This window comes from Kribbella sp. NPDC051587, assembly GCF_044453945.1.
Classification (GTDB): Bacteria; Actinomycetota; Actinomycetes; order Propionibacteriales; family Kribbellaceae; genus Kribbella.
This window is the reverse complement of record NZ_JBITDE010000002.1, coordinates 1,160,276-1,211,899: the sequence shown is the minus strand read 5'-3', so window position 1 is coordinate 1,211,899 and position 51,624 is coordinate 1,160,276. Positions and strand designations below refer to the sequence as shown.

The following is a 51,624-nucleotide window of genomic DNA, read 5'->3' as shown; positions in this document are numbered from 1 at the left end:
AACCGCCGCCCCACCAAACCCCTACCCTCGACCTAACACACGCACTGTCCGACATGTCCCTTCACCGACTGTCCGACATCTCCCTTCACAGCACAAACCCAAACCGACAGGCAATGCTCCCCACCTCCCCCGGCAATCACCCGTCCAGCGGCATCGGCAAGCAACCAACCGGAGCCGACGGGCAGAACCACTCACCCAGTCCGCACCGCCGCCCAACCCCACCCCCAACGTCCGAACGACCGGAGGGCCCGCCTCCGGATCTTCGGACGTTAAAGAGGTGCCGCGCATAACGTCCGAACGACCGGAGAGCCCGCCTCCGGATCTTCGGACGTTAACGAGGTGCCGCACATAACGTCCGAACGACCGGAGGGCCCGTCTCCGGGTTTTCGGACGTTAACGAGGTGCCGCGCATAACGTCCGAAGGACCGGAGGGCCCGTCTCCGGGTTTTCGGACGTTAGGTGGCCGCGGACCCCAGGCAACGTGCACGCGAACGCGACCCGCGGCACCGACCGCAACCGAAGCCCGTCAGCCACAGACGACGGCCAACGCGATCGCCAACCGAACCATCCCCCTCAACCCCGCGCCCACCTCAGCCACCCGCCACTGTAAATCGGCCGCAGCGGCGACCAGCCACCACGTACGTAACCGGCCGGTCCGGTGCGGCGAAGTAGCCGCCACCCCAAACCCAGCCCCACGCCTACCACCCACTACCCGTGAATCGGCCGCAGCGGCGACCAGCCACCGCGTACGTACCCGGCCGGTCCGGTGCGGCGAAGTAGCTGCCACCCCAATCCCACGCCCACCACCCGTCAATCGGCCGCAGCGGCGGGCAACCAGCGCGTTCGTGACCGGCCGGTTCAGTGCGGCGACGGGGCTACTGGACGGACAACACCTTGAAGCCGTACGCCGGCAGTTGGACCTGGTACGTCGTACCGGTGATCGGCGGGCCTGATTGGGACTCGACGAGGTCCGTCGGGGTCTGGGGGACCGCGATCCCGGTCCCGGTCAGATCGACCGACACCGTCTGCGGGGTGCCCTGGAAGTTGAGCAGCACCAGCGCCTTCGCCGTACCGGATTTGTTCAGCCGCTTGTACGCGTAGAACTTGTGGTCGTCGTTCGTCGGGATCCGGACGCGCAGGCCGAGCGGCGCCAGCGCCGGAGAGGCGTTCTGGGCGCGCATCAGTTTGTCCAGGGTGGCGCGTTGGGCGGCCGGCAAGTTCGGGATCTCTTGCTCGTCGGGGAGGATCGTGTAGTAGTCGTTGTGCAGGTAGAAGAGTGTGCCCATCGAGGTGAGCATCGCGATCTCCAGCAGGCGGCGGTCGACCGGGTAGTTGGTGCGGCCCCAGTTCGGGGCGGTCTGGGTGATGCCGCCGGCGTTCACCATCAGGTCGCGGTAGTTCTTCAGGGTGTTCTCGAGACCGCTCGGATCACCGGAGTCGATCGCCGACAGGATCGCGCTCGAACCCTGGCCCGGCGGGACCGCCCACTGCGTGATGTCGTAGTCCTGCAGGCTGTTGTAGTGCCAGTCGTAGATGAACTCCGGCGCCCGCACACCTTCGCCGTTCATGAAGGCGTCGTAGTTGCGCAGCACGTCGGTGATCGCATAGTTGTTCTTGGCAACAGTTGTGGTGTGGTAGACGTTCGGCGCATCGAGCGCGATCCCGTCGACGCCCTTGTCCATCCAGAACCTCAGAACCTTGCGCGCCTCATCCAGCCAGGTCTGGCTCGAGTAGTTGAACGACGGCGCCTTCGCGTCCCAAGTCCCCCAGTAGTAGCCCTGGGCGCGCGCACTGTAATGCCACAGCTCCGGATACTCCCCCGGCTGCTTGCGGATGTCGAACCACGACCGCTCAAGACTCTGTACGCCGTTCCGGAAGTCGTCCTGCGCCTTCTGGAAGTACGGCGAGTTGATCGACGCGTACCCGGGATTCGTGAAGATCGTGACCTTGAGATCGCGTGCATGGGCGGCCGCGATCAGCTCCTCGAAGTCTTGCATGGTGCCGATCTCGGGATCGATCGTGTAAAGGTTCATTACCGGTAGGCCGGCCCACAGGTCGCGATCGCCGTCGTTCACCGGGGAGAGTTCGATCGCTCGGAAGCCGCGCGCTTTGAGCGTATCGAGCTGGGCGGTGATCGTGTCGAGGCGAAGGTTCTGCCAGATCGGGTAGTACCGCATCACCCCCGAGCGGCTCTCCCACCACTTCGTCGTCACGGGTTCACCGGAGCCGAAGACCTTGAGCTCCTGACTGCATGCCCAATGGCCGGCGCCACTACTGAGCACAGTCAGCTTGATGTAGCGATAGGTGCCGCTGACGTCCTGCCCGAAGACGCGACCGGTTTCGTCCTTGTCCATCAGGGTTTGCCAGCTGCTCTTGTCCCGCGAACCCTCGATCCGGAACTTCCAGTGATCGTTGTCGACGAACGACTGCTCGATCCGGCTGACCGCGATATCGTTGCCCAGGTCAAGCATCAGCCACTGCGGCATGCTCGACGTCTCCGCACCCCAGTACGACGCTGGGTCGCCGTCGACCGCCTTGAACGGTTCGTAACCGGGGCCGAGCGAGGAAGAGGTGGCCGAGACCCCACGCGCCAGGTTCCGCGGCTCATCGTCGTACCCGTTGATGACGAACTCGGCGCTGCCGGCCCAGTAGCCGGCGGCCGAGCCGGTGATCGTGAGTCGTACGTACCGATAGGTGCCGGCCACAGGCTGCGTGAACACCTGACCGCGGGCGCCGGACCGCCGATCCAGCAGGGCGGTCCAGCCGGCCCCGTCGACGCTCCCCTCGATCAGGAACGAGTGCGTGTCGACGTCCTTGAAGTTCTGCTCGACCGAGGTCAGCTGCCGGGCGCGGCCGAGGTCGACCCGCAACCACTTCGGCTTGGCACCGTTGGAGGCGGCCCAATACGTCGAGCTGTTGCCGTCGATCGCCTTACCTGGCTCGAACTTGGTGAGGCTGTCACTCGCGGTGGCCGTCGCTCCGACCGCGAGATTGCGGACCGTCGCCACGACACCTCCCGCGGGGACCACCAGAGCCGACGTACCGATGAAACCTGCCAGAACCAGGGCGGCGATTCTGCGCATGAGCACTCCCTCCGTGCCCCTTCACGGTCCCACACGCCCTGGTTCGCAGCATTCAATTCAATGCAGATCAAACCCCGGCGGGGGTGCGGACCGTGGCGAGGGCGTTGGACCAGCTGATGACCTGGTCGAGGGTGGCGTCGAGGGCCGGCTCCTGGTGCGGGAGTGGGGTGAACTTCGAGTAGTTCTCGAAGTCGGTGGCCAGCGGGAGGGTGACCTGGGCGCGAACCGTGGCGACCTTGAGCTCGGCCATCACCAGGCGCAGGTGCTCGACCGCGCGGGCGCCGCCGACGGAGCCGTAGCTGACGAAGCCGGCGGCCTTGTCGTTCCACTCCGCGAAGAGGAAGTCGATCGCGTTCTTGAGCGCGCCGGAGGTGGAGTGGTTGTACTCCGGGGTGACGAAGACGAAGCCGTCGAACGAGGCGATCTTCTCGGCCCAGGCCAAGGTGTGCGGCTGGGTGTACTGCCCCATCGCGGGCGGGATGGCCTCGTCGAGGTGCGGCAGCTGGTACTCGGCGATGTCGACCAGCTCGAACTCGGCGTCGCTGCGCTGCTTGGCGCGGTCCAGGACCCAGTGGGCGACGGCTTCGCCGTTCCGGCCCGGGCGGGTGCTGCCGAGGATGATCGCGATCTTGGGCATGAGGTGTTCCTTCACAGGGGATCGGTATCTTTTGGTGACGCATCACCAAAATACTCGGATGAGATGACATGTCAACTCGTCTGTGACGGAGCTCTCCCCGGCGGCGAAGGCTGAGGGGGTTATTCGGTGCAGTCGACGGCGGGGTCGTCACACTCGGCGGCCGGACAGGCCGCGGAGGGGATTCCGCCGAGAACGCGCTCGAAGAGGATGGTGAGCTGCTGCTGCTCTGCCGCGCTGAGGTGGTCGAAGAAGTACGTGCGGACGGCATCGACATGGTCGGGGGCGGCCGCTTCGACAGCCTTGCGGCCGAGGTCGGTCAGTCGGACCATCGAGCCACGGGCGTCGGCGGCGCAGTCCTCGCGGGCGACGAGTCCACGCTTCTCCATCCGGCTGACCTGGTGCGACAGCCGGCTCCGCTCCCACCCGACCGAACGGCCGAGATCGCGGGTCCGCAGCACGCCGTCCTCGGCGGTGGACAGCGGGTGCAGCAGTGCGTAATCGGCTCCGGACAGACCGGAGTTGCTGATCAGCCGAGCCTCGAGGGCCCTGGTCAACTCACGCTGCGTGTCACGGTACGCCTGCCACAGATGCGCTTCGCGCGCGTCCAGCCAGCGTGGTTCCGTCATGAGGCCATTGTACGGACATCTGTTGACATATCACCGACTCCGCGCGCTATGGGGTTCGCGACAGGGCGACCGCGAGACCGACCGTGGCTGCCATGATCACCAGTTCTCCGGCCGCCAAACGCCGGAAGGCGGCTGGGTCGCCGGTGACGAGCTTCGGCAGGGTCGCTTGGCGGTGCCGGTAGCCGATGACCACCAGTACGGCGAACGCGACCGCCTTGGCGAACACGAGAGCGCCGTACGGGGTCGTCACCCACTGCGTGATCAGGCCCCAGCCGCCGTCGCGCCCGTCGAGGTGGATCTCGGCGGTGATCAGGCCGGTGAGGCCGATCGCGATCGCGCAGCCGAGGGCGAGAGCGCTGAAGCGTTCGACGGCGATGCGGTCGCGGGCATAACGCAGTACGCCGAGGAGGCCGCCGATCCACGCGGTTGCCGCGAAGACGTGGATGACCAGGGAGGCGGTCGCGGTGATCGACCAGAAGTTCGGGCGCTCGATCGCTTGGTGACCGGTGAGGAGTGGAGGGATCAACGCGAGCGCGGCCAATCCGGTCGCGATCCGTGCGCCGCGGGCGGTACGGACGCCGCTCAACACGACAGCCAGTACGGCGGTCAGGACGACGGTGACCGCGAGCGCTCGCACCTGAGTCAGCTCACCGGCAATCGACGCATGCTCGGCCAAGTGTGACAACGGGATCCCGAGGATGACGGCCGCCGAGGTGATCAGCCCGGCGACACTCGCCAGCGCCCAAACCCCCGCCGCGATCGCAGCATCCTGAGCCGCCCGCAAACCACTTGCCGGAAGCAACCACCCGGCCACGAGCAACCCGCCCCCGACCACAATCGCTCCCCCATCAGCAATCAGCCTAAGCACCGGAACCGCCCAGGACAAAGGCAATCCAGCCCCGATCAACCCGTCAGGCTGACGTTGCGGCGCTCCTCCCCCAACCACCAAAGCCACCACCAGTACGACGACCGCCGCAATCCCTCCGGCGACCAACCTTCCGCCGGCACCACGCGATGGCGCCCGCACCGTCTCTCCGTCCAAAGGCACATGTGTAGGAGGGGTCGTCGCAGAAGCCTGCTCACCGGGCTGAGGTGACGTGGTAGGCCCGGCGGGCTGGCGCGAGGTGGTGGGCTCGGAGAGCGTGGCCGGCTGAGGTGACGTGGCGGGCTCGGAGAGCGTGGCCGGCTGAGGTGGCGTGGTGGGCTCGGAGGGCGTGGCGGGCTGGTGCGAGTGGTGGTCGTCGGGTGCTCCCGCCCGCACCGCCTCTCCGCCCAGACGCACGTCGCGAGTCTCCTCACCAGGTTGAGGTTCTATGGGGATGTTCATTTGGTGGTGGGGCGGCGGCGGACGATGACTATGGCGAGGGCTACGACGACGAGCATGATCAGGAACATGGCGACGATCGTGACGATGTTGGAGTTCTCGGCCGGTTGGGGGGTGGTGGGGTCGACGGGGGGTGCGCCGGGGGCGTGGCCGGCGTGGGTGATGGTGAAGGCGCTGGTGACGGTGATGGGGTGGCCGTCGGCGGAGACGATGCGGGCTTCTACTTGGTAGCGGCCGGTTTCGATCATGGCGCCGACGGGTTGGGTGACGGTGTTGTCGAGGACCTGGGGGTTGCCGGTGGCAACGTTGACGCCGGCCGGAGACTTCACCTGGATCTGGGTGCCGTTGCTGCCCACGGGTTCGTTGAAGGTCAGGACGACCTTGCTGGGTGGGGCGGGCATGGTGGAACCGTCGGCGGGAGTCATCGACTCGAGTTTGGCGTGTGCCGCCGCCGGCCCGGTGGTGAGCACCAGGGCCAGCAGCGACACGACGACGAGAGCAAGAAGGCGACGCACGATTACGACTGCACCTTCGCAGCCGGCTTGCGGAGGCCGAGGCCCAGACCGATCAGGCCGAGCAGCAGACCGGCACCACCGAGAATGCGGGCCAGCGGATCGGATGAGTCCTTGTCCTCATTGGTGGTTGCAGCGACCGGGACGATCGCGGCGGCCAGCTTCAGAGTAGGAGCAGGGTGCTCCGGCTCCTCACCACCGGAGGCCGGCGGAGCCGCGTCCCACTTGACGACCTCGCCGTCGCTGTAGGTCTGGACGGCCGGGAAGCTGAGCGAATCCACCTTGTCCGGCAACCGCCCGACCGACAGTGCGAACTCGTCGAAATCGTTCGCCGGAATCCCGCCCTTCAAGGCGGTCCACGTCACCGAGGTGATTGCCTCGGACAGGGTGACATCGCCGACCTTCACCGGGGCGGCGAGTTTCTCGGTGGTCTTCTCGACCTTCCAGCCGTCCTTGACCTGCGCACCGACGTGCGCGAACGGAGTGTCCTTGGGCAGCGAGACGACGAGCTTGGTGGTCAACGTGTCGTCGGACTCGGTCGGCACCCGGAAGATGAGCTTCGCGTACCCACCGGGCTTGGCGTCGGGCGAAGACACGGTGACATGGGCGGAGGCGGAGCCGGCCGCACCGGCCAGCACGAGCGTGGACGCGGCGGCAATCGCGCCGGCTCGCAGGAAGAGCTTCTTGGACATGACAGTGAGAACCTTTCGCGGTCACACGGGATGAACCCGACCGCGATGCGACGCGGCCGGTCAGAGCAGCACTGGGCCCACTCCCACGACCGGCGGTCCCCGCCTCGACACGTTCGATCCGACCCACCGCCGGACGATCCGCGGCGCAGCCTCACCAGCAACCAGTACGGCGCTCAGCGGCCGAACGACCGTGATCGACGGCACCACCGGCCACAACCGCGCGAGGATCCCGGCGACCCGCCGGCCCCACTCATGCGCACGCCCAACCGCCAGCACCCCAAGCCCCAGCGCGGCCAAGTGCGTGAACGTCATCAGCACACTGGGGCCCACCCCGGATGACATCGCCATCGAGTGATCAGCGTGCGCCGCATCGAGCGTCACGTGCACGAACAGCTGCACACCGGCCAGCACAAACACGACGAGCACTGGCTCATCCGCCAGGTACTCACCGAGCAACCAGCAGACGCCCATCAGCCCGAGCAACGGCGCGACCAGCGCCAGCGGAACCGGACCGCCACCCGCCAGCACATGCCCGACTGCCGCGACGACGACGCTCAGCGCCGCGACCGCGGACGTCGTACCGGCTTCCGCGCGCACGTGTCCTCCTCACTGGCCTATCGAAACAACTCTACGATTCAGCCAGAGATGCGGTTCCCCTCAGTGCGTGGCGGCGAATTTCAGCACCGCGTCGCGGAAGACCTCCGGCTCCTCGATGTGACCGAAGTGACCGCTCTGCTCCAGTACGACGAGCTCCGCGCCGGGGATCCCCGCGGCCAGTTCACGCGCCGAGTTCAGTGGGCAGATGAAGTCCGCGACCCCGACGATCACCAGCGTCGGTACGGCGATCTCGCCCAACCGCGGGCGGACGTCCCACTGGTCGCCCTGGCGGTTCGGATCGACGGTGAGGTCGACCAGCTTCTTCCACTCGGTGATCGACGGGTCGATCGCCTCGAAGTCCTTGAAGTAGACCGGAAGCAGCCGCCCGAGCATCTCGAGCTCCTCGTCATGCCCTTCCGGTGACGAGTTCCAGGCCGCCAGCACCCCGGCGGCCAGCGGATCACCTTCCGGCCGGGCGGCGACGTACTTCTCGAGGTTGGCGAACGCCTGCGCGCCGAGCTCCGGCCCGTTGTACGCCATCGAGTCGTAGACGATCACCCCACGCAGCCGGTCCGGGAAGTCCAGCGCGGTCTGCAGCGCGACGAACCCGCCGTGCGAATGCCCGAGCACGAACACCTTCGGTTCCCCGAGGTGCTCGGCCAGCTTGTCGACGAAGGAGGCGTAGACCTCCATCGAGTAGTCGCCACCCGGCAGGAGATCGGAGCTCCCGGTCCCGACCGGCTCGATGTACACCATCGTCAGCTGGTCCTCGAGCCACGGCATCCGCAGGTACGGCCAGTGGATCCCAGGTCCGCCCGAATGGGCAATACAGACTGGTCCAGACCCGAAAACGTGGTAACTGACCCGCACGCCGTCGACCATGAAATGAGCCACGAAAGAAAGTGTGCCGCATCGTGCAACCGGTGAGTGCGGCCACCACGTTCAGAGCTGTGTGGGTGGGGAGACCTGGGGATGAAACCAACCGATGAACAGGATTACGTCGATTTCGTGACCCACCAGGCTAACGCTCTGTGCCGAACCTCTTACCTACTGTGTGGGGATTGGCGACGAGCCGAGGACGCGACCCAGGAAGCACTGATCCGGTTGTACCGGATCTGGAGCCGGATCCAGCGCAAGGGCAGCGTCGGCGCCTACGCCCGCAAGGTGGTCGTCTCAACCACCATGGACGGTCTGCGGCGCAAATCCAGTCAGGAGGTGGTCGGTGGTGAAACCTACTTCGCGGGTGAACCGGACAGCGCCGACCCGCTCGCCGTACTGGAGGACCGGCTCGTGATCACCCAGGCCCTCGCCGCCCTCCCGGCACGCCAGCGTGCGTGCGTCGTCCTGCGGTACTTCGACGAACTGTCCGTCGAAGAGACCGCCCTGGCCCTCGACTGTCGTCCCGGAACAGTCAAGAGCCAGACCATGCGTGCACTGGAAAAGCTGCGCGCCAATCCCGCCCTGGCCCATTTCTCCGAACTCGCCGGGGTTGGGAGGCAGACATGACCCGTGAGCTCAAGACGCTGTTGGACCAGGTGAGCGATCGCCCCGACCACTACTTCACGCCCGATCCGGCCGCGATCCTGGCCGCCGGCCGCCGGCGTAGCCGCGTCCGCAAGCTCACCGCCGGTACGACGGTGCTGACCGCGCTCGTCGTACTGGTGGCCGGCGCGATCCTGGTCCTGCCGAAGCAGCGGGACACCCCGGTCGCCGGTCTGCCGACGCGATCGCAGGACGCCTACAAGCAGTGCGACACGTCCGCCGGCCGGCGGCTGGGCAAGGTCTCGTGGACCTGGCCCGAGATCGTCACGCTGATCGACGCCAACGGCTCTGCGTCCTTGCGCCGCGACCCGGCCGACCCGGACCAGGTCGCCTTCTGCGTGACGCAGCCGAAGCAGCCGACCGGCGAGCTCGCGCTCGCTCAGCACAACGGGATCGTCGTCCGGGTGACCCCGGTCGACAAGAAGAGCAGCGTGGTCACGGTGTTCGGCCGGAGCTATGGTGAGGACGGCCGGACCGTCCTGGTTGCCGTCGGCAACGACAGCCGCAGCGCGCTCCCGATGAACCTCCACAACCTCGACATCGCCGCTGCGAAGGGCACCGCCAGTGAGGCCAAGGTCGTCGGGACGTACTGGGCCGTCCGGGTGGTCCAACCGGCACCGTGGCCCGGCGACAAGCCCCAGGTCACCACCGCCGGATTCGCCCCGAACGGCTACCGGATCAGCTTCGGCCAGTGGTGACGCGTCGTTGGCGGACTGCCTCGTAGACGGTGATGGCTGCGCTGACCCCGACGTTGAGTGAGTCGACGCGGCCGTACATCGGGAGCTTGGCGGTCCGGTCCGCGCCGGTCAGCAACTCGTCCGAGAGTCCCTCATGCTCGGCCCCGACCAGGATCGCGGTCGGTCCGGACAGGTCCAGATCGGTGACGTAGTCGGTCGCGGCAGGCGTGGTCGCCACCATCGACAGCTCGTTGGACCGCGCCCAGGCGAGGAATTCCGCCGTACTGGCTGAGGCGACCGGGACCGAGAACAAGGCCCCTTTGCTCGCCCGGATGATGTTGGGATTGCCCCAGTCGGTGACGGGGTCGACCGAGACGACGGCCGTCGCTCCGGCGGCGTCCGCGGTCCGCAGGATCGAACCGAGGTTGCCCGGCTTCTCCACACTTCCGCAGACGATGACGAGCGGGTTCGGGCCCAGCTCGAGATCCTCGAGGGCAGACTCGACTCCCGGCGCGAGCGCGAGCCAACCATCAGGGCCGGTGCGGTAGGCAGCCTTCTCGAAGGCGGGCTGGCTGAGGTGGAAGACCGGCGCGATCGCGGCCAGCCGGGCCGCGAGGTCGAGCGGGTCGTCCTCGATCAGGGCCGGGCAGAGGTAGACCTCGTGCGGTACGACGCCGGCGGCGACCGCGTGGCTGAGTTCGTCGTACCCCTCGATCAGGCAGACGTCCTCGGCATCCCTGGTACGACGGCGCCGCAGCGCGACGAGATGCTTGACCCGCGCGTTCGTCACGCTCGTGATGACGTCCGGGGCAGCTGTACTCACGGCGCGCATTCTACGCTCCACGCCGTGGTGCTGATCGCGTCAGACATCCGATGTCATGGATGATGTCGGCATGCATGTGCCGGTTCTGGAGGTCGGGGGAAGTCACGTCACGGCGGCAGTGGTCGCGCCGGACGGGTGGCGGGTCGAGGTGGTGAAGCGGATCGATCTGGCGTCGCAGCAGGCGGCCGAAGCGGTGGTCCAGCAACTCGCCGACGCCGCCCGGAAGCTGCCGACTGTCGAGGGGCTGGCGATCGCGATTCCCGGGCCGTTCGACTACGCCACCGGCGTCGGCTGGTACCAGGGTCAGACCAAGTTCGACGCACTCTACGGATACCCGCTCGGCGAGGCATTGCGCACCGAGCTCGGCCTCGCCCGGCTCGTCTTCGTGAACGACGCCGAGGCCTTCGCAGTCGGTGAGTGGACCGCTGGGCTGACGCGCGACGTCGAGCGCTCCGTCGGCGTCACCGTCGGAACCGGCATCGGTACGGCGTTCCTCGCCGACGGTCACGTGGTTCGTGAGGGCGGAACCGTGCCGCCGGGCGGTGAGCTCTACCTGACCGAGTACGACGGTCGCCCGCTGGAGGACTCGATCTCCGGCCGGGCCTTGCTGCAGCGGTACTTCGCTCGGACCGGCTCGGACGAGCCCGGGATCGGCGTGAAGGAGATCGCCGACCGCGCCCGCAGCGGTGAGCGAGCCGCATCCGAGTCCCTCCGCGCCGGATTCGCCGTACTCGCTGAGGCTCTGACTCCCTGGATCGACCGCTTCCAAGTCACCCGCACAGTCCTCGGCGGCTCCATCTCCGGTGCCTTCGACCTCGTCCACGACGTCTTCCCCTTCGAGGTGGTCGCCACCCCCGACACCGAGCACGCCGCCCTCATCGGCGCCGCCGCCCACTCCCTCCGCACCGTCTGAACCTGTCGGTGGGTGGGGCTACGGTCCTCCCATGGTTTCCCGGAAGATCGCCGTACCTCGGCTTCGTGCTCAGTTGGACTCCGTGCTGCCCGAGGAGATCGAGGACGAGACGCGGCTGCTCGATCTGGCGCTCGGCGAGGTGGATCTGAGCGATCTGGAGGCTGAGCACCTGGAGATCAGCGGGTGCCGGCTGACGCGGAGCAAGCTGGCCGGGTCGGACCTGGAGAAGCTGATCCTGGTCGACACCGAGCTGCTGAACTGCGATGTGGCCAATGCCCGGTGGTCCGACGCGGCGGTCACCCGGGTGGCGATCGTCTCGTCGCGGATGACCGGGTTCGCCGGGCCGGGGATCAGCCTGCAGCACACGACCGTGCAGGACAGCCTGCTCGACTACGCGTCGTTCCGGTTCGCGAAGTTCCAGAAGGTCGAGTTCGCGGACTGCCGGCTGCAGAACGCGGACTTCGTCTCGGCGGATCTGTCCGGGGCGGTCTTGCGGCGGTGTGATCTGAGCGGGGCGGAGTTCTCCCAGGTCAAGGCCGCCGGCGCGCTCTTCGTGGACTGCACCTGGGACGGGACGAAGGGCCTGTCCGCCCTGACCGGCGCCACCGTGGCCGCCTCCTCCCCCATCGACACCCTGACTTTCGCCACCGCGGTCACCCAGGCCGCCGGAATCAAGCTCACCCACCCAGACGAGCTGTGCTAGTTAGCTGACCCCCAACCCGCCCAACCACGGTCAGCAGGCAGAGTGAGCCTCCCCACGTGACGCCGGGCCCGGCCTAGGCGCCTACTAAGGTGGGGCCTGTGACTGACTCGACGATCATCTACACCCACACCGACGAGGCGCCCGCATTGGCGACGTACTCGTTCCTTCCCGTGATCCAGGCGTACGCCGGGCAGGCCGGTGTCGGGGTCGAGACCCGCGACATCTCGCTGGCGGGCCGGATCATCGCGCTGTTCGGTGAGTACCTGAAGGAGGACCAGCGGATCCCCGACGCGCTGGCCGAGCTCGGGGAACTGGCCAAGACGCCGGAAGCCAACATCATCAAGCTGCCGAACGTCTCCGCCTCGATCCCGCAGCTGAAGGCCGCGGTCGCCGAACTGCAGGCCCAGGGCTACGCGCTGCCGGACTACCCGGACGAGCCGAAGACCGACGAGGAGCGGGAGATCCAGGCCCGCTACGACAAGGTCAAGGGTTCGGCCGTCAACCCGGTGCTGCGCGAGGGTAACTCGGACCGCCGCGCCCCTGCTTCGGTGAAGAACTACGCCAAGACGCACCCGCACCGGATGGGCGCCTGGAGCTCGGACTCCAAGACCAACGTCGCCACGATGGGCGAGAACGACTTCCGCTCCACCGAGAAGTCCACGGTGATCGAGGCCGACGGCGCGCTGCGGATCGAGCACGTCGCCGCCGACGGCACGACGACCGTGCTGCGCGAAACCGTTCCGGTGCTCGCCGGTGAGGTAGTGGACTCCTCGGTCATGCACGTGGCCGCGCTGCGCGAGTTCCTGACCGCCAAGGTCGCCCAGGCGAAGACGGACGACGTCCTGTTCTCGCTGCATCTGAAGGCCACGATGATGAAGGTCTCCGACCCGATCGTCTTCGGCCACGCGGTCCGCGCCTTCTTCCCGAAGACCTTCAGCCAGTACGGCGAGACGCTGGCCAAGGCCGGTCTCAGCCCGAACGACGGTCTCGGCGGCATCCTCGCCGGGCTGGCCAACCTGCCCGAGGGTGACGCGATCAAGGCGTCCTTCGACGCGGAGCTCGCTGACGGCCCGAAGCTCGCGATGGTCGACTCGGATAAGGGCATCACCAACCTGCACGTGCCGTCCGACGTGATCGTGGACGCCTCGATGCCGGCCATGATCCGCAGCTCGGGCCACATGTGGGGCCCGGACGGCGCAGAGGCCGACACCCTCGCCGTACTGCCGGACAGCAGCTACGCGGGCATCTACCAGGTCGTCCTGGACGACTGCCGTGAGCACGGCGCGTTCGACCCGGCCACCATGGGCTCGGTGCCGAACGTCGGCCTGATGGCCCAGAAGGCCGAGGAGTACGGCTCGCACGACAAGACCTTCGAGGTCGCCGCCGCGGGCGTCGTCCGCCTGGTCGACGGCGAGGGCACCGTCGTACTGGAGCAGGACGTCGAGGTCGGGGACATCTTCCGCGCCTGCCAGACCAAGGACGACCCGATCCGCGACTGGGTGAAGCTGGCCGTGACCCGGGCCCGGGCGACCGGCGACCCGGCCGTGTTCTGGCTGGACGAGACCCGCGCGCACGACGCTCAGATCATCGACAAGGTCAACCGGTACCTGACCGAGCACGACACCGAGGGCCTGGACCTGAAGATCCTGGCGCCGGTGGAGGCGATCAAGCTGTCGCTGGAGCGGATCCGCCGCGGCGAGAACACCATCTCGGTGACCGGCAACGTGCTGCGTGACTACCTGACCGACCTGTTCCCGATCCTCGAGCTGGGCACCAGCGCGAAGATGCTGTCCGTCGTACCGCTGATGGCCGGCGGCGGTCTGTTCGAGACCGGCGCGGGCGGTTCGGCGCCGAAGCACGTGCAGCAGCTGGTCAAGGAGAACTACCTGCGTTGGGACAGCCTGGGCGAGTTCTTCGCGCTGGCCGCGAGCTTCGAGCACCTGGCCCAGGCGACCGGCAACGCCAAGGCGCAGATCCTCGCCGACACCCTCGACCGGGCCACCGCGACCTTCCTGAACGAGGACAAGTCGCCGACCCGTCGCGTCGGCGGCATCGACAACCGCGGCAGCCACTTCTTCCTGTCCCTGTACTGGGCGCAGGAGCTGGCCCAGCAGACCGACGACACCGAGCTCGCGGCGGAGTTCACCAAGCTGGCCGAGGCGCTCGACGCCAACCAGCAGACGATCGTCGACGAGCTGATCGCGGTCCAGGGGTCGCCGGTCGACCTCGGCGGCTACTACCAGCCGGACCCGGCCAAGGCGGCCGCGATCATGCGCCCGTCGAAGACCTGGAACGACGCGCTGACCGCCATCTGAAGACCTTCCCCGCCCCACCGCCCCGATCTTGATTAAGGCGCGTTAAGGATGCCGTGAGTGTGGTTGCCGCCACTTTCTCCGACCCGGAGAGTGGCGGCAACTCACGTTCGGAGGAGGCATCGTGGAAACACGACGGGTCGTCAGCAATATCTTCAAAGGTTCACTCGGCAATCTGGTCGAGTGGTACGACTGGTACGTCTACACGGCGTTCGCGCTGTACTTCGCCCCGGTGTTCTTCCCCAAGGGCGATGCGACCAGCCAGCTCCTGAACACCGCCGGGGTGTTCGCGGTCGGGTTCCTGATGCGGCCGGTGGGCAGCTTCCTGCTCGGCCGGTACGCCGATCGGCACGGCCGGCGGGCCGCGCTCACGCTCTCGGTCACGCTGATGGCGACGGGCTCACTGGTGATTGCCTGTACGCCGGGTTACGCCACCATCGGGATCGCCGCGCCCCTGCTGCTGGTGACAGCACGGTTGCTGCAGGGTCTGTCCGTCGGTGGTGAGTACGGGACCTCCGCGACGTACATGTCGGAGGTCGCGACCGAGAGCCGGCGCGGGTTCTTCTCCAGCTTCCAGTACGTGACGCTGGCATCCGGTCAGCTGGTGGCGCTCGCCGTACAGATCGTGTTGCAGCAGACGCTGTCGAAGGACGACCTGGCGACCTGGGGCTGGCGGATCCCGTTCGTGATCGGCGCCGTGGCGGCGGTCATCGTGTTCTGGCTGCGGCGCTCGATGGACGAGTCCGCGGAGTTCGAGGCGCAGCCGAAGAACCGCCGGTTCCAGCAGGGCTCGCTACGTGAGCTGGCCCGGCACCCGCGTGCGGTGCTCACGGTGGTCGGACTGACGCTCGGTGGCACGGTCGCGTTCTACACGTTCACGACGTACCTGCAGAAGTTCATGGTGAACACGACCGGCCTGGAGAAGTCGCAGGTCACCTGGATCAACTTCTTCGCCCTGCTGATCTTCGTGCTGCTGCAACCGGTCGGCGGTCTGCTGTCGGACAAGATCGGGCGGCGGCCACTGCTGATCTTCTTCGGCGTCGGTACGACGCTGCTCACCGTGCCCATCCTGACCGCCCTGGAGGATGCGACCCCGGTGACGGCGTTCCTGCTGATGCTGGCCGGACTCGTGATCGTCAGCGGGTACACCTCGATCAACGCGATCGTGAAGGCCGAGCTGTTCCCGACGGCGATCCGCGCACTCGGCGTCGGCATGCCGTACGGCGTCACGGTGGCGATCTTCGGCGGTACGGCGGAGTACGTCGCGCTGTGGCTCAAGAACGCCGGCCACGAGTCCTCGTTCTACTACTACGTCGCCGGCTGTGCGCTGATCAGCCTGATCGTCTACCTGACCATGACCGAGACCCGCGGTCGCATGCAGGCGCAACACTCCAGCGCGCGCCCGGTGAGCCGACCGCGGACGCCAACGGCACAATGACCCAATGCGCACACTCATCGCCGAGGACGACGAGGCACTAGGTCGGTCCCTCCAGGATGTGCTGAGCGCCAACGGTCACCAGGTCACGCTCGTCAGCCGCGGCGAAGACGTCCTGCTCCGGCACGCCGAGGCCCAGGTCATCCTGCTCGACCTGGGCCTGCCGGACATCGACGGTCTGGAGGTCCTGCGCAAGCTCCGCCGGGTCGACGACGTGGTGGTGATCGTGCTGACCGCCCGTGACGACGAACGCTCGGTGGTTCTTGCGCTGCGGCTCGGCGCGGACGATTACCTGACCAAGCCGGTCCGGCTGGCCGAACTGCTGGCCCGGATCGAGGCCTCGGCTCGCCGGTACCGACGGTCGGCGCCGGACGGTACGACGTACGAGGCAGGCGGGCTGCGGATCGACTTCGGGCTGCGGTCGGTGACACTCGACGGTTCGGAGATCCACCTGACGCCGATCGAGTTCGACGTCCTCGCCGCGCTGGCTCGCCGGGCCGGTACGGCGGTGAGCCGGGAAGCGATCCAGGACGAGGTGTGGGGCGATGCGTTCGTCACCAAGTCGAAGGCGCTGGACGTCCATCTGCATCAGTTGCGCGGGAAGCTCGGGCGGCCGGTGATCACCACGATCCGGCGGTTCGGCTATCGGCTCGAACCATGAGAGCCCGGTTGATGGGCGTCCTCGCGGTCGTCTCGTTCGTCCTGCTCGCGGCGCTGGTGATTCCGTTCCTGGACTCGGTTTCCGACACTCGGACCCAGGGTTTGCAGCTTGCCCGGAACGCCTCGCTGGATCGGTTTGCGGGGTTGGCCGGGCAGGCTGCGGCCTCCGGCGACTACAGCGGCGTGCAGCTGGAGGCGTCCCGCCACGAGGAGCTGTACGACGAGGCTGTGCTGATCACCAACGCTTCCGGCCAGGTGATGGTGTCCACCGGTGGGATGTCGATGTCGTCGCCGGGGGTGGGCGCGGTCGCGGAGTTGGCCGCCCGGGATCTACCGCAGTTGACGATCGACACTCTGCGGCCTTGGACTGCTGCGCGGACGCTCATCGCGGCACCGGTCGGGTCGCCGCAAGAGTCAGCGGGTGCGGTGGTGCTGGCGGTCGATGCGGGGTCGGCGATTGGCGACGTACGGCGGTCGTGGGCGATCATCTGCGCGGCCGCGGTGGCCGCCCAGTTGTTATTGCTGTTCATGGCGTCCAAGGCCGCGCGCTGGGTGATCCGGCCGGTGGGGCAACTGGAGGACGCGGTCGTGGAGCTGGGGCGATCGGGTGGGTGGAATCAGTCGCTGGAGGCGAGTGGACCGCCTGAGCTGCGGCGGTTGGCGCGGGCGGTTGAGGTGATGGGGGCAACGGTTCAGCGGTCGATCGACGTTCAGCGGCAGATGGTTGCCGACTCCTCCCATCAGCTCCGGAATCCGTTGGCTTCCTTGCGGTTGCGGGTGGATGCACTGGATCCTTCGAGCCCTGGGATCACCCATGTGCAGCATGATCTGACGCGACTGGAGGACGTGCTGGCCGGGTTGCTGAAGCTGGCGGCGATCGAGAGTCGCATCATCGACGGTCTCCGTACGCCGACCACAGCAACCTGTCTGGTGGAGGCCGTTCTGCAGGAGGAGGTGGACACCTGGCAACCGACCGCGGACGGCATCACTCTCGAACTGCACACGGTCCCCGGGCTCGTCGCTTTGGCCGACGAACACGATCTCGGCCAACTGGTCGGCGTCCTCCTCGACAACGCCATCAAGTACGCCGGCCCCGGTGCAACCGTCGTCGTCTCCTCAAACCGGGTCGACGACGGCATCGTCGTACAGATGTCTGACGATGGTCCTGGCATCCCCGCTGCGGACCTGCCCGTCGCAACCCAACGCTTCTGGCGCGGCGGTGTCACCTCGACCTTGGGCACCGGCCTGGGCCTAGCCATCGCCGACCAAACCGCCGTCGCCATCGGTGGCACCCTCACGCTCTCCCCAACCCACCCCCACGGCCTCACCGCCACCCTCCACTTGCCTGAGGCAACATGTTGATCTCTCGCCGGGCGGTTCTGCTGGGAGCTGCGGCGATTCCTCTTACCTCCTGCAATCGGGGGCCGGCGGTCGAGCGGTTGACGATCGCGGCGGGTGAGGTGGGTGGGTTCTATCTGGAGTTCGCGCAGTTGCTGGCGATCCAGCTGCGGGTGGCTGGGGTTGCTCGGGAGGTGGTGGTTCGCGAGACCGGTGGGAGTACGGACAACCTGCGGCTGCTCGCCGCGCGGGAAACCGATCTGGCTCTCAGCCTCACGGATGCCATCCCGTCGGGCCCCGACCTGCGCGCGCTCGGCCGTGTCTACGAGAACTACCTGCAGTGCGTGGTGCGTGCGGACAGCCCGTACAAATCCCTCAACGACCTAGCCGGTACGACGATCTCCGCGGGCGCGGGTGGTTCCGGGGCGGCCGTCACCACGGCTCGGCTGCTCACGGCCGCGCGGGTGAACTGTCAGCAGAACCACCTACCGCTGGAGAAGGCTGCGACCGCGCTGGCGGATCGTCAGGTCGCCGCGATGTTCTGGTCCGGAGGGGTCCCGACCACGACGCTCGACAAGCTCAGTCGCCGGGTCCCGATTCGGCTGCTTCCACTTGGCGCTTGGCTCGCTCCACTTCGCCGTACCTATGGATCTGTCTACCAGGATGTGCTCGTCCCGGCTGGGGTCTACCAGGCGCGCACCGCGGTCGCCGTACTGGGCATCCCCAATCTCCTGCTGTGCCGACCGGACCTGCCGACCGCTGTTGGGCGCGCGGTGACGAATACGTTGGCCCGGCAGGCTCGGCTGCTGGTACCGCCGGCCGCGGTCGGGGCGCAGTACCTCAATCTGCAGTCCCTGGTCGTCACCAACCCAATCCCCTTGCACCCCGGAGCGGCAGCGGAGTATCGGCGGCTGTACGGGTAGACAAATGCGTGGCCCGGTTCGGGGAAACGTTCCTACACTGGCGAGCATGACAGCGAACAGATCCGTGCTTGCCGCGCAGGCGACGGACTTCCCCCGGTGGTACCAGGATGTGATTGCCAAAGCAGAGCTCGCCGACAGCGGGCCGGTGCGGGGCACCATGATCATCCGACCGTACGCCTACGGGATCTGGGAACTGTTGCAGGCGGCAATGGACCGGCGGATCAAGGAAGCCGGTGCGGAGAACGCCTACTTCCCGTTGCTGATCCCGGAGAGCTACCTCCAGCGGGAGGCCGAGCACGTCGAGGGTTTCAGCCCCGAGCTCGCCGTCGTCACGCACGCCGGCGGCAAGCAGCTCGAGGAGCCCGCCGTGATCCGGCCGACGTCGGAGACGATCATCGGTGAGTCGATGGCGAAGTGGATCCAGAGCTACCGCGATCTGCCCCTGCTCCTGAACCAATGGGCGAACGTCGTCCGCTGGGAGCTGCGGCCCCGGACCTTCCTGCGGACGACCGAATTCCTTTGGCAGGAAGGGCATACGGCGCATGTCTCGGCTGCCGAAGCGCGCGCTTATGCGACCCGGATCGCGATCGAGGTGTATCGCGACGTCATCGTGAACGTGCTCGGGATTCCGGTCGTGGTCGGCCGGAAGACGCGGCGGGAACGGTTCGCCGGTGCGGTGAACACGATCGCACTCGAGGCGATGACGGGTGACGGCAAGGCGCTCCAGATGGGGACGTCGCACGAGCTCGGGCAGAACTTCGCGCGTGCCTTCGACATCGGTTACCTGTCCCGCGCGGGACAGCGTGAGCTGGCGTGGACCACATCCTGGGGCAGTTCGACCCGGATGCTCGGTGGGCTGATCATGGTGCACGGCGACGACGCCGGACTCCGGCTGCCCCCGATCGCGGCTCCCACGCAGGTCGTCGTACTGGCTGTCAAAGACGAGACTCTCGAGGCGGCTGGTCAGCTCGCCGACGATCTGCGGGCGGCCGGCGTACGGGTTCATCTCGACAACCGCACCGACCAACCCTTCGGCCGACGGGCGGTCAACTGGGAGCTCAAGGGTGTGCCGGTCCGGATCGAGATCGGTCCGCGCGACCTGTCCTCGGGCGTGGCAACCGTCGTACGGCGATTGCGCGCGTCAGCCAAGTCGACCGTCAACCTCGCGGATGTGGCGTCCACTGTCGTCGAGTCCTTAGCGGCCGACCAGACCTGGCTGCACGACGAGGCGGTCGCCCGCCACGCCGCCCGGACCACTGCGGTCACCACCGTCGACGAGGCGGTAGAAGCCGCGGCCACCGGCTGGGCCAGCCTCCCGTACGACGCCGTCGGCGAGGAAGGCGAAGACCGCCTGGCGCAGTCCGCCATCACCGTCCGCTGCCTGCAGCGAGCGGACGGCACCCTCCCGGTGGAGGACAACGAACGCGGTCTGACCGCGTTCGTCGCCCGCTCCTACTGATTCAGTTGTTGTACGGCTCGGCTTCCAGCTTCAGGCTGGAGGCCGAGCTGGGCGTGGTGACGGTGATGGTGCGGGACTCTCCGGGGAGCAGCCAGAAGTAGTTGTCCGAGTAGACGGCTGGGAGGACTCGGTTGCCTGCACGGTCTCGGAGGGACAGCCGGGTGAGGGCAGCTACTGACTTGCCGGTGTTGCGGATGGTGGCGGTGAGTTTGCCGCGTCCGGCGGTTGTCCGTACGTCGAGTTTGACCTTCGGCAAGGTGTTGAGGCGCTGGACGTCGGTCGGTTTGCGGTAGCGCCAGTAGGTGTTCTCGGAGAGAACCTTGCCGGCGGCATCGGTCAGCTTGAGACGGAGCAGATGCAGTGCCGGCAGATCGGCACCGAAGGCAACCTTGAACCCTTCGGACTTGTTGCTAGCAGCAACGGTGATCGACTGGTTCTGCGCTCCGAGGCGGACGCCGTTCAGGTCGTAGAGCTCGGCGGTCACCGTCGCGGCCAACGGCTTGATCGTGTGATTGAGGACGACCGTGGTCCAGTCGGTCTGGTTCGCCTGGACGTGAATCGCCTCGCAGCCCTTGCGGGCACCGTAGTAGCTGCCGTTCACATCCATGTCGTAGTCGTAGGTCTGCCACACGGTCGAATGCCAGGCAGGATGCGACATCCACAACAGCAATGCGGAGGCATCCGTCCACAGGTTCGCGTTCCACGCCTCGAACATCGCCCGCATGTTCTCGTAGTTCACGAACTGCGCCTTGCGGGTGAACTCCTCCAGCCCGCTCGACGACCCGAGCCGCTCGTCGATCGCCCCGAGATACGTCTCCGGGTGCTGGTTCCCGTGCGTCGACCAGTCGTGGTGATACCACGGCGTACCGATCGGCCAGCCCGCGTCGTCCTCGCCGACGAGGTTCTGCATGCTCTCGACGACCGGGATCGTGGGCATCCCGATCTCGGTGTGGAAGCCGAAGTTGAAGGTGTCATAGGTGTTCGCGTCGAAGTACTTGGCCGGGTCGACCCAGTAGTACGGCCCGTGCCCGGACACGAACCCGGCCGCCGAGTCCGGCAGGTAGAGGATCTCGTCGTCCTCCTCCCGCACGGCCGCGGCGATCCCGGCGTCGATCGCCGCCGGCGGGTGCTGCTCGTTGGCCCCGCACCAGATCACGATGCACGGATGGGTCCGGTACCGGACGATCGTGTCGCGCGCGATCTCGACGTACCCGGGCAGGTTGTCCGTGAACGGACCCGCCTCCCAGAAGTCGTTCCAGACCAGGATGCCGTTCTCGTCGCAGGCCTGGTAGAACTCCTCGCGGGTACTCGACCCGATCCAGTTCCGGATCATCGTGAAGTTCATGTCGCGGTGCATACCGATCACCGCGCGCATCTTCTCCTCGGGCATCCGGCGCAGCAGCTCGTCCCAGCCCCAGTTGCCACCCCGGCAGAAGATCCGGACGCCGTTCACGCTGATCTTCAGCGGCACCGGCGCGTTGTTGACCTCCTGCACCTTGCGCCACTCGTTGCCGTCGTCGGATACCTGGATCTCGAACAGCGACGCGTACGCCGTCTCCCACAGCAGCTCGACCTGGTCGAAGGCCTTCGCAGTCCCGAGGTCGACCTGGATCCACTCGTTGTCGTTGTACGCCGACGACCAGCGACTCCCGTCGTTGCCGTCGATCGCGTTCGCCGCCGGGCTCCCGTCATCGGACGAGGCGGTCGCCGTACCGGATCTCGCGAGGTCCACCGATGGGTTCGCGCTGTCCTTGATCGCCAACGTCCACAGGGAGTAGCCCCACCCGGTCGCCCGGCGCCGACCCTGGATCCTGAGGTAACGCGCGGTCTGCTTCGCGATGGTGACGGTCTGCCGTGCGCTGTTGGTCGCCGGGTCGATCTTGATCGGGATCTCGTAGTCGTACCCGAACTCCCGGATGCCGAAGGTCGTCGTGCGACTGTCGCTCACCGTGCTGCCGACGGTCGCGCTGACCGTCAACGTGTGCAGCGCGGGATCGCCGTACCCGTTGGGCCACCAGAGCTTCGGGTTGTCGACGGCAACGGTGTCGAAGGCAATGTTCGCGCTTGCACCGGCGGCCAACGTGACCGTCTTACTCGCCGAATGCCCGTCGAAGGCCACCTTCACGACGACCGTTCTCGCACTGGTGGACGCATTTCGCACCGGCACACTGACCGTGACGGTGGCGCGATCAGTGCCAGGAACCTTCGTCACCACCCGCGCATCGCCCAGTACGGCGTCGCCCGTGTAGCGGATCCGGACGTGGTTCCAGATCCCGGCCGCGCGGTCGCGGACCGCGGGCATCCAGTCCCAACCAGATGCCGAGAGCAACGTCGGCGAGTCCAGGTACAAGGTCGCCGCCTGCACGAACGCTTGTCCCGCATCGCCTTTGTCACCAGCGGATCCGGGGTGCGGCATCGGCGTGATCTTCACCGCGAGCCCGTTCTTCGCCTTCAACGCTGCCGTCACATCCAGCGCCACGCGAGCAAACGGATGCTTCACCGTGCCGACCGAGACCCCGTTCAGCCACACATCCGCCTGGTGGTTGATCCCGTCGAACTCGAGCCAGGCCCGCGTCCCCGATCCCGCCGGGCGATCGAACTTCCGGTGATACCACCACACGTGCCGGCTCAGCGCCTCCGGGATCTCGAGGTTGTTCATCCCCTCGACCGGATCCGGGAAATGCCCTTCCTCCACGAGCGATCCGAGCACGGTCCCCGGTACGACGGCCGGCAGCCAGCCTGACGTGTCCTTCTGCGCATCAGCCAGTACGGCGCCATCCGCCGTACCGGCGCCATCCATATCGAGAAAGGCGTCCATGGTCAGCGTCCACCCGGACTCGATCGGGAACGTCCCGTCGGCCGCCTTGGTCAACGCCGGCGGGCGGTCCGCGTGCTTGCCCCAATCGGTCCACCCGGTCACGGCCGGGCGCGCTGAGGTCGCCGTACCGTAGACCTGGAAACCGTTGAGTCCAAGGGCGTTCGTGTTCGCCTGGCGGCTCGCGGTGAGTCGCACGTACTGCGCAGTGATCGGACTGTCCAGTGTGACGTCGACAGTGCCACCAGTACTGTCGCTCGCCTGATAGACCGTCCGCCACGAGGAACCGTCGGTCGAAGTGTCGACCCGGAAGTCCAGCGGTGAGCTCGAGAGCAGTTCCTGACCGGTCGTGTTCCCGTACGGATTCCCGCCGGAGAAGTCGAAGGCCGGGTCACTGGACGTCGCCTCGAAGGTCAGCCGCACCGACTCGACCTTGCACTTCGCCTGCAGGTCCACGACCAGCCACTGCGGATCGGCGCCCGCTGCCCGCCAGCCTGATCCCCGCACACCCGGTACCGCCAGCCCGTCGACGGCGAACTCCGGCGGCGTCGCGGCGTACGCGCTCGACGACGCCCGCACCGGCCGGTACTTCGCGAGGTCGGTCTTGGGCGCGGTCGGCCTGGGCGCGGTCGGCTCGGCGGCCTCTGCTCCGGCGACCGGCAGGCTCACACTGGCCAGCAACCCACCGCTCGCGGCCAGGAAGGTACGACGGGACAACGGATCTGACACGGGAGCCTCCAGGGCGGACTGGATAATTCCGAATAAACAGCCACCCGGAAGTTACTTCAATGCCTCAAGTATGTCTACGGGGCGAGGTACTTCCGCACGTCGTCGGCCACCTGGGCCCGGTGCGCCATCCCGTACTTGCGCAAGATCGCACTGAGGTGCGTCTTCACCGTGTTGAGGCTGATCCCCAGCTCGGCCGCGAGCTGATCGTTGTCCATCCCGTCCGCCAGCAGCACCGCGATCCCCTGCTGAGCCTTCGTCAGATCGGCGAACCGCCGCTCCGGGCCCTCGTCGGTGTCCATCAGCATCTCGATCAGCTCGGACTGGATGTGCTCGGTGGTGTCGACGATCCGGACCAGATGCCCGTGCACCTCCATCGGCACGGAGTCCGCCGTCAGCGCCTCGGTCGCGATCTCCCGGATCGACGCGATCCGATGCGTCAGGTACTCCATCACGTGATCCGACGTCAGCAGCCCCGGCCCGACGTCCCCGGCCGGCAACCGCCGCAACGCATCCCGGTCCTCACCCTCCCGGGTCAGCACCCGCTCCACCACACCCGCCAACCACTCAAACGCTCGTACGGCGTTGTCGTCGTAGCTGTGCGGCTCATAACTGTGCATCGACAACATGCCGAACAACTGATCCGGCCCGTCCTTCACCGGCCGGAAGATCGGCACCGTCACCACATCCGCGGACCGCCGTCCCACCACCCCGATCGGGATGGCGGAATGCAACGCGGCCCCGTTGTCATACGCGAACCGATAAGTCTGCCGATGCTTCAGCAACCACGCCGTCTGCCCGTGCGGCCCGAAGCTGTGCGTGTCCGGATCGACGTACCGACCCTCGTCGTACCCGTACGGATACCGCACCTTGCTCGTCCCATGCAGGAACCCCACATAGAACGTGTCCACCTGCGCAACCTTCGCCACCACGACCCGCACGTAGTCGTACAGCCCGTAGTGGTCAGCGCGGAACAGCGCCTGGATCTTGTGATAGGCCTCGCGCAGGATGATCGCGGTTTCAGCGTCCACCCTGAGCGGGGGCGGTCCGTCTGCCGGCACGACGCACTCCTGCTCTATCGATCAAGCACTGACTATGCCGGGGCAGCCGCCGAAAGCCAAGGTGTAATCCACAGCGACTCCGGATCCAGGTACGGCGTGAGCGCGGCGATCACCTCTGGGTCGTCGTTTCCGTGGAGCCGGCCGGAGAGGATCCGGTAGGTGATGCCGGCCAGGAAGTCGGCGATCTGGACCCGGTGGTCGACGAAGGAGTCCAGCTGCTCGATGGCCGCGATGGCCGGGCTCTTCTCGCGCAGTGCGGTGATTCGGGCTGGGGAGAGGGTGGTTTGGCGGTCGTGGGCGATCAGGACCGGGGTGCCGTCGCTCCAGTGGTTGGCGGCACGGATGATCGCGGGGAGCAGCGGGTCAAGCCTTGGCAGTACGGCGGTCTCGTGGGCGCGGAGGTAGTCGTTGGCCGTGTCGAGGAACTCGCGGGCCTGTGCGGTACGGCGATGGGCGTCGTACAGGAAGGTGGTGGTCGACGGGGGTGCGCCGAGGAGATCGACGAGGGCGGTGATCAGGAAGTAGGACTTGTCGATCACGAAGACGCTGGCGTTGCCGGGCAGCGGGCCGTCGGGGCCGAGGAACCAGAGCAGGGTGGCTCGGTGTTTGGCGCGCAGGAGGTGATTGGCCTTGTACATCGTGGCCGGGGACTTGATGCGGGCGCGCAGTTCGGCGACGCAGGCCGCTGCGGTCTCCTCGTCGAGGCGGATGCTCGCGTGCGCGAAGACGTCCGTCACGCCACCGACGAGCTTCTCACCCTCATACCCGGACTCGTCACAGACGATCGCGGTCCCCGGGTTGGTCGGCACCTCTCGACTCTCTCACCGGGCGCAACAGCTTTTCCAGCATGGTAGTCGCGGGTGGGGATGCAGAGTTCCCGAGTCGCCCTCCCAAGCCTCGGTCGAACTCCGGACCACCACCCGCGACCACGTCCAGAACGCCGTACTCTGCACCGCTCGATCTCACTCCCCCAGCGAGATCGAACGCCACCTGCAGCGTGCTCGGCGTTCTCTCCCCCCTGCTGACTACAGATTGCCACCGGCCGTCGAGCCTGCCAATCGCTCTCCGTATGAGGTTGTTGTGCACTCAACCTCACCCCCGGGGTGATTCACCAGCTGGTCGGCATCGGCTTGCCCTCGGCGTACCCGGCCGCGGTCTGCAGGCCGACGACCGCCTTCTCGTGGAACTCGTCCAGATTCGCGGCGCCGACGTACGTGCAGGAACTGCGCACCCCGGAGACGATCGAGTCGAGCAGGTCCTCGACGCTCGGGCTCTCGGGGTCGAGGTACATCCGCGCCGACGAGATCCCCTCCTCGAAGATCGCCTTCCGCGCCCGCTGGAACGGGGTGTCCTCAGCGGTCCGCAACCGGACGGCCCGTGCGGACGCCATCCCGAAGCTCTCCTTGTAGATCCGCCCGTCGCTGTCGCGATGCGCATCGCCAGGTGACTCGTACGTCCCGGCGAACCACGACCCGATCATCACACTGGACGCACCCGCCGCGAGCGCCAGCGCAACATCGCGCGGATGCCGTACGCCGCCGTCCGCCCAGACGTGCTTGCCCAGCTCACGCGCTCGGGCTGCACACTCCAGTACGGCGGAGAACTGCGGTCGACCGACAGCCGTCTGCATCCGCGTCGTGCACATCGCGCCCGGTCCGACGCCGACCTTGATGATGTCCGCGCCGGCCTCGACGAGATCGCTCACACCTTCCGCCGTCACCACGTTGCCCGCGACGATCGGGATCTGCGGGTCGAGGCTCTTCACAACCTTCAGTACGTCGAGCATCCGCTCCTGGTGGCCATGTGCGGTGTCGATGACCAGTACGTCGATTCCTGTGTCCAGCAAGGCTTTTGCCCGCTGCTCGACATCGCCGTTGATCCCGATCGCCGCCGCCACCCGCAGCTTGTGGTTCGCGTCCAGCGCCGGCTCGTACAACGTCGCCCGGAGCGCCCGCTGCCGGGTCAGGATCCCCACGATCGTCCCGGCCTCGTCCACCACCGGCGCCAACCGATGCCGCCCGTCGTGCAACTGGCTGAACGCCGCCTCCGGATCAATCCCCGCCGGCACCGTCAGCAACTCCCGCGACATCACCGCATCCAGCTGCGTGAACCGATCCACCCCAGCACAATCAGCCTCGGTCACCACCCCGACGGGTCGCCCACGGTCGACCACAACCACCGCCCCATGCCCCCGCTTGGGCAGCAGATTCAACGCCTCCCCCACCGTCCCGCTCGGCGGCAGCACCAAAGCCGTGTCATGCACCGGATCGCGATCCTTGACCCAGGCAACAACCTCCCCCACCACATCCACCGGAATGTCCTGCGGAATCACCGCCAGCCCACCACACCGAGCAATGGTCTCCGCCATCCGCCGCCCCGACACAGCAGTCATGTTCGCCGCCACCACCGGAATCGAAGCCCCACTCCCATCCCCCGTCGCCAGGTCCACATCCAACCGCGACGTCACCCGAGACCGGCCAGGCACCAAAAACACATCACTGAACGTCAGGTCCCCCACAGGTTCCCGATCAAGATGAAACCGCATCCCAGGCTCCTTAGGCAGGCGAAACCTCGCCAGCCTTGCACGCGCCCCGACCAGTCACAAGGCATCTCCGAACCGGCGCTCAGGAATCCGCCGGCCGCAGCTCGTTCCGCCAGGCAGCGAAGAACTCACGAAGCAGTCCAGTCTCACGGGGATACACCGGCAGGTCGCGGTCGCTGAACCGCGCCAAGGTACCGAGCATGTCAGCGAAGACGTCCCGAATGAACCCGGCGTCCACCTCCGCGGCCCAAGCCAGCAAAGGATCTTTACCGTATCGCTGTGCCAAGACATACACGTCGGCGAAGTCGCGCGCCTCGGCCCGATCGAACAAAGCAATGACCTTCCGCCCCGCCAGTTCCTCGAGACCGAAGGTAGGCCCGGCAATGCTGACGGTGGCCGGCCGGCTGGGTGCCGAGTCCAGCGCAAGATCAACCAGCAGATCCTCAGGACCGGCAACCACGATCCGGCAGAACGTGGCGCCGTCACGTATCCGGCGGACAGACCAGCCACGCGACGTCGCGGCGGCTTCCAAGGCATCCCGAGCTGTCGGCACGTCCCCGCGCCCTGGACCGGTGAAGAAGTCGAGATCCTGCGTCGGCCGCGTGGTCAGGTGCTGTGCCGCCAACGCCCCGCCGCCCGCCAACAGGAATCCCGCGCTGGCCGGCAGGCTGAAGAACAGTTGCGCCACCTCGATCTGGAACGGTGTCAGACCACCCTGCGAGGTAGACGCGTCGGCGGTCATGCGGCGTTCTCGATCACATCGCTCCAGGCGGCACGAACGTCACGCGGCAACACGAGGTCCGGCCAAAGGTCGACCAGGAAGGCTCCGTCGACGTACTGCAGGATGTCCTCCGGTCCGCCCTCGCGCAGAACGGTCTCGTACACCCTCGCGCGGTCGGCCCGGTTCCGCAGGTCGAAGCGTCGTCCGGGATCTGACCAGTTCAGATGCAACGGCAGCGTCACCATGGCGAGCGCCGCATCGAGGTCGAGCCGAGGGAGATGCGTCGGCACCGACACGACGCGGCCCCGTGTCGTGGTGACCTCAACGAATCCCACCTGCCGCCGAAGGTCCAGCTCATACCCGGTCTCGGCCAGCAGCCGAGCGGTGGTCTCCAGCGTCGGCGACTTCCGGCCGTGCTCGTACGCCGAGAGCGTCGGGCGCGAGGTGCCGGCCCGGCAAGCGAGATCGGCCTGCCGCAGTCCGGCGGCCTTCCGGGCTCGCAGCAAAAGCTCAGTGGGTCGCATCAACCATCACCTCCAGGTATCCAAAAGGATACCTCACGCCATCCGAAGGCCCCTGACAAGCCGGAAGGCCGGCCCTCTTGAACGGGGAGCCGGCCTTCGCGGGGTGGGTCAGCGGTGGAGGTCGAAGCGGTCGAGTTCCATGACCTTGTGCCAGGCGGCGACGAAGTCGGTGACGAACTTGGACTTGGCGTCGTCGGAGGCGTAGACCTCGGCGACGGCGCGGAGTTCGGAGTTCGAGCCGAAGACGAGGTCGGCGCGGGTACCGGTCCACTTGACCTTGCCGTCGGAGCCCTTGGCCTCGAAGAACTCCTGGCTGGCGTCGGTCGACTTCCACTCGGTGCCCAGGTCGAGCAGGTTCGCGAAGAAGTCGTTGGTGAGGGTGCCCGGGTTCTCGGTGAGGACGCCGTACGACGAACCGTCGTAGTTGGTGCCGAGGACGCGGAGGCCACCGACCAGCACGGTGAGCTCGGGGGCGCTCAGGGTGAGCAGGTTCGCCTTGTCGAGAAGGAGGTACTCCGCGGGGAGGCGATTGCCCTTGCCGTAGTAGTTGCGGAAACCGTCGGCGGCCGGCTCGAGGGCCTCGAAGGAGTCGACGTCGGTCTGCTCCAGGGTCGCGTCCGTGCGGCCCGGGGTGAACGGTACGACGATGTCCACGCCGGCGTTCTTGGCCGCGACCTCGACGCCGACACCGCCGGCGAGGACGATCAGGTCGGCCAGAGAGACCGGCTTGCCGAAGGAGGACTGGATGCCTTCGAGCGTGCGCAGTACCTGGGCGAGCTGGTCGGGGTTGTTGACCTCCCAGCCGGCCTGCGGCTGCAGGCGGATGCGGGCGCCGTTCGCGCCACCGCGCTTGTCACTCCCGCGGAAGCTGGACGCGGCGGCCCAGGCGGTCGAGACGAGCTGCGACACCGACAGGCCGGAGGCCGCGATCTGCGCCTTCAGTACGTCAACGTCGGCGGCACCGATCAGTTCGTGGTCGACGGCCGGCAGCGGGTCCTGCCAGATCAGCGTCTCGGACGGGACCTCGGGGCCGAGGTACCGCACGACCGGGCCCATGTCGCGGTGGGTCAGCTTGAACCAGGCGCGGGCGAACGCGTCCGCGAACTGGTCCGGGTTGTCCTTGAACCGGCGCGAGATCTCTTCGTAGATCGGGTCGACGCGCAGCGCCAGGTCGCTGGTCAGCATCGTCGGCTTCTTCGCCGGGCCGTCGTACGCGTCCGGGATGATCGCCTCGGAGTCCTTGGCGACCCACTGGTTCGCGCCGGACGGGGACTTGGTCAGCTCCCACTCGTGGCCGAACAGGATCTCGAAGAAGTCGTTCGTCCACTGGGTCGGCTTCGTGGTCCAGGTGACCTCGAGACCGCTGGTGATCGCGTCCTTGCCCTTGCCGGAGTTGAACGTGCTCTTCCAGCCGAGGCCCTGGTGCTCGAGGTCGGCGCCCTCGGGCTCGACGCCGACGTGCTCCTCGGCGTTACCGGCCCCGTGCGTCTTGCCGAACGTGTGACCACCGGCGATCAGCGCGACGGTCTCCTCGTCGTTCATCGCCATCCGGCCGAAGGTCTCGCGGATGTCGCGGGCCGAGGCCAGCGGGTCCGGGTTCCCGTTCGGGCCTTCCGGGTTCACGTAGATGAGACCCATCTGTACGGCGCCCAGCGGCTTCTGCAGCTCGCGGTCACCGCTGTACCGCTCGTCGTCCAGCCAGCCGGTCTCGGGACCCCAGTAGACGTCGGTCTCCGGCTCCCACACGTCGGCCCGGCCACCGGCGTACCCGAAGGTCTTGAAGCCCATCGACTCCAGCGCCACGTTGCCGGTGAGGATCAGCAGGTCGGCCCAGGAGATCTTCTGGCCGTACTTCTTCTTGACCGGCCAGAGCAGCCGGCGGGCCTTGTCCAGGTTGGCGTTGTCCGGCCAGCTGTTCAGCGGCGCGAACCGCTGCTGCCCGGCGCCGGCGCCACCGCGGCCGTCGCTGATCCGGTACGTCCCGGCGCTGTGCCACGCCATCCGGATCATCAGCGGGCCGTAGTGCCCGAAGTCGGCCGGCCACCAGTCCTGCGAGGTGGTCAGCGTCTCCTGGATGTCCGCCTTCACGGCGGCCAGGTCCAGGCTCTCGAACTCCGTCTTGTAGTCGAAGTCGGCACCGAGCGGGTTGGCGACCGCCGGGTTCTTGGCCAGGATCTTGAGGTTCAGCTGGTTCGGCCACCAGCCCCGGTTCGCGTCGCCCGAGGTCGGCTGCACACCCTGACCGTGCGCCACCGGGCAGCCGCCCGCGGCCTGGGCGTTGTCTTCGCCGCGGCTCTCTTCGCTACCTTCACCGGGCAGCGGCTCGTGCGGCTCATGGTTGTCGGACATCTGAATCCTTCCAGGACTGGACGTTTTGCAAGAAGGGTCAAGCACAGGCGGCGCAAAGCCCCCAGTAGATGACTTCGGCCTCGTCGATGACGAACCCGTGATCGTTGGAGGCGGTCAGGCACGGAGCATGTCCGACCGCACAGTCGACATCAGCGATGGCACCGCAGCCGCGGCAGACGACATGGTGGTGGTTGTCCCCGACCCGCGACTCGTACCGCGCGACCGAGCCGAGCGGCTGGATCCGGCGTACCAGACCGGCCGCCGTCAACGTGTGCAGCGAGTCGTACACCGCCTGGTGCGAGACCTCCGGCAGTTCGTTGCGCACGGCACCGATCAGTGAGTCCGTGTCCGCGTGCGGATGCGCGTACACCGCTTCCAGCACCGCCACCCGAGGCCGCGTCACCCGCAGCTCGACTCCGCGCAGCAACTGCTGGAGCTCCTCGACGGTCGGCACCCCCGCAGTCTTACGCCTTTTCTGGAATGAGTCAAGATTAGCTGCCGTGTCCACCATCCCGGGCCAGTCCCCCGCGACGATGGACACGGCAGTGTCGATCAAACAGCCGCGACCGGTACGCCGGTCCGAGCCGTCGGCGCCGTGGGGACGCGACGCGAACTGCGGAAGATGCTGATGGCGACCGCGAGGGTCCACAGGCTCCACAGCATTCCCATGCTCGCCGTCGTCCCCCATCCCTGCACGGCATAGAAGTTGGACGGGTCGTCGTTGGAGTAGATCGCCGGAACGAAGGCGAGGTTGATGGCCGCGAGCACGAACGCCGACCGGCCGACCCACTTCGGCAGCAGCCGCAACCGGAGTACGGCGATGCCGAGGGCGATCAGGAACAGCGCCATCAGCAACCGCGAGATCAGCCCCTGCATGAGGTACTGCGCCGCCGCGTACGGGCCCTCACGCGTGGTGTCGATGTCGTGGTCGACCGAGATCGCCGCGCCGGCCTCCATCGACTGCGGCACGAACACCATGGCCACCCACAACAGGCCGGCCGCCTGGATCACGCCCGCGACCCACTCCGAGGCCCGATCCACCTGCTGGACCAGTTGGCGGACGCCGGTGAAGTACAGGATGTAGAAGATGCAGCCGACAATGCCGATCAGTGTGCGGGTCAGGATGTTCCAGTCGGGCGGCGCACCGGCGTACAGGAAGTAGAGCGGCACCTGAACGACGATCAGCGCGCTCGCGATGATCCCGAACAGGCCCGTCCAGCGACGTACCGAAGCTTCGGACATGAGAGTTCCCTTTCCTGGCGTTGACGAGACGTCTCGTCTCATGGCGAGACGGTAAGTCTCGTCACGGGCACGTGTCAAGACACAACGTCTCGTCTCGTGTAAGCTCCGGAGCATGGTCCCTCCCAGCGTCGAACGCCGCAGCGAACGAGCCCGTCGAGCGATCCTCGACGCCGCACTGGAGCTCTGCCAGGACCAGTCGTTCGCCGGCCTCACCATGGAGGGCATCGCGAAACGGGCCGGCGTCGGAAAGCAGACGATCTACCGGTGGTGGCCGTCCAAAGCCGCGATCCTGCTCGAAGCCCTGCAGGAGCGAGGCGGCGCCACGCTGATCTTCCCCGACACCGGCGACATCGTCGCCGACCTCCGCACCCAGATGACCCAGGTCGTCCGCGCCTTCAACGACCCCATGTTCGCCGCCTACAGCCGCGGCCTCATCTCCGCCGCCCAGAGCGACCCCGAGATCGCCGCCGCCGTCGTCGAGAGCATCATCCGCCCCCGCGTCGACCTCTGCGTCGACCGCCTCGCCAAAGCCCAGCAAGCCGGCGACATCCACCCCGACGCCAACCTCCCCGACGTCGTCGAACTCCTCTACGCCCCCCTCTACTACCGCCTCCTCCTGCACACCCGCCCCACCACCGAAGCCCAGGTGGACGCCGTCCTCACCATGGTCTTCCAAGGCCTCCGCCCATGACCACCGCGGTCCTGGACCGCGTCGAGCCTCATCACCTGCCGGATCTCGCGACCTTGTTCAGCTCCGCCTGGTGGCTCACCGACCGTACGCCGGACGAGACCTCCCGCATCCTGCGTGAGTCCGACATCGTCATCGCTCTACTCGACAGCGACGTCATCGTCGGGTTCGCCCGCGTTCTCACCGATTACGCGCACGTCGCCCTGATCCTCGACGTGGTCGTCGCCCCCGAGTCCCGCGGCACCGGTCACGGCGCGACTCTGATGGATGCGATCGTGACGCATCCCGATCTTCAGCAGGTTCGCAGCATCGAGCTCGTCTGCCAGCCCGACCTGATCCCGTTCTACCGCCGCTGGGGTTTCACCGACGAGGTTGGTCAGTCGCTACTGATGCGGCGCCCGTAGAAGTGAGCCTTCGGGGAATCTAGAGTCGCCTCCATGCGTACATTGCACTTCGGGCTGCGGGTCAGCGACCTGGACCGCTCGCTGGCGTTCTACACCGCCGTTGGGTACACGGTGGTCGGGACGGTCGAGGGGACGGCGTACGGGAGTCTGACGATGATCCAGCTGCCGGGCGACGACTTCGTCAGCATCGAGCTGGTGCACGACCCGATGACGACCGAGACCGGACCCGGCGTCGGCTTCAACCACCTGGTGATCCAGGTCGATTCGCTCGACGAGACGCGCGCCGATCTCGTTGCCAAAGGCATCGAACCGGGGTCGATCGAGCAGCCCGGCCCCAAGACGTGCTGGCTCACCGACCCTGACGGCTACCGGATCGAACTGGTCCAATGGCCCGACGGTCACACCGAAGGCATGACCAGGGCCGACTTCGCCTGACTAAACGATCTTCTCCGCGGCCGACGCGGCCGCCCAGGCCGCCTCGATCATCTGGAAGATCTCGTCCACCGCGGCCTTCGGATCGGCCGCCTCGCGGGCCAGCGAGTAGGCGTCGATCACGAACCTCGCGATCGCCCGGCAGGCAGTCGCGCTCTGGGTGAGCCCGGGATCCGCGGCGATCGCCGCCCCCAGCGATTCCGCGTGGCGCAGTCGCATCGACTTCTCGTACTCCCGCAGGGCGGGTGATTCGTCGATCAGGTGCCAGATCGGGGCGGCACTCTCCCCCGCGCAATGTCGCACCAGCGCCTGGATCTCGCGGCGCAGCGCCGGCATCAGTGGCTCGTGCGGCGCCCGGTTGGTGACCGCCTGCACGAGCCGTTGCTCGAAGTCGTCGTCCAACTCGAACACCAGGGCCTCTTTCGAGGCGAAGTGGGAGAAGAGCGTGGTGACGGCGACATCGGCCTCTGCGGCCACGTCACGAATGCCGACCGCGTCGTACCCACGGTCCAGGAAGAGCCGCAGCGCGGTGTCAGCGATGTTCTGGCGGGTCGCGGCTTTCTTCCGCTCCCGGCGCCCGGGGACCACGGTCATGCCTCGATGCTAACAGGTGCGAATTCATATCTGTTTCAAAACACTAACCGTTAGTGCTACGGTCGGCCGCATGAAGAAATGGAGCTTCGCCGAGTACGGCGGTCCGGACGTGCTGCAACTCATCGACGCCGAGGAGCCCCACGCGGGTCCCGGTCAGGTACGGATCGCCGTCCGGGCAGCCGGCGTGAACCCCGTCGACTGGAGGGTCCGCGAGGGCCAGATCCTCGGGGCGCATCCGGTCGAACTGCCGGCCGGAGTCGGGCTCGACGCTGCCGGGACGGTGGATGAGGTCGGCGAGGGCGTCCAGGGGATCGAGGTCGGCGACCACGTGTTCGGCGAAGGCTCGAGCACCTACGCCGAGTACGCCGTACTGTCGGCCTGGGCGCTGATGCCGGAAGGCCTGACGTTCGAAGAGGCGGCCGGGTACCCCTCCGTCATGGAGACCGCGCTGCGCGTCATCCGCGAGGTGGAGGTGCGGCCTGGAGAGACGCTGCTGGTCAGCGGTGCGTCCGGCGGAGTCGGATCGGCAGTGCTGCAGATCGCCCGCGCTCAGGGCATCACGGTGATCGGCACCGCCGGGGCCGCGAACCAGGACTACCTGCGGAGCCTTGGTGCCGTCGCAACGACCTACGGCGAGGGCTGGGTCGATCGGGTACGGCGTCTCGGCCCCGTCGACGCGGCTCTCGATCTGGCCGGCTCGGGGGTGATCAGCGAACTGGTCGAACTGACCGGGGACCCTGACAAGGTGCTCTCGATCGCCGACCTCGGCGCACCGGCGCTCGGAGTCCGCTTCTCCGGCGTGGCCGGGAGCGTGCCGGACGCGCTCGCCGAGGCCTCCGACCTCATCGCACGCGGAATGCTCCGCATACCGGTCGAGAAGGTGTACCCACTCACCGAGGCCCCGGCGGCACACGTCGACAGCCAAGCAGGCCATAGCCTCGGGCGCCGCGTCGTAGTCGTCCGAGCCGCGGCCTCCTAGCCGCACACTTCAACGCTACGCCGGCCGCGGCGGTGCGATGCGCGTCAGGCTGAGGTACGCCGACAGCCCGACGACCACGTGCATCACCACCAGCACCGCCACCCCGGCCGGCGACTGCCCGGTCAGCAGCAGCGCGAGATCGGCCAGCATCGACACCGGCACGATGATCAACGCCAGCCGCCGCAGCAACCCGACCGGCCGAGCCGCCCGGGCCGAGATCAACGCCCACGCCACGGACGCACCGGCGATCCCGAAGAACGTCAGCGACACGTACGCCGCCGGCTGAAACCCCTTGAAATCATCAGGAACCCCCAACACCCCCTGACCAACCAAAGCAAGCAAGGTATTCACCAAACTCGCCACCACCACCGCCAGCACCCCGGCCCCCATCAGCCGCCCAAGACCCGCAGATCGCAAACTCAACCCGTCGACCGCCGACACGCCAGCCACAATTTCCTCCCAGAGTCGTCCGGCCCCTCGCCGAACCGCACCTCCAGAAAACCGCCCCACCCTCCAAGCACCATCCGAGTTCCCTGCAAGTTCCCTGGCAACCACCAAGCCCCCTCGCCAAACAGCCAACCGAAGCGCAGCAGGCACCCGCGAGGCGTGAAAGAGTAGCCAAGGCCCGCCACCCTCGACGAAGCAAAAGCAGCGCCTCAAACACACCCGCCCCCAGCCCGCCCCGCCGAGCGAAGCGAAAGCCCCCGCGCCGAGCGAAGCGAAGGCACCCCGACCGCCGCCCCGGCCGCAGCCGCCGATGCGAAGCGAGGCGCAGGGGGTGCGGGTGGCGAAGCCCCCGCAACGCGCCGAGCGAAGCGAAGGCGCACAAATAACGAAGGCGAGGCGGCGAGCGCTCAAGAGAGCGCCGCACACCTCGCCCATCGACTTCGTGGAGCTTAGGGGATTCGAACCCCTGACCTCTTCGTTGCGAACGAAGCGCGCTACCAACTGCGCCAAAGCCCCAATTCGGGCCGCCGTGGTTTCCCTGGCGACCGCGAAACTCTAACACGCTCATGGTCGTCGATTAAAACTGACCCTGTCCATCGAGTTAGTCGCCGACGGCTCGCTTGACCTCGGGTTCTTCGACGGCCGGCGGCGGGGTTTCGGCGACGAAGGGCTGCTCGGCGGGGTCGGTGGTGCGGGCGCTGGAGAAGACCTCGTCGTCGGTCAGCGCGATGGTGCGGACCGTCCGGTCCGGCGCCTTTTCCTTCATGACGTACATGGGCAGGGTGACGGGGACCGGGTCCCACAGGCCTTCCGTCGACGCCGCGGGCTTCTCGACGACCGGGGCCGGCTCGGCCGGCAGCTTGACCTCGATGGTGAGCTCGTCGTCCGGGGACGGGGCGGGCTTGCCGGCGGGGCCGTGGTCGTGCCGGGACTGCAAGCGGGTACGACGTTCCGCCGCGAGGCGGGCGCGGTCGCGGGCCTGGCGGCGGAGCTGCACGCGGGTGAGGACGACGAAGCCGACGATGAGGCTGCCGGGGATCGCGACGGTCCACCACAGGAGCATGCCAAGTCCTGCCAGTGCGGTGACTGACAGGAGAGAAAGGGTCAGGATCGACAGGACCCGCCGGCGGCGCATAGCGGCCACCCGGCGGGCTCGGTTGGGGACGTAACGCTTCGGTGGGGACAGGTCGTCAGCGGTCTCGACGGTGTCGGTCGAAGCGGTGTCACTCGAGCCCGGTGGACGGACGACGTACCGGGTGGTGGCGGGGTCCCTCGACAGGACGCGCGCGTCGGCTGTCGACGGCACCGACGTGCGGCGCCTGGCCTCGTCGTTCCGCTTCAGCATCATCGGGACGAGGTAGGCAGCCCACGCGGCGACGATCGCCACATAGATCAGTCCTGTCGTCCCCATGCGATGACGCTAAGACCCAGCGCGCACCAGATGGGGTACGTGGCGCGGTGTGTCGCAAGAAGACTCGTGTGACTGATGTGAACAGTACGGAGCGTAGTCACTGCAATCGCGAGACGAGACCGGGCCCGACTTCCTCGCTGTTGAGCGCGAAGATGCGGTGGTCGCGCCAGTCCCCGTCGATGTGCAGGAACCGCGGCCGCTCCCCCTCGTACCGGAAACCGAGCTTCTCCACCACGCGCAGGCTGGCCTTGTTCTCGGGGCGGATCGCCACCTCGATGCGGTGCAGTCCGAGGGTGAACCAGCAGTGGTCAGTTGCCAACGCGACCGCAGTCGGCACGATGCCACGGCCGGCGTACTGCTCGTCGACCCAGTAGCCGAGGTTGGCCCAGCGGGCTGAGCCGTAGGTGACTCCGGAGACGGTGAGCTGGCCGACCAGCGGCCACTTCGCCCGCGCACCTGCACCCGCCGCGCCGCCATACGTGATGACGAAGGGCAGCATGCGGCCGTACCGCGCCTGCCGGTTCCAGTCACGGGCCATGGCGCGGAAGGTGCGTGCCCCGTCGTCCGCACCGGGCGGCTGGGTCGCGTCCCACGGCCGCAGCCAACTGACGTTGCGCTGCCGGGCTGCTGCCCACTCGGCGCCGTCCCCGGCCCGCAGCGGCCGCAGTGCGACCTGTCCGTGCTGCAGCTCGACAGGCCAGTGCACAATCGCCATCAGTCGGTATCCGTCCGCACGTGGTCCCCGCCGCGCACCTGCTCGACCGCATGCTTCAGCAGCGGCTCCAGAACGGCGAGACCGTCCTTCACGCCGCCACGCGATCCCGGCAGGTTCACGATGACCGTCGTACCGGCGACTCCGGCCAGACCACGTGACAGTGCAGCCGTCGGTACGCCGTTGGCAACGCCGTACGCGCGGATTGCCTCCGCGATCCCCGGCACGACCTTGTCGACGACCGCGGCCGTCTCCTCGGGTGTCCGGTCCGTCGGCGAGATCCCCGTGCCACCAGTCGTCAGTACGACGTCGTACGCCGCAGCGACCGCCTGCCGCAGCGCCTCACCAACAGGCACACCATCTGGTACCACCTGCGGTCCCGACACCTCGAAACCCCACTCGCTCAACCGGTCCGCGATCAGCGGACCAGTGGTGTCGCTATAGACCCCAGCAGCGGCCCGGTTGGACACGCTCACCACCAGCGCCTTCACGGCCGCTCCCAGAGCCCGGTCTTGCCACCCTCTTTGCGCTCCACGCGTACGTCGGACAGCACAGCAGCAGGGTCCAGAGCCTTCACCATGTCGATTACCGCGAGGCCAGCCACGGCCACCGCGGTCAGCGCCTCCATCTCGACACCGGTCCGATCCGTGGTCTTCACTGCCGCCGTGATCAGTACGGCGTCGTCCGCCACCTCGAGGTCGACCTTGGCCCCGGTGATCGCGATCGGGTGACACAGCGGCACCAGGTCGGGCGTCCGCTTGGCCCCCATGATGCCCGCGATCCGCGCGACCGCGAGTGCGTCACCCTTCGGTACGCCGTCCCCGCGGAGCGCCTCGACCACCTCGGCCGAGACCAGAACCTTGCCAGAGGCAACAGCTCGCCGGATGCTGGTGTCCTTGGCGGACACGTCCACCATCCGCGCCGCCCCCGTCTCGTCGACGTGGGTCAGCCCCCGGTCCTGCGTCATCCGGTCTCCTCGTCCAGCAGCAAGAGCTCCACCTGGTCACCGGCCCGGACCGCCGTCACGTCCTCCGGGACCACGATCAGGGCGTTGGCCCGGCTCAGCCCGCCGAGCAGGTGGGAGCCGTGCCCGCCGACTGTACTGGCCATCCAGCCCTGGTCGCCCAACCTGGCCGCTGCACGGACGAACTGCCGCCGCCCGGAGGGCGACTTGAACTCGTCCAGTGCCACTCCACGCGACAGACTCCGCCGGTACGGCATCTGGCCCATCAGCTTGCGCAGAGCCGGCCGCACGAACACCTCGAAGGAGACGTACGCCGACACCGGGTTCCCAGGCAGCGTGAAGATCGGTACGTCGTCAGCACCGAGCACTCCGAACCCCTGCGGCTTCCCGGGCTGCATGGCGACCTCGGGGAAGTCGACGGTGCCCGTCTTGGACAGCACCTCTTTCACCACGTCGTACGCGCCCTTGCTGACCCCACCGGTGGTGATGACCATGTCCGCTCGGGACAGCTGGTCCATCAGTGTGTCCATGATCTTCTTCGCGTCGTCGTCGACCACTCCGACGCGGTAGACCTCAGCACCAGCGTGCCGAGCACACGCGGCCATGGTGTAGCTGTTCGAGTCATAGATCTGCCCGTCGCCCAGGGCAGTGCCCAGCTCACGCAGCTCAGACCCGGTGGACACCACGACCACCCGCGGCCGCGGACGCGCCTTGACCCGCGCCCGACCAACAGCAGCCAGTACGGCGATCTGCCGCGGCCCGAGCAGCGTGTCCCGCTCCAGCACCTGCTGACCGGCCTGCACGTCCTCACCGAACCGCCGTACCGATCCACCAAGTGGCGGCTGCTGGTTGATCTGCACGTTGACCGTGCCACCGTCGGTCCACTCCACCGGTACGACGCTGTCCGCGCCGCGCGGCATCGGTGCACCGGTCATGATCCGGATGCATTTGCCGGGCGTGACCATGGTCGGCTCCGGCCGACCTGCGCGCTGCTCACCGGCGACAGCCAAAGTGATGGGGGACTCCGCCGACGCACCGGCCAGGTCCTCGGCCCGAACGGCGTAACCGTCCATGGCCGAGTTGTCGAACCCAGGCAGGTTCACGCCGGAGACGATGTCCTCGGCGAGCACCAGACCGAGCGCCTCCATCAGCGGCTGGTCGAACGCCGGCAGTGCGGTCACCCGCCCGAGCACGGCCTCCAGATGCTCCTCAACGCTCCGCTTCACCCGCCCGACCTTAGTCGGTGGCGCGCTCCGGGTGCTGACCCCACACCATCCGGACATCCGGTGCGCGCTCCTCATTGGCCGCGCCGTCGGTACGTCGTACCTCGGTGAAGCCGTGTGAGCGGTAGAACGCCTGGGCGCGCAGATTGCTCTGGAAGGTCCACAGAGCAAGACCGCCGGGCCGCAGGTCCTTGGCCAGATCAACCAGGGTCGATCCGATCCCGCGGCCGGCCAGATCAGGGTCGACGTACAGCTGGTCGAGGTCGTCACCGTCCAGCGTGAGTACGGCGACGATCCGGCCGTCGTCGAGCACTACCCACGTCTGTGCGTCCGGGAGCAGTACGTCGGCGAACCACGTCGCCACCTGCTCGGCCGTGTGGATCGCCAGCGGCAGCTGTGCGCCCGGAGCATGGCGTGAGCGCCACCAGACCTGCGCCGCCTCGTCAGTGTCGTACGGCTCCAGCGGCCGGATCAGCAGGTCGTCCATCAACCTTCGAGAACCGTTCCGTCCGCAATCTGCCGCCGCTCACCCGCTGCCGCTTCGATCTCCACGTCACCGACGACCGTGACGTCCTTGCCGAACACCACATCGCCCCGCACCTCGAGCCGGTCGGCCCGGACCAGCGACGGTGCTCCGGCCACGAACCGGGCGTCGAAGTCGGCCAGGATCTTGAAGTACTCCGGGTCCAGATCGACGTACGGTTCGTCGCCCTCGTGCGTGGTGGTGAGGTCGCCCGCGTCGTCGAGTTCATAGACATCCGAGCGCAGCACGAGCAGGTCGTTCGTGGTCTTCACCGGCTTGAACCGGCTGCGGTCCACGATCACGGCCTGCGAGCCCTCGAAGATCTCGATGGCCGTCCCCATCCCGGTCTCCAGCTGGATCACCTTCGGCGAGCTGGGGTCGGCCGGGTCGACGGTCTTGCGGTTCACCATGATCGGCAGCCCGAGGATGCCGTCGTGGCCGTCCATCAGGTCGGCCAGCCGGTCCAGGTCGATCCACAGGTTGTTCGTGTTGAAGCTGGTGTGCCGGGTGACGTCCTGGAAGTACTGCTGCTCCCCCTCGGCGACCTGCGCGCTGTCCCGCAGGATCAGCCGGCCGTCGGACTTACGGACCGCCACGTGACCGCCCTTGCGGTCGGACCGGGTCCGCCGGCAGACCTCCATCCCGAACGGCACGTCGTGCTCGGCCATCCAGGCGGCGATCCGCGGGTCCGCGGTCGCACCGAGGTTGTCGGCGTTCGAGATGAACGCATGCCGGAACCCGTGCTCACGCAGTGCGTCCAGCGTGCCGGACGCGACCAGTGCGGTGAACAGGTCGCCGTGACCCGGCGGGCACCACGCCAGCTCCGGATCCGGTTCCCACTCGGCCGGAGTGAGGTCGTCGGCGAGCAGCTTCGGTTCCATGTTCTGCAGGAAGTCCAGCGGTAGGCCGTCGATCGCGAGACCGTCGTACTCGCTGAGGATCTGCAGGGACTGCTCCCGGGTGCGGAAGGAGTTCATCAGCACCAGCGGCAGCGGTACGTCGTACTTGCGCCGCGTGCTCAGGATCTGCCGGGCGATGATGTCGAGGAAGCTCAGACCGTCCTTGACCGGCAGTGCGGACTTCGGTCCGGTGACGCCCATCGACGTACCGAGGCCGCCGTTGAGCTTGATCACCACAGTCTCGGCCAGCGCGGCCCGCATAGCCTCGGGGTCCGTGTCCAGGTGGTCCAGATGAGGCAGGTCGCCCACCGGCTCGATGTCGTCCTCCCGGATCGCCCCCTGCTGACCGGACTCCAGGAGCCGGTAGTAGTGGGTGAACACCCGGACTGCGACCTCCGCGGCACCTGCGGAACGCATCTTGTCCTGAGCCTGCTGTAGTCCGGCCTCACTCATGACACAACCCTAGGGGACACGGCCCAATCGCAGTGTTAACCGCGTCACGCCGCCTACTATCAACGCGTGTTCGCGTCGAAGGCCGTAGCGCGGCAGCACTTCCTCACCGCCCGCGCAGCGAGGCCCGCGGAGGACCTGCTGCGAGGCGCCCGCTCCCTGCCGATCGTGCAGAACGCACGGCGGATCGCCCTGTACGTCTCGATGGGCCCGGAGCCTCAGACCGGCGCACTGATCGACTGGCTGCTCGCCGGCGACCATGAGGTGCTGCTACCGATCCTGTACGCCGACAACGACCTCGGCTGGGGCGTCGCTCCCGGAGCGGCCGACCTGGTCCCCGGACGCCTCGGACTGTCCGAGCCCCGGACCGATCTGGGCTCGGATGCGATCAGCACCGCCGACCTGGTCATCTGCCCAGCGCTCGCGGTCGCACAGGACGGCGTACGGCTTGGTCGTGGTGGTGGCTCCTACGACCGGGCACTCACCCGAGTAGCACCCGGTACGCCGATCTGGGCGGCCGTCTACGACTCCGAAGTCGTCGACTCGCTACCGTCCGATCCGCATGACCACCTGGTTCACGCAGCGCTCACACCGACCGGACTGATCCCGGTCGGTTAGCGCTCCGGCTTACCCGTAAGGGTCAGCGTGTGCTTGCGCTTGGCCTCGACCGCACCGCGGGTGAACGCCCACGGCAGGGTCTCGCCCTTCGCCCACAGCTCGGTCTGGTCGGTGTAGTTCGTCGAGAACGCGTGCCCTGAGACACCGGTCAGGCTGATCCAGCGCGACTTGTCGAAGTCGGACAGGTCGACCACCATCCGCATCGACGGCGCCGAGGTCACCTCGTAGCCCACCGATGCGTCCCACGAGGTCGCGTCCACCATCGACGCGCCACCACCGAGCTCGTACGGACCGCGATTGAAGAGCTTCTCGACCGCACCGATGCCGGACTCGCCCAGCGTCTGGTTGGTCAGCGTGAGCTTGTGCAGCTGACCCCAGCGCCAGTTCGCCGGCTCGCGAGCCATCTTCTTGGTGATCTCGGTCCGGGCGTCGATCAGAGCCTGCCGGAGGATGTCGTCGCGGCTCTCCACCTGCGGGGTCCGCAGGTCGTCCCACCAGCTGTTGTTGGGCTGGTTGAGCAGGGTGCGCATGACCTCGATCCAGCGGGAGCCGCCGTCCGGCCAGGCGTCCTTCGGCATCTGGTCGTGGAACGTCAGCGCGAGCAGATTGCGCCACACGACGTTGAAGTACGCCGCCGGTGCCGAGTCGGCCGGCTGCGTGAAGTCCCAGCCCCGCAGCGTGTCCTGGCCCTGCCGCTCGAACGCATCGTTGATCCCGATCCTGAGCAGCGACGGCATCAGCATCTCGGCGGCCGGGTTCTTGGTGTCCAGCTGGATCGACGCCATCTTGGCCGCGTCGAGAGTGCCGGCCTCCTTGATCCGATTCAGGATCTCCTGCGACCGGTAGCCGTAGTCCCAGCTGTCGCTCAGGAAGTACGGATAGGTCTTCGGTACGACGGCCTGGTTCGCGGTGACGATGATGCCGTCGGCCGGGTCGAACTCGGTCGGCATCGCCTTGAACGGGATGTACCCGTTCCAGTCGTTCCTGGGGTCCCAGCCGGCCACGGGCCACTTCCCGCTCGCCACCTTGCGGATCGGGACCAGACCGGGCGCCTGGTAGCCGATGTGGCCTTCGGTGTCGGCGTAGATCAGGTTCTGCGAGGGGACCTCGAACAGCTGGGCCGCATCGCGGAACTGGGTCCAGTTCTGGGCGCGGTTGATCGCGAACAGCGCGTCGGCGGTCTTGCCCGGCCGGAGCGCGGTCCACTGCAGAGCGACGCCGTACGCCTTGTCGGCCTTGTCCCGTCTGGCGGCCAGCTCACCGGTCGCGCGCTCGTCGGCGCCGACGTCGGAGACGATCGGCCCGTGCCGGGACTCGCGCACGGTGATCTTCACCGGCTCGTCCTGGCCTGCGACCTGGAAGGTCTCCTCACGAGTGGTGAGCGGCTTCCAGCGGTTGTTGTAGAGGACATTGTTCCCCTCGATCCGCTCCAGGTAGAGGTCCTGGACATCGGGGTCGAGGTTGGTGAAGCCCCAAGAGATCGCGTTGTTGTGGCCGATCACCACGCCGGGGAGTCCGGAGAAGCTGAAGCCGGAGACGTCGTACGGGCAGGTGCGGCCGAGGTTGGTGCAGTGCAGGCCGACCTGCGTCCAGACGCCCGGCATGGTCGCGCCGAGATGCGGGTCGTTGGCCAGCAGCGGCTTGCCGCTCTCGGTGTGGTCACCGGACACGACCCAGGAGTTCGAGCCGATGCCGTTGCCCTGGCCGAGCAGCTGCGGCAGGCCCTTGGCGACCTTGTCCACCGAGTCCAGCGACTTCAGCAGGTCCGTGGTCAGCATGCCGCGCCGCAGCTCGTTACCGGCCGGCGGAGCGGAGCTGAACTTGCCGTCCGCGCCGACCGAGGCCGTCGCGATGATCGGCTCGTTCCGGTCGTACGGATACGCCGGGTAGAGGCTGTCGACGCTCTTCGAGGGGAGGGTGGCCAGCAGCCGGGTGCGGTTGATCTCCTCGTCCATGTTGCCGCCGAGGTCCCAGGCCATCGCCTTCAGCCACGCCATCGAGTCGGCCGCGGTCCACGGCTCCGGCCGGTAGTCACGCCGGCCGTTGGGGTCCAGACCCAGTACGGCGTACTCCAGGCTGAGGCCGGAGCCGCTGTGCTTGTCGAGGTAGGCGTTCACACCGCGGGCGTAGTCGTCCAGGTACTGCCGGGTGGTCGGGCTGACCAGCCCGAGCTCCTTCTCCGCGACCCGGCGCCAGCCCATCGTCCGGACGAACTTGTCCGTCTCCAGCGCGTCCTTGCCGAACAGCTCACTCAGCCGGCCCGCGGTGACGTGCCGGCGGAAGTCCATCTCGAAGAACCGGTCCTGCGCGGCGACATAGCCCTGCGCGGCGAACAGGTCGGACGGGTCGGAGGCGTAGATCTGCGGGATCCCGTTGGAGTCGCGGACCACCTCGACGTCGGCGTCCAGACCCGCCAGCTCGATGTTCCCGTCGTAGGAGGGGAACGAGTGGCGGACGACGAAGACAGCAGTACCGGCGATCACCACGAGGACCGTGGCGAGCGCGATACCGCAGATGATGACGGCTCGAAGCAGGCGACGCACGGACCCAACCGTAGAGAATGCGGACCCTGGGCCCAAATGGGGTCCCGGTGAACTTTGCGTTGCTCTGCGTCCGGAGCAGGCTGCGGGGCGGAGTTGAGCGGGAAGTTTGGAATACTTCGGGGCGCTGACGCATTATTAGCAGTCGAGTAGCAGGAGTGCCAGCCGGCCTGAAGGGAACCAACCGTGCCCACGTACCAGTACCAGTGCACCGACTGCGGTGAGGCGCTCGAGGTGCGGCAGAGCTTCACCGACGACGCGCTGACCGTCTGCCCGAACTGCCAGGGCACGCTGCGTAAGGTCTTCAACGCGGTGGGTGTTGTCTTCAAGGGTTCCGGTTTCTACCGCAACGACAGCCGCTCCACGAGCACGAGCTCGGTCCCGGCCAAGTCGGAGTCGGCCTCGTCGTCGAGCAAGTCGGAGTCCTCTTCGTCCTCGACGTCCTCGTCCTCGGACTCCGGGTCGTCGTCGAAGTCCTCGGACTCCTCGAGCAAGGGCAGCTCCTCCAGCTCGACCAGCGCCGCCTGATTTTGGGCTGTGGATAACTGAGAGCAGGGCCGGAGAAACTCGTACTTTCTCTGGCATGACAAGCCTTTCGTTCCTCCGCGACCTCTCCCGAGCCGCTCGCTGGCACCGCCGTCTCCTCGCCGGCGTCGCCGCCGCGGCCGCCGTCTACTTCGGCCTCACGTCCCTTGCCCCCGCTCCTCCCCCGACAGTCACGGTGCTCGCCGCAGCACGCGATCTGTCCGGCGGCGTCGTGCCAACTCCGGCCGACCTCCGTTCGCTCGAGCTACCCGCCGACGCCATTCCCTCGGGAGTGCTGAAACCTGGCGCCGACGTCGCCATGCGTGTGCTGAGTGGCCCGGTCAGATCCGGCGAACCACTCACCGACGCCCGGTTTCTCGGTCCTGGACTAGTTCCATCGGGGTCGGTCGCTTATCCGTTCCGCATCGGTGACGCCGAGATCAGCGCCTTGCTCCGGGTCGGCGATCGACTCGACCTGTACGCCGGAACCAGTACGCCGACTGCCTCGGCCGGGCTCGTGGCCCACGCCGTACGGGTGATTGCGCTGCCGGCTTCACGGTCGACTGCCGGCGCGCTGATCGTCGTGGGCGTCTCGCCCGCGGTGGCCGGCAGACTGGCCCAGGCCACAACGAATTCGAGGATCAGCGTCGCGCTGACTCCGGACACGAGTTGATCGTCTGCGGCGCGGTCCCTCGCGTGACCAGTGGCGCGGTTCTACGTTGACCGGAGTACAACACCCCGCTTCGTGGAGGCACTCCAATGCTCAAGGGCTTCAAAGAATTCGTCATGCGCGGGAACGTCGTCGACCTCGCGGTCGCGGTCGTCATCGGCGCCGCGTTCGGCAAGATCATCGACGCCATCGTCAAGAACTTCATCAACCCACTGGTTGCGGCGATCTTCGGTCAGCCCGACCTGGGCGGCGTCGGGAACTTCGAGATCGGCAAGGGCAAGTTCCACATCGGCCTCATCCTGAACGAGCTGCTCAGTTTCCTGTTCGTCGCTGCGGCCGTCTACTTCTTCATCGTGTTCCCGTTGAACAAGCTGGCCGAACGTCGCAAGCGGGGCGAGGAGCCGGCACCGGACGACGAGCCGCTGACCACGGACCAGCAACTGCTGACCGAGATTCGCGACTCGCTGCGTCAGCGTTCCTAGTTCACGAACTCCACGATCGTCCGCACGAATTCGTCCAGGTACGGCGGGAAGTCGGGGCGCGGTGGTTCCGGGTAGCCGGACAGCTCCCGGCTTCCCTGGACCAGCCCCAGCAGGGCGTCGACCGTCCTGCGCTGATGCATCGGGTTCTCCATCAGCGACGGCAGAACGGCGACCGGGATCCGGGCCAGATCCGCCAGCCCGGCGTCCGTCGTACCGCGCAAGGTGTCGCCGGCCAGGAGCCGGTCGGCGTCCTCGGGTGCGCATCCACGGCCTAGGAGACCGGCTCGGGTGAGCGTGTCCACGCCGGCGTCGCCGGCGGTTGCGGGCCACGCGAGGACCAGGCGGTCGACGAGATCGGGGTAGACCAATGTCAGGCGAGCAGCAACTGTGCATCCGTTGGATGCGCCGATGATCGTCAGCGGTTCGGTGCGCTTCGCCAGTAGTTCACCGAGGGCGTCGACCTCGACGCCCCAGTCGTTCGGCAGCCTCGCGCGGTCCGGGGCGAGCACGGTCAGACCGGCGGCCGTCAGTCCGGCGGTGATGCCCGGCGTATCCCAGAACTTCTGCGCGTCCATCGGGTCCCAGAGACCGCCGTGGACGAGCAGGACGGTGGTGCTCATCCGTGGTGCGGTGGAACCTCGCGCAGGATGCGCTCGTCGTCATCGCTGCCGGGGTCGTTCTCGCCCCAGCTCCGCGGGTCGTCGTCGCGGGTCTGGTCGGGCAGCACCGGCTCGTCGTCCTCGTACGGGCTTGTCATGGTTCCAGGTTACCGAGCTGGCGGGGCTCTCCGGTGCCGAGTTCACGAGGCTGGTCCGAAACGACCTCACCCTGGACGGCGTTCGGGTCGATCTGCGGGGCGACGGCGGCCTGGAGCAGCGGCTGGATTCCCGGTTCACCATGCCAGCGGTCGCTTCCGAGCACGTTCCAGGCCGACAGCACGGACAGCGTCGGCATCGCCAGACCGGCGAGCTGCAACGGCTCGGCGTTCTGGAAGGCCATCGTGATCCGCCAGTTCGCGGGATCGGGATAGAACTCCTGCACCGCGCTGTAGTAGAAGCTCAGCCAGCCACGACCCGGCAGCTGACACAGGATCCGGTAGTTGGTCGCGACGGTGGGAACCTCTTGCAGGTCTCGCCACATCAGCTCGGTGTTGCGCTTCGCGGCGGCCTTCCGGCTCGCGTTGACGGCAGCGTTGGCCGCCAGCGCGCCGACCACCAGCGCCGGGTGGCCGATGATGAACCCGCCACTCGTGGTGTAGCGGCCACTCCCCCGGTACAGCCGGGCATAGTGCGCGACCGTGTTCAGGTAGGGGACCTCGCCCGGTTCGAGGACGAGACCGTAGATGGTCAACGGTTGCGGATGGTTCCCGGCCAGCAGCCAGCGCGCCCAGTCGATACCGAGCTGCCATTCCTCGCGCTCGCGCTGCGCCGTACCGGATCTCTTGTCGTTGCGGCCCACGGGACAGCATATTAGTCGGCAATCGCGTACAGCGCGTGCGCGTTACAGGTCGGCCTCGGTTGCCGCACGATCCGCAGGCGTGACCGGAACGACGCGCCGCCGTGATGGTTTGGCACGCGCTATGAGACTCCGGTCGACCATCATGGGGGGCCTTGCCAACCGGAAGGACCCAGTCGTGAGTGCATTACGGACACGGGGCCTGATCGGTGCGACGCTCGTCGTGGCAGTTCTCGGGATGACCGCCGCCTGCGGTTCCGAGAATGCCTCGCCACCGCCCGCCGCCCAGCCCACCGCGAACCCGACCGATACCCCGAGCAGTACCCCCAGCACGACGCCGAGCCCGAGCAGCACGCCCAGCATGGACTGCCCCGAGACCATCGCGTCGGTCAAGACCGCGACCGACAAGGTCGCCTGGGGAACCGGACCGGCCAAGTCGCTGTTCCAGCCGGTCTCGGTGACCATCTGCCAGTACGACGCCGGTGCGACCGGCGCGGTCTACGCCAACGTGACGACCAAGCGCACGGCGGCCCAGGCGACCGACCTGTTCGCCCTGGTGAACGCGGCCAAGCCGGTCGCGAAGAAGCCGGCCTTCTGCACCAAGGAGCTCGGCCCGACCTACGTCCTGCGGTTCACCGACAACGACCGCGGAGTTCTGTCTGTCACGGTGGAGGCCTTCGGCTGCCACCGCCTGGTCGCGACCTCGCTGGAGGGCCAGGGCAAGCCCGGCGCCCTGCCGGCGCCGCGGCAGGCGACCCCCGAGCTGATCAAGTCGCTCGGCCTGCGCTGACCTGGCGCCGGACGCGCCCCCCGAAGCCGTCCGGACCAGGTCACACCGCGGCCCAGACCGGTTCACCCCGGTCTGGGCCGTCCGGTGAGCTCAGCACGGTCCACGTCTCAGCACGGTGAGATCAGACTGTGCGGCAACCTCTGCAGCACATCGGGCACCTCGGTGCATCTAATAGATGTGAGGTGTTGTACGCCCAGCCGGGGAGTGGCGAGTGGAGTTCGAGGAGTACGTGTCCGCGCGCGGACAGGAATTGGTGCGGCTCGGTTTCACCGTCTCGGGCGATTACCAACGAGCCGAGGACCTGGCCCAGACCGCGCTGCTGCAGGCGTTCCGGTCCTGGCGCAAGGTCCGCAAGGCCGACGATCCGCATCACTACGTGCGCCGGATCCTGGTCAACGAGTACCTGGCGATGACGCGCCGGCGTTCCTTCACCGAGGCGCCGACCGCCGAGGTCGAGCCGCACCACACGGTGCCCGACCCGGCCACCGGCATCGTGGATTCCGACGACCTCTGGCATGCCCTGCAGGAGTTGTCGGCGCGGGAGAGGGTCGTTCTGGTGCTGCGCTACTACCAGGACCTGGACGACCGCACGATCGCCGACCTGCTCGGCATCAAACCGTCCTCCGTCCGGGCGACGGCCAGCCGCGGGCTGGCGACCCTCCGGCTGGTCATTCCCCCGAAGGCCAGACAGTCCAACCGTGTTGATGAGAGGTTGTCGTGAGTAACACCGATCTCGAGGATGAGCTGCGCGGGACGCTGGACCGCGCCGCCGCCTCCGTGCCGCAGGCGACCGGTCTGTCCGACCGGGCCGCGACCGGAGCGCGTCAGGCCCGCCGCCGTACCTGGATCGTCTCCGGGGCCGCGGCGGTCGCAGTCGCCGCGGTCGCCGTCACGGGCTTTGCTCTCACCGGCGGCAACACACCGGAGCAACCACCGGTTGCCGGCGGCGTGGCCCCCCAGAGCACAGTCCCGACGACGACCGCGGTCCAGCCGATGTCGGCCAAGACCGTGGCCGGTACCTGGCGAGCCACCCAGATCACCGGGGTGAAGTCGCTGAAGGCACCCCGGTCCGACGACCCGGTGCTGGTCTTCAAGGCCGACGGCACCTGGTCCGGTTCGGACGGCTGCAACCCGCTGCAGGGGACGTTCACGATCGGTCAGCGCGGTGAGTTCGCCGCGAAGATCGGTCCGCAGCACATGATCGGCTGCGACAACGTTCCGCACACCGGTGTCCTGCAGTCCGCCAAGCGGATCGAGGTCGCCGGGGACACGCTCACCTTCACTGCGGCGGACGGTCACGAGCTTGCCAGATACGCTCGCGCAGGGTAGTCAAATTTGCTTGCGGACGGTGATCACCTATTGACTGAGCGGAGTCTCTGCGCGGACGATTGACCGAGGTCGTCCACCGATGAAGGAGCCCTGTGCGACTCTCAGCCACCGTCCCTCTGCTGGCCCTTGGCTCAGTCTCACTCTTCGCAGTCGGCCTCACGGCCACTGCCTCGGGGCCTCCACAGGCTGCGGAAGCAGCCTGTTCGCACGCCGGCCCGAGCGTCAGCGCCACCGCGGCGAAGCGGCTCTCGCAGCCGACCTCGTCGTCGGATCCGCGCCCGCTCGGCGAGACCATGGGTGAGGGCCTCGGCGTCGCCGTCCGCTCGCTGGAACCCCTCGACGCGACCGGCCGCCCGAAGTCCGGGCTGCCGTTCGGGCTGAGCCAGGGCGTCATCGGCGTGATCGGTACGGCGTCGACCGGGTACAAGGTCGTCGTCGACACGAACGTGCTGGACGAGAAGAAGTACGGCGCTGCCCTCGCCAAGCACATGCCGGCCGCCGGTAAGCAGATGGTCGGCCTGGAACGCAGCTGCCGCTCGGCCAAGGCGATCGCCGACAGCTGGAACACGGTCGGAGCCCGCGCCTGGTCCAACGACGCGAAGCGCACCACCTTCGCCGCCGACCTCGATCCGGTGAGCGAGAACATCCAGGTCGAGTACGACCAGGCCAGCACCTCCACCGAATCCGTCGACGGCTTGAGCGGACTGACCGGCGTACAAGCAACTGCAGGTGGTCTCGAGCGCACCTCCCGACTCAGTGACACCCCGAAGGGCGGTCACTGGGGTGGTGCCCGTATCTCGTCCTCCTCCAAGAACTGCTCGGCCGGCTTCTCCGTCGTCCGCCGTTCCGACGGCAAGCGCGGCTCCGTCACCGCTGGCCACTGCGGCGGCGTCGGCACCAACTGGAAGTCCGGACCGAACTTCTACGGCACCACCGCGGTCCGCACCAACTACCCCGACTACGACCAGTCCCTGCTGATGGGCAGCACCTACGGCGCCAAGATCTGGACCGACGGTCCCGGCGACGCCGCCGCCAAGCGCACCGTCACCGGCGGCGCCGACCCCGGCGTAGGCACCGTCGTCTGCCAGTCCGGCAGCTTCAGCACCTCGCTCTGCGGCCTCACCGTCCGCTCCACCTCCGCCAAGTACTGCGACGTCGACGGCTGCACCACCTACGTCATCCGCGCCACCCGCGGCGGCGCCATCGCCATCATGGGCGGCGACTCCGGCGGCCCCGTCTACAGCCGCCCCAGC

The 51,624-nt window shown here is 67.6% G+C and carries 53 protein-coding genes and 1 tRNA gene (1 of these 54 running past the window's edge); 22 read left to right on the top strand and 32 right to left on the bottom strand.

The genetic code is table 11. The features are described from left to right. Positions 1–875 precede the first annotated feature (875 nt). The 8 genes from ACIA49_RS12215 to ACIA49_RS12180 form a co-directional block, all read right to left on the bottom strand. Positions 876–3,083 (bottom strand): discoidin domain-containing protein, encoded by a 2,208-nt coding sequence (locus ACIA49_RS12215; RefSeq protein WP_396377163.1) that lies wholly within the window; start codon positions 3,081–3,083, stop codon positions 876–878. A 67-nt stretch (positions 3,084–3,150) separates the two neighbouring features. Beyond that, complete coding sequence (locus tag ACIA49_RS12210; RefSeq protein WP_396377162.1) at positions 3,151–3,720, bottom strand: NADPH-dependent FMN reductase; 570 nt, start codon at positions 3,718–3,720, stop codon at positions 3,151–3,153. Positions 3,721–3,839: 119 nt separating this feature from the next. Next, positions 3,840–4,346, bottom strand: a complete 507-nt coding sequence (locus ACIA49_RS12205) for a MarR family winged helix-turn-helix transcriptional regulator (protein ID WP_396377161.1) — start codon at positions 4,344–4,346, stop codon at positions 3,840–3,842. A gap of 46 nt (positions 4,347–4,392) precedes the next feature. Beyond that, a complete protein-coding gene (locus ACIA49_RS12200) occupies positions 4,393–5,181 on the bottom strand; it encodes a copper resistance D family protein (RefSeq protein ID WP_396377160.1) in 789 nt (262 codons plus the stop codon). A 488-nt stretch (positions 5,182–5,669) separates the two neighbouring features. Next, positions 5,670–6,185, bottom strand: a complete 516-nt coding sequence (locus ACIA49_RS12195; RefSeq protein WP_396377159.1) for a copper resistance protein CopC — start codon at positions 6,183–6,185, stop codon at positions 5,670–5,672. Positions 6,186–6,187: 2 nt separating this feature from the next. Beyond that, entirely contained in the window at positions 6,188–6,874 is a 687-nt protein-coding gene (locus tag ACIA49_RS12190) for a YcnI family protein (RefSeq protein ID WP_396377158.1), read from the bottom strand. 60 nt (positions 6,875–6,934) lie between these two features. Further along, a complete protein-coding gene (locus tag ACIA49_RS12185) occupies positions 6,935–7,471 on the bottom strand; it encodes a hypothetical protein (protein ID WP_396377157.1) in 537 nt (178 codons plus the stop codon). A 60-nt stretch (positions 7,472–7,531) separates the two neighbouring features. After that, positions 7,532–8,365 carry an alpha/beta fold hydrolase gene (locus ACIA49_RS12180; RefSeq protein ID WP_396377156.1) on the bottom strand — a complete coding sequence of 278 codons (834 nt, stop codon included), beginning with the start codon at positions 8,363–8,365 and terminating at the stop codon, positions 7,532–7,534. A gap of 78 nt (positions 8,366–8,443) precedes the next feature. On the opposite strand from ACIA49_RS12180, the gene ACIA49_RS12175 reads away from it, so the two are divergent. Together ACIA49_RS12175 and ACIA49_RS12170 are read left to right on the top strand one after the other, a co-directional pair. Then, positions 8,444–8,977: a SigE family RNA polymerase sigma factor gene (locus tag ACIA49_RS12175; protein ID WP_396377155.1), complete on the top strand. Its 534-nt coding sequence runs from the start codon at positions 8,444–8,446 to the stop codon at positions 8,975–8,977. Further along, positions 8,974–9,711, top strand: coding sequence for a hypothetical protein (locus ACIA49_RS12170; protein ID WP_396377154.1), 738 nt, complete (start codon positions 8,974–8,976; stop codon positions 9,709–9,711). Before ACIA49_RS12175 ends, ACIA49_RS12170 begins: the two co-directional genes overlap by 4 nt. On the opposite strand, the gene ACIA49_RS12165 is transcribed toward ACIA49_RS12170, so the two are convergent. Further along, positions 9,692–10,513 (bottom strand): TrmH family RNA methyltransferase, encoded by an 822-nt coding sequence (locus ACIA49_RS12165; RefSeq protein ID WP_396377153.1) that lies wholly within the window; start codon positions 10,511–10,513, stop codon positions 9,692–9,694. The two genes, ACIA49_RS12170 and ACIA49_RS12165, sit on opposite strands and share 20 nt — an antisense overlap. Positions 10,514–10,583: 70 nt before the next feature. Here ACIA49_RS12165 and ACIA49_RS12160 point away from each other — a divergent pair, with 70 nt between their 5' ends. From ACIA49_RS12160 to proS, 8 genes are all read left to right on the top strand, one after another. Beyond that, a complete protein-coding gene (locus tag ACIA49_RS12160) occupies positions 10,584–11,426 on the top strand; it encodes an ROK family protein (protein ID WP_396377152.1) in 843 nt (280 codons plus the stop codon). A gap of 31 nt (positions 11,427–11,457) precedes the next feature. Next, positions 11,458–12,129 carry a pentapeptide repeat-containing protein gene (locus tag ACIA49_RS12155; RefSeq protein ID WP_396377151.1) on the top strand — a complete coding sequence of 224 codons (672 nt, stop codon included), beginning with the start codon at positions 11,458–11,460 and terminating at the stop codon, positions 12,127–12,129. A 98-nt stretch (positions 12,130–12,227) separates the two neighbouring features. After that, positions 12,228–14,444 carry an NADP-dependent isocitrate dehydrogenase gene (locus ACIA49_RS12150; RefSeq protein WP_396377150.1) on the top strand — a complete coding sequence of 739 codons (2,217 nt, stop codon included), beginning with the start codon at positions 12,228–12,230 and terminating at the stop codon, positions 14,442–14,444. 121 nt (positions 14,445–14,565) lie between these two features. Beyond that, the gene (locus ACIA49_RS12145) at positions 14,566–15,879 is read left to right on the top strand and encodes an MFS transporter (protein WP_396377149.1); all 1,314 of its coding nucleotides are present in this window, start codon (positions 14,566–14,568) and stop codon (positions 15,877–15,879) included. 4 nt (positions 15,880–15,883) lie between these two features. Beyond that, entirely contained in the window at positions 15,884–16,537 is a 654-nt protein-coding gene (locus ACIA49_RS12140) for a response regulator transcription factor (protein ID WP_391548900.1), read from the top strand. Then, positions 16,534–17,898 (top strand): ATP-binding protein, encoded by a 1,365-nt coding sequence (locus ACIA49_RS12135; protein WP_396377148.1) that lies wholly within the window; start codon positions 16,534–16,536, stop codon positions 17,896–17,898. The genes ACIA49_RS12140 and ACIA49_RS12135 overlap by 4 nt, the downstream gene beginning before the upstream one ends. Further along, entirely contained in the window at positions 17,892–18,797 is a 906-nt protein-coding gene (locus ACIA49_RS12130; protein WP_396377147.1) for a TAXI family TRAP transporter solute-binding subunit, read from the top strand. Before ACIA49_RS12135 ends, ACIA49_RS12130 begins: the two co-directional genes overlap by 7 nt. Before the next feature lie 46 nt (positions 18,798–18,843). Continuing rightward, positions 18,844–20,256 (top strand): proline--tRNA ligase, encoded by a 1,413-nt coding sequence (proS, locus tag ACIA49_RS12125; protein ID WP_396377146.1) that lies wholly within the window; start codon positions 18,844–18,846, stop codon positions 20,254–20,256. A 1-nt stretch (position 20,257) separates the two neighbouring features. On the opposite strand, the gene ACIA49_RS12120 is transcribed toward proS, so the two are convergent. The 9 genes from ACIA49_RS12120 to ACIA49_RS12080 form a co-directional block, all read right to left on the bottom strand. Continuing rightward, positions 20,258–23,800 carry a discoidin domain-containing protein gene (locus ACIA49_RS12120; protein ID WP_396377145.1) on the bottom strand — a complete coding sequence of 1,181 codons (3,543 nt, stop codon included), beginning with the start codon at positions 23,798–23,800 and terminating at the stop codon, positions 20,258–20,260. 74 nt (positions 23,801–23,874) lie between these two features. Continuing rightward, the gene (locus tag ACIA49_RS12115; RefSeq protein WP_396377144.1) at positions 23,875–24,828 is read right to left on the bottom strand and encodes a LuxR C-terminal-related transcriptional regulator; all 954 of its coding nucleotides are present in this window, start codon (positions 24,826–24,828) and stop codon (positions 23,875–23,877) included. Between the two features lie 62 nt (positions 24,829–24,890). Then, on the bottom strand, positions 24,891–25,667 hold the full coding sequence (locus ACIA49_RS12110) for a hypothetical protein (protein ID WP_396377143.1): 777 nt from the start codon (positions 25,665–25,667) through the stop codon (positions 24,891–24,893). A gap of 299 nt (positions 25,668–25,966) precedes the next feature. Beyond that, positions 25,967–27,403, bottom strand: a complete 1,437-nt coding sequence (locus ACIA49_RS12105; protein ID WP_396377142.1) for a GuaB1 family IMP dehydrogenase-related protein — start codon at positions 27,401–27,403, stop codon at positions 25,967–25,969. Between the two features lie 79 nt (positions 27,404–27,482). Beyond that, positions 27,483–28,142, bottom strand: coding sequence for a nucleotidyl transferase AbiEii/AbiGii toxin family protein (locus ACIA49_RS12100; protein WP_396377141.1), 660 nt, complete (start codon positions 28,140–28,142; stop codon positions 27,483–27,485). After that, complete coding sequence (locus tag ACIA49_RS12095) at positions 28,139–28,645, bottom strand: helix-turn-helix domain-containing protein (RefSeq protein ID WP_396377140.1); 507 nt, start codon at positions 28,643–28,645, stop codon at positions 28,139–28,141. Before ACIA49_RS12095 ends, ACIA49_RS12100 begins: the two co-directional genes overlap by 4 nt. Before the next feature lie 108 nt (positions 28,646–28,753). Beyond that, on the bottom strand, positions 28,754–30,994 hold the full coding sequence (gene katG / locus ACIA49_RS12090) for a catalase/peroxidase HPI (protein WP_396377139.1): 2,241 nt from the start codon (positions 30,992–30,994) through the stop codon (positions 28,754–28,756). 37 nt (positions 30,995–31,031) lie between these two features. Then, complete coding sequence (locus ACIA49_RS12085) at positions 31,032–31,448, bottom strand: Fur family transcriptional regulator (protein ID WP_396377138.1); 417 nt, start codon at positions 31,446–31,448, stop codon at positions 31,032–31,034. A gap of 98 nt (positions 31,449–31,546) precedes the next feature. Then, on the bottom strand, positions 31,547–32,236 hold the full coding sequence (locus tag ACIA49_RS12080) for a hypothetical protein (RefSeq protein WP_396377137.1): 690 nt from the start codon (positions 32,234–32,236) through the stop codon (positions 31,547–31,549). A 112-nt stretch (positions 32,237–32,348) separates the two neighbouring features. Here ACIA49_RS12080 and ACIA49_RS12075 point away from each other — a divergent pair, with 112 nt between their 5' ends. The 3 genes from ACIA49_RS12075 to ACIA49_RS12065 are packed head-to-tail and all read left to right on the top strand — an operon-like array spanning position 32,349 to position 33,763. Next, a complete protein-coding gene (locus ACIA49_RS12075; protein ID WP_396377136.1) occupies positions 32,349–32,927 on the top strand; it encodes a TetR/AcrR family transcriptional regulator in 579 nt (192 codons plus the stop codon). After that, complete coding sequence (locus ACIA49_RS12070; RefSeq protein WP_396377135.1) at positions 32,924–33,328, top strand: GNAT family N-acetyltransferase; 405 nt, start codon at positions 32,924–32,926, stop codon at positions 33,326–33,328. Before ACIA49_RS12075 ends, ACIA49_RS12070 begins: the two co-directional genes overlap by 4 nt. 33 nt (positions 33,329–33,361) lie before the next feature. After that, positions 33,362–33,763, top strand: a complete 402-nt coding sequence (locus ACIA49_RS12065) for a VOC family protein (protein ID WP_396377134.1) — start codon at positions 33,362–33,364, stop codon at positions 33,761–33,763. On the opposite strand, the gene ACIA49_RS12060 is transcribed toward ACIA49_RS12065, so the two are convergent. Beyond that, positions 33,764–34,354, bottom strand: a complete 591-nt coding sequence (locus tag ACIA49_RS12060) for a TetR/AcrR family transcriptional regulator (protein ID WP_396377133.1) — start codon at positions 34,352–34,354, stop codon at positions 33,764–33,766. It lies immediately after the preceding gene. Between the two features lie 70 nt (positions 34,355–34,424). Between ACIA49_RS12060 and ACIA49_RS12055 the strand changes: the two genes are divergently transcribed. Next, the gene (locus ACIA49_RS12055; protein ID WP_396377132.1) at positions 34,425–35,333 is read left to right on the top strand and encodes an NADP-dependent oxidoreductase; all 909 of its coding nucleotides are present in this window, start codon (positions 34,425–34,427) and stop codon (positions 35,331–35,333) included. Positions 35,334–35,348: 15 nt separating this feature from the next. Here the strand turns inward: ACIA49_RS12055 and ACIA49_RS12050 are convergent, their stop codons facing one another. The 9 genes from ACIA49_RS12050 to ACIA49_RS12010 all read right to left on the bottom strand — a co-directional run bounded on the left by ACIA49_RS12050 (position 35,349) and on the right by ACIA49_RS12010 (position 41,965). Continuing rightward, positions 35,349–35,783: a DUF6069 family protein gene (locus ACIA49_RS12050; protein WP_396377131.1), complete on the bottom strand. Its 435-nt coding sequence runs from the start codon at positions 35,781–35,783 to the stop codon at positions 35,349–35,351. A gap of 440 nt (positions 35,784–36,223) precedes the next feature. Beyond that, a tRNA-Ala gene (locus ACIA49_RS12045) sits at positions 36,224–36,296 on the bottom strand. An 85-nt stretch (positions 36,297–36,381) separates the two neighbouring features. Next, positions 36,382–37,191: a hypothetical protein gene (locus ACIA49_RS12040; protein ID WP_396377130.1), complete on the bottom strand. Its 810-nt coding sequence runs from the start codon at positions 37,189–37,191 to the stop codon at positions 36,382–36,384. 97 nt (positions 37,192–37,288) lie between these two features. Then, on the bottom strand, positions 37,289–37,906 hold the full coding sequence (locus tag ACIA49_RS12035; protein WP_396377129.1) for a GNAT family N-acetyltransferase: 618 nt from the start codon (positions 37,904–37,906) through the stop codon (positions 37,289–37,291). Beyond that, a complete protein-coding gene (locus ACIA49_RS12030) occupies positions 37,906–38,394 on the bottom strand; it encodes a molybdenum cofactor biosynthesis protein B (RefSeq protein ID WP_396377128.1) in 489 nt (162 codons plus the stop codon). Before ACIA49_RS12030 ends, ACIA49_RS12035 begins: the two co-directional genes overlap by 1 nt. Further along, a complete protein-coding gene (gene moaC, locus ACIA49_RS12025) occupies positions 38,391–38,870 on the bottom strand; it encodes a cyclic pyranopterin monophosphate synthase MoaC (protein WP_396377127.1) in 480 nt (159 codons plus the stop codon). Before moaC ends, ACIA49_RS12030 begins: the two co-directional genes overlap by 4 nt. After that, the gene (gene glp / locus ACIA49_RS12020) at positions 38,867–40,093 is read right to left on the bottom strand and encodes a gephyrin-like molybdotransferase Glp (protein WP_396377126.1); all 1,227 of its coding nucleotides are present in this window, start codon (positions 40,091–40,093) and stop codon (positions 38,867–38,869) included. Before glp ends, moaC begins: the two co-directional genes overlap by 4 nt. 10 nt (positions 40,094–40,103) lie before the next feature. Continuing rightward, positions 40,104–40,577 (bottom strand): GNAT family N-acetyltransferase, encoded by a 474-nt coding sequence (locus ACIA49_RS12015; protein WP_396377125.1) that lies wholly within the window; start codon positions 40,575–40,577, stop codon positions 40,104–40,106. Next, positions 40,577–41,965 (bottom strand): UTP--glucose-1-phosphate uridylyltransferase, encoded by a 1,389-nt coding sequence (locus ACIA49_RS12010; protein WP_396377124.1) that lies wholly within the window; start codon positions 41,963–41,965, stop codon positions 40,577–40,579. The genes ACIA49_RS12015 and ACIA49_RS12010 overlap by 1 nt, the downstream gene beginning before the upstream one ends. A gap of 66 nt (positions 41,966–42,031) precedes the next feature. Here ACIA49_RS12010 and ACIA49_RS12005 point away from each other — a divergent pair, with 66 nt between their 5' ends. Beyond that, positions 42,032–42,580, top strand: a complete 549-nt coding sequence (locus ACIA49_RS12005) for a 5-formyltetrahydrofolate cyclo-ligase (protein WP_396377123.1) — start codon at positions 42,032–42,034, stop codon at positions 42,578–42,580. Here the strand turns inward: ACIA49_RS12005 and ACIA49_RS12000 are convergent. Next, entirely contained in the window at positions 42,577–45,123 is a 2,547-nt protein-coding gene (locus ACIA49_RS12000) for a penicillin acylase family protein (RefSeq protein ID WP_396377122.1), read from the bottom strand. The genes ACIA49_RS12005 and ACIA49_RS12000 overlap by 4 nt on opposite strands. Before the next feature lie 183 nt (positions 45,124–45,306). Between ACIA49_RS12000 and ACIA49_RS11995 the strand changes: the two genes are divergently transcribed. From ACIA49_RS11995 to mscL, 3 genes are all read left to right on the top strand, one after another. Then, the gene (locus ACIA49_RS11995) at positions 45,307–45,648 is read left to right on the top strand and encodes an FmdB family zinc ribbon protein (protein WP_391548873.1); all 342 of its coding nucleotides are present in this window, start codon (positions 45,307–45,309) and stop codon (positions 45,646–45,648) included. A gap of 55 nt (positions 45,649–45,703) precedes the next feature. Further along, entirely contained in the window at positions 45,704–46,318 is a 615-nt protein-coding gene (locus tag ACIA49_RS11990; RefSeq protein WP_396377121.1) for a hypothetical protein, read from the top strand. 86 nt (positions 46,319–46,404) lie between these two features. Beyond that, complete coding sequence (gene mscL, locus ACIA49_RS11985; RefSeq protein ID WP_396377120.1) at positions 46,405–46,797, top strand: large conductance mechanosensitive channel protein MscL; 393 nt, start codon at positions 46,405–46,407, stop codon at positions 46,795–46,797. Here mscL and ACIA49_RS11980 read toward each other — a convergent pair. The 3 genes from ACIA49_RS11980 to ACIA49_RS11970 are packed head-to-tail and all read right to left on the bottom strand — an operon-like array spanning position 46,794 to position 48,255. Continuing rightward, positions 46,794–47,417: a hypothetical protein gene (locus ACIA49_RS11980; protein WP_396377119.1), complete on the bottom strand. Its 624-nt coding sequence runs from the start codon at positions 47,415–47,417 to the stop codon at positions 46,794–46,796. The two genes, mscL and ACIA49_RS11980, sit on opposite strands and share 4 nt — an antisense overlap. Beyond that, complete coding sequence (locus ACIA49_RS11975) at positions 47,414–47,554, bottom strand: hypothetical protein (RefSeq protein WP_391548869.1); 141 nt, start codon at positions 47,552–47,554, stop codon at positions 47,414–47,416. Before ACIA49_RS11975 ends, ACIA49_RS11980 begins: the two co-directional genes overlap by 4 nt. After that, a complete protein-coding gene (locus tag ACIA49_RS11970) occupies positions 47,551–48,255 on the bottom strand; it encodes a hypothetical protein (protein ID WP_391548868.1) in 705 nt (234 codons plus the stop codon). Before ACIA49_RS11970 ends, ACIA49_RS11975 begins: the two co-directional genes overlap by 4 nt. A 175-nt stretch (positions 48,256–48,430) precedes the next feature. On the opposite strand from ACIA49_RS11970, the gene ACIA49_RS11965 reads away from it, so the two are divergent. The 4 genes from ACIA49_RS11965 to ACIA49_RS11950 form a co-directional block, all read left to right on the top strand. Beyond that, positions 48,431–49,042, top strand: coding sequence for a hypothetical protein (locus ACIA49_RS11965; RefSeq protein WP_396377118.1), 612 nt, complete (start codon positions 48,431–48,433; stop codon positions 49,040–49,042). A 211-nt stretch (positions 49,043–49,253) separates the two neighbouring features. Further along, on the top strand, positions 49,254–49,763 hold the full coding sequence (locus tag ACIA49_RS11960; RefSeq protein ID WP_396377117.1) for a SigE family RNA polymerase sigma factor: 510 nt from the start codon (positions 49,254–49,256) through the stop codon (positions 49,761–49,763). Beyond that, positions 49,760–50,371, top strand: a complete 612-nt coding sequence (locus ACIA49_RS11955) for an META domain-containing protein (protein ID WP_396377116.1) — start codon at positions 49,760–49,762, stop codon at positions 50,369–50,371. Before ACIA49_RS11960 ends, ACIA49_RS11955 begins: the two co-directional genes overlap by 4 nt. 92 nt (positions 50,372–50,463) lie before the next feature. Then, positions 50,464–51,624 carry the 5' portion of a hypothetical protein gene (locus ACIA49_RS11950; protein ID WP_396377115.1) on the top strand. 132 nt of this gene lie beyond the right edge of the window, so only the first 1,161 of its 1,293 coding nucleotides appear in the window; it begins with the start codon at positions 50,464–50,466; its stop codon lies beyond the right edge, outside the window.

Excerpts from the sequence above, each read along its gene's own strand:
- ACIA49_RS11980 (WP_396377119.1), bottom strand. The coding sequence starts at position 47,417 with ATGAGCACCACCGTCCTGCTCGTCCACGGCGGTCTCTGGGACCCGATG.
- ACIA49_RS12170 (WP_396377154.1), top strand. The coding sequence starts at position 8,974 with ATGACCCGTGAGCTCAAGACGCTGTTGGACCAGGTGAGCGATCGCCCC.
- ACIA49_RS12040 (WP_396377130.1), bottom strand. The coding sequence starts at position 37,191 with ATGGGGACGACAGGACTGATCTATGTGGCGATCGTCGCCGCGTGGGCT.
- ACIA49_RS12215 (WP_396377163.1), bottom strand. The coding sequence starts at position 3,083 with ATGCGCAGAATCGCCGCCCTGGTTCTGGCAGGTTTCATCGGTACGTCG.
- ACIA49_RS12065 (WP_396377134.1), top strand. The coding sequence starts at position 33,362 with ATGCGTACATTGCACTTCGGGCTGCGGGTCAGCGACCTGGACCGCTCG.
- ACIA49_RS12055 (WP_396377132.1), top strand. The coding sequence starts at position 34,425 with ATGAAGAAATGGAGCTTCGCCGAGTACGGCGGTCCGGACGTGCTGCAA.
- mscL (WP_396377120.1), top strand. The coding sequence starts at position 46,405 with ATGCTCAAGGGCTTCAAAGAATTCGTCATGCGCGGGAACGTCGTCGAC.
- ACIA49_RS12035 (WP_396377129.1), bottom strand. The coding sequence starts at position 37,906 with ATGGCGATTGTGCACTGGCCTGTCGAGCTGCAGCACGGACAGGTCGCA.
- ACIA49_RS12205 (WP_396377161.1), bottom strand. The coding sequence starts at position 4,346 with ATGACGGAACCACGCTGGCTGGACGCGCGCGAAGCGCATCTGTGGCAG.
- ACIA49_RS12100 (WP_396377141.1), bottom strand. The coding sequence starts at position 28,142 with ATGACCGCCGACGCGTCTACCTCGCAGGGTGGTCTGACACCGTTCCAG.
- proS (WP_396377146.1), top strand. The coding sequence starts at position 18,844 with ATGACAGCGAACAGATCCGTGCTTGCCGCGCAGGCGACGGACTTCCCC.
- ACIA49_RS12155 (WP_396377151.1), top strand. The coding sequence starts at position 11,458 with ATGGTTTCCCGGAAGATCGCCGTACCTCGGCTTCGTGCTCAGTTGGAC.
- ACIA49_RS12080 (WP_396377137.1), bottom strand. The coding sequence starts at position 32,236 with ATGTCCGAAGCTTCGGTACGTCGCTGGACGGGCCTGTTCGGGATCATC.
- katG (WP_396377139.1), bottom strand. The coding sequence starts at position 30,994 with ATGTCCGACAACCATGAGCCGCACGAGCCGCTGCCCGGTGAAGGTAGC.
- ACIA49_RS12095 (WP_396377140.1), bottom strand. The coding sequence starts at position 28,645 with ATGCGACCCACTGAGCTTTTGCTGCGAGCCCGGAAGGCCGCCGGACTG.
- ACIA49_RS12015 (WP_396377125.1), bottom strand. The coding sequence starts at position 40,577 with ATGGACGACCTGCTGATCCGGCCGCTGGAGCCGTACGACACTGACGAG.
- ACIA49_RS12075 (WP_396377136.1), top strand. The coding sequence starts at position 32,349 with ATGGTCCCTCCCAGCGTCGAACGCCGCAGCGAACGAGCCCGTCGAGCG.
- ACIA49_RS12190 (WP_396377158.1), bottom strand. The coding sequence starts at position 6,874 with ATGTCCAAGAAGCTCTTCCTGCGAGCCGGCGCGATTGCCGCCGCGTCC.
- moaC (WP_396377127.1), bottom strand. The coding sequence starts at position 38,870 with ATGACGCAGGACCGGGGGCTGACCCACGTCGACGAGACGGGGGCGGCG.
- ACIA49_RS12105 (WP_396377142.1), bottom strand. The coding sequence starts at position 27,403 with ATGCGGTTTCATCTTGATCGGGAACCTGTGGGGGACCTGACGTTCAGT.
- ACIA49_RS12070 (WP_396377135.1), top strand. The coding sequence starts at position 32,924 with ATGACCACCGCGGTCCTGGACCGCGTCGAGCCTCATCACCTGCCGGAT.
- ACIA49_RS12010 (WP_396377124.1), bottom strand. The coding sequence starts at position 41,965 with ATGAGTGAGGCCGGACTACAGCAGGCTCAGGACAAGATGCGTTCCGCA.
- ACIA49_RS12060 (WP_396377133.1), bottom strand. The coding sequence starts at position 34,354 with ATGACCGTGGTCCCCGGGCGCCGGGAGCGGAAGAAAGCCGCGACCCGC.
- ACIA49_RS12175 (WP_396377155.1), top strand. The coding sequence starts at position 8,444 with ATGAAACCAACCGATGAACAGGATTACGTCGATTTCGTGACCCACCAG.
- ACIA49_RS12140 (WP_391548900.1), top strand. The coding sequence starts at position 15,884 with ATGCGCACACTCATCGCCGAGGACGACGAGGCACTAGGTCGGTCCCTC.
- ACIA49_RS12210 (WP_396377162.1), bottom strand. The coding sequence starts at position 3,720 with ATGCCCAAGATCGCGATCATCCTCGGCAGCACCCGCCCGGGCCGGAAC.
- ACIA49_RS12160 (WP_396377152.1), top strand. The coding sequence starts at position 10,584 with ATGCATGTGCCGGTTCTGGAGGTCGGGGGAAGTCACGTCACGGCGGCA.
- ACIA49_RS11975 (WP_391548869.1), bottom strand. The coding sequence starts at position 47,554 with ATGACAAGCCCGTACGAGGACGACGAGCCGGTGCTGCCCGACCAGACC.
- ACIA49_RS12130 (WP_396377147.1), top strand. The coding sequence starts at position 17,892 with ATGTTGATCTCTCGCCGGGCGGTTCTGCTGGGAGCTGCGGCGATTCCT.
- ACIA49_RS12135 (WP_396377148.1), top strand. The coding sequence starts at position 16,534 with ATGAGAGCCCGGTTGATGGGCGTCCTCGCGGTCGTCTCGTTCGTCCTG.
- ACIA49_RS11990 (WP_396377121.1), top strand. The coding sequence starts at position 45,704 with ATGACAAGCCTTTCGTTCCTCCGCGACCTCTCCCGAGCCGCTCGCTGG.